The sequence below is a fragment of the Qipengyuania sp. YIM B01966 genome, assembly GCF_016461955.1.
Lineage (GTDB): Bacteria > Pseudomonadota > Alphaproteobacteria > Sphingomonadales > Sphingomonadaceae > QFOP01.
In genome coordinates this window covers 111,662-166,114 of sequence record NZ_JADMNM010000003.1, presented here as the reverse complement: position 1 = coordinate 166,114, position 54,453 = coordinate 111,662, and the positions used below count along the sequence as shown (strand labels likewise).

Sequence of the window (54,453 nt, the reverse complement as noted above, 5' to 3'; positions counted from 1 at the left end):
AAAGCGAGGCGCATATCGTGGCGCAGGCGGGACGGCTGGGGGCGGTCACCATCGCCACCAACATGGCCGGGCGCGGGACGGATATCCAGCTGGGCGGTAACATCGAGTTCCGCACGCAGGACGAATTGGGCGATATGCCCGAGGGGCCCGAACGCGACGCCGCCGTCGCCCGGATCGAGAGCGAGGTTCTGGCCGAACGTGAGCAGGTGAAGCAGGCTGGGGGGCTGTTCGTGCTCGGCACCGAACGGCACGAGAGCCGCCGGATCGACAACCAGCTTCGCGGCCGTTCAGGCCGCCAAGGCGACCCCGGCCTGTCGCGCTTCTACCTTTGCCTCGAGGACGATCTGCTGCGGATATTCGGCCCCGACACGCTGTTCTCGCGGATGATGAATTCGAACCTCGACGATGGCGAGGCAATCGGCAGCAAATGGCTGTCAAAGGCGATCGAGACCGCGCAGAAAAAGGTCGAGGCGCGCAATTACGACATCCGCAAGCAGGTCGTCGAATATGATGACGTGATGAACGATCAGCGCAAGGTGATCTACGAACAGCGCGCCGACATCATGGACGCCGAAGCGGTCGAAGATGTCGTGGTCGAGATGCGCCGCGATACCGTCAACACGCTGGTCGGCGAGGCTTGCCCGCCCGATTCCTACCCCGAGAAATGGGACATCGCCGGCCTCAAGCAGCGCACGCAGGATGTGCTGGGAATAGACGCGCCGATCGATCAATGGGTGCAGGAAGAAACAGTCGAGCCTGAAATTATCGAAGAACGGCTCCAGCAGCTCGCCGATGACAGGATGGCGCAGAAGATCGCGGATACGGACCCCGGTATCTGGCGCCGGGTGGAAAAGGGCATCCTGCTCGAACGGCTCGATCACCATTGGAAGGAACACCTCGCCACGCTCGATGCGCTGCGCCAGGTGGTATTCCTGCGCGCCTATGCGCAAAAGCAACCGATCAACGAATACAAGCAGGAAGCGTTCGGCCTTTTCGAGCGGATGCTCGACACCCTGCGCGAGGATGTGACCCGCATCCTGCTCACCAGCGAATTCCGCATGGCCCCGCCGATCGAGCAGGCGCTGCCGGAATTGCCGGCCTTCCTCACCGGCCACATCGACCCGCTGACCGGACTGGACAATTCCAACGATGGCGATGGCTCAGCGGCGATGGCTGCGCTGTTCGGCTCGCTTGCCGGCAGCCCGCGCGCGGCTTTCGGGCCCGGCGGGGCGGCGGGGGCGGATGACAATCCTTATGCCGGAATGGACATCAGCCGCAACGCGCCATGCCCGTGCGGTTCGGGCAGCAAGTACAAGCATTGCCACGGCGCCGCTGCCTGAGCGAACCTGGCTGACGCGAAAAGGCCCGCCGGGCGGATGCGCCGGGCGGGCCTTTTTCAGCGCGCTTGCAAGATGGCTCCCCGAGTTGGATTCGAACCAACGACCAAGTGATTAACAGTCACCTACTCTACCGCTGAGCTATCGGGGAGCAGCCCTTGCGAGCGAGGCGTGCCTATATGGAGGGCGCTTCGCTTTGGCAAGCCCCCCGCCCGGTTCAGAACGTGAATTGTTCGGCGACGATCCGGTCGTCGAGCGCGTGGCCAGGGTCGAACAGCAATTGCAGGCGCACATCCTCGGAAATCGCTACTCGCACCTCGGCGATGTCGCGCACTTCCTTCTGATCGGCGACCACCGAGACGGGCCGCTTGTCGGGTTCGAGCACGCGAAAGGTCACCCGGCTGTCATTGGGCAGGATCGCGCCGCGCCAGCGGCGCGGGCGAAACGGGCTTAGCGGCGTCAGCGCGAGCAAACCGGAATCTAGCGGCAGGATCGGCCCGTTGGCCGAGAAATTGTAGGCGGTCGAACCGGCGGGGGTGGCCACCAGCACCCCATCGCCGGTCATTTCCTTGATCCGCACCTTGTCGTTGACCGATATCTCGATCCGCGCGGTCTGGCGGGTTTCGCGGAACAACGACACCTCGTTGATGGCGCAGTGGCGGTGTGTTTCGCCGCCTTGTGTGACCGCGTCCATCACCAGGGGATGCACCATCACTGCCCGAGCCTTGGCAATGCGCCCCAGCAGCTTTCCCGCGTCGCGGTGCTTGTTCATCAGGAACCCGAACGTGCCCAGATTGACGCCATAAGCGGGCACGACGCGCCCTGCTTCGAGCATCTGGTGCAGGACGTGCAGCATATAGCCGTCGCCGCCGACCACGACCACCGTGTCGGCCCGGTCGAACGGCACCCAAGGGTGGAGGCCGACCAGTTCGGCCGCTGCGGCCTGCGCGCGGTCGCTGTCGGACACGCTAAGTGCGAGCGCGCCTGGATCAAACTCGGCCACGCGAATTCCTTCTCGAGTAACCGGCGCTGTACCGGAACGGGGCGCACGCTAGGGCGTGGGTTGTTTTTTGGCAACGGAGGCGCTTGCTGCGGCCATGCTCATGCACTCTGTGACAGACCCTGCGGATCCCCACGAGCGCCTTCTCGACGCCTGCTGCGCGGCCATCGAACGGGGGGAAATCGATGTGCTGTTTCAGCCGCAATTCCGCATCCAGGATGGCGCGATCGTAGGGGCGGAGGCGCTGGCGCGGTGGGCTCATCCCATTGACGGCGCCATCGCCCCCGAAATGCTGTTCATGCTTGCGGCCGAGCGCGGCTGTGTGCCGCAGCTGACACGCCACGTTGCGCATCGCGCACTGGCGGTCGCGGCCGGTTGGCCCGATCATTTGCGGTTGTCGGTGAACATCACCCCGGCCGATGTTGCGGCGCCGGGTTTCGCCTCGGATTTCGCCGCACTGGTCGCGCAGGCCCGTTTCGAACCGGCGCGGCTGACAGTCGAGATCACCGAAGAGGTGCTGCTGGCCGATGTGCAAGCTGCCGCGGCCGTGCTCGGCAAATTACGCGCGCTCGGGATCGCGATCGCGCTCGACGATTTCGGGGCGGGGTTCTGCAATTTCCGCTACCTCAAGCTGTTGCCGCTCAGCGGCTTGAAGCTTGATAGGACGATGGTGGAGGGGATTGCGGACGATCCACGGGACCTTGCCGTGTTACGTGGCATCTGTGCAATGGCACGGGCGTTGGGTCTGGTCGTGACGGTGGAAGGGATCGAGATGCCGGCGCAACTTGCGGCGGTTTCGGGCGAGAGTTGCGAAACTTATCAGGGATTCCTCAGCGCCCCACCGATGAGCGCCGCCGACTTTGCCCAACTGGCCGCGCAGCAGCGTTAGGCGGTGGCCTTGCTCGCGCGCCGGGCAATGCCGCTCAACCCCTTGGTCAATTGGTACAGCCCGTTGAGCCGGCTCTGCGGGTCGCCCCAGGCGCGGTTGATGACCAGCTTCATATCGGGCCGCAGCCTGGCGGTGTCCTTGAGACGCTCGACATAGGCGATCAGGCCGGAGGGGTCGGGGAAGCTGTCCTGATGGAAGCTGACCAGCGTGCCCCGCGCGCCAACATCGATTTTCGCGATGTTCGCGGCGATGGCCTGATGCTTGATTTCGATCAGGCGGATGAGGTTGGCGGTCGCCTGCGGCAGCGGGCCGAAGCGGTCGATCATCTCGGCGGCAAGCGCCTCGATCTCCGCCTTGCCATCGGCGTCGTTGAGCCGGCGGTAGAGTGCCATGCGCACGGCGAGATCGGGCACATAGTCTTCGGGAATCATGATCGGCGCATCGACGGTAATCTGCGGGCTGAGCCCGCTGCCGGCGCGATCCAGCCCGGCATCGCCCGCCTTGGCCGCAAGGATCGCGTCTTCGAGCATCGACTGATAAAGCTCGAATCCGACCTCGCGGATATGGCCCGACTGTTCGTCGCCGAGCAAATTGCCCGCGCCGCGAATGTCGAGATCGTGACTGGCAAGCTGGAAACCGGCGCCCAGCGAATCAAGGTCGCCGAGCACCTTCAGCCGCTTTTCCGCGACCTCGTTCAGCACCATGCCTTGCGGTGTCGTCAGATAGGCATAGGCGCGCAGTTTCGAGCGGCCGACGCGTCCGCGCAGCTGGTAAAGCTGGGCAAGACCAAACCGGTCGGCGCGGTGGATGATGATGGTGTTCGCGCTCGGAATATCGAGGCCGCTTTCGACGATGGTGGTCGACAGCAGCACCTCGTATTTCTTCTCGTAGAACGCGCTCATCCGCTCCTCGACTTCGGTCGGACTCATCTGGCCGTGAGCAGAGACGAAGCGGATTTCGGGGACATAGGCGCGCAGCCATTCCTCAACCTCGGCCATATCGGCGATGCGCGGCACGACGATGAAGCTCTGCCCGCCGCGATGATGTTCGCGCAGCAGCGCCTCGCGCATCACCACCTCGTCCCATTCCATGACATAGGTCCGCACCGCCAGCCGGTCGACCGGCGGGGTCTGGATGGTAGACAGCTCGCGCAGGCCCGACATGGCCATTTGCAGCGTGCGCGGGATCGGGGTCGCGGTCAGCGTGAGCATATGGACATCGGCGCGCAGCTGCTTGAGCCGTTCCTTGTGCGTGACGCCAAAGCGTTGCTCTTCATCGACGATGACGAGGCCGAGATCCTTGAAATTCGTCGTTTTCGACAGAATCGCATGGGTGCCGACGACGATGTCGATATCACCGCTTGCCAGCCCTTCGCGCGTTTCGGCCATCTCCTTCGCCGGCACCAGTCGCGACAACCGGCCGACCTTGAGCGGGAAGCCGGCAAAACGCTGCGAGAAATTGGTGAAATGCTGGCGCGCGAGCAGCGTGGTTGGGGCGACCACCGCCACTTGCTGCCCGTTCATCGCCGCGACGAAGGCGGCGCGCAGGGCGACTTCGGTCTTGCCAAAGCCGACATCGCCGCAGACCAGACGGTCCATCGGCCCCCCGCTTTCAAGGTCGGCCAGGACATCGGCGATGGCAGCCTCCTGATCCTCGGTCTCGGCCCAGGGGAAGCGGTCGACGAACTGGTTGTAGCTCGCCCCGTCCGCTGCCAGCACCGGCGCCTTGCGTAGCGCCCGCGCGGCGGCGGTGCGGAGCAGTTCGTTGGCGATTTCGCGGATGCGCTCCTTCAGCCGGGCGCGGCGCTTCTGCCATGCTTCGCCGCCCAGCCGGTCGAGCGCGACCGCCTCTTCCGATGCGCCATAGCGCGACAGCACGTCGATATTCTCGACCGGGATGTAGAGTTTGTCGCCGCCGGCATATTCCAGCATCACGCAATCATGCGCGCTCTTGCCGACGGTGATTGGCTCGAGCCCGAGATAACGGCCGATGCCGTGCTCCATATGGACCACCAGATCGCCGCGGTTGAGCGCCGAGAGCTCCGCGAGGAAAGCATCGGCATCGCGCTTCTTCTTGCGCCGGCGGACCAGCCGGTCGCCCAGCACGTCTTGTTCGGTGACAAGGTCCAGATCGGCATTGGCGAAGCCGCTTTCGAGCGGCAGCACCAAGGCGGCGGGACGGCCCTTGGCCGACAGGCCGAGCGCCTCCTGCCAGCTTTCGGCCAGTTGGACATTGGCGCCCGCTTCACCCAGGATCGAGGCGATCCGGGCCCTGCTGCCCGTGGAATAGGCGGCGATCAGCGGCCGGCGGCCGGCCTTGCCGGCGGCGAGCAGGTGCCGCGCCGCGGCCTCGTAAACATTGTCGCCGCGCGCCCTCTCGGGGGCGAAGTCGCGGCCCGAGGCGAAACCGAAATCGACTACGCTGGCACTGGCGGGCTGGGCAAAGATGTCAGCGCGGTGGACCGGCCAGTTGGCCAACGCCTCGGACAATTCGCCCGACGTCAGATACAGGGCATCGGCAGGCAGCGGGCGATAGGAACCCGCACCTTGCCCGGCAGCCTCGGCGCGGGCCTGGCGGTAATCGGCAATGTCGGTCAGCCGTTCTTCGGCCGCGGCCAGAGCGCCGCTTTCGGCGATGATCACATCGCCGGGTGCAAGATGATCGAACAGCGTGACCAGCCGTTCCTCGAACAGCGGCAGCCAATGCTCCATCCCCGCCAGCCGTCGCCCGTCGCTGACAGCCTGATACAGCGGATCGCCGGTCGCCGCTGCACCGAATGCCTCGCGATAGCCGCTGCGGAACCGGCGGATGGTATCGTCATCCAGCAGCGCCTCGCTCGCGGGCAACAGCAGGTGGCTGTTGAGTACGCCGGTGCTGATCTGCGTTGCCGGATCGAACAGGCGCAGCGATTCGAGCTCGTCGCCGAAGAAATCGAGCCGCAAGCCCCCGTCGAGGCCGGACGGGTAGATGTCGAAGATCGACCCGCGCACGGCATATTCACCGGCGTCGATCACCGTGTCCGTCCGGCTGTAACCCTGCCGCTGGAGCAGCGCGATCAGGCTGTCATGCCCAATGGTGGTGCCGGGTTTGAATTCGCGGATCGCCTCGCGGATGCGGAACGGGGTCAGCACTCGTTGCAGCACCGCATTGATCGTCGTGACCAGCAATTGCGCGCCGGCCCCGCGCGCCTGCAGCCGGTGCAAGGTCGCCAGCCGCCGCGCGCCGATCGAAAGGGCGGGCGAGGCGCGGTCGTACGGCAGCGCGTCCCAGGCGGGGAATTCGAGGACCTCGAGCTCGGGCGCGAAAAAATGTGCTGCCTCGCTCGCGGCGCGCATCGCGGCATCGTCGGCAGTGATCAACACCGCGCGGCCCTTGCCTTGCGCGCCCTGGGCGGCGCGGGCGAGGTCGCTCAGCACCAGCGGCTGCGCGCCGCGCGCCAGTGCCGCCAGCGTCAAGGGCGTCTTGGCCGCGAGGATCCGTTGCAGGTCAGCCATTATGGTCGTTCCGGTTACAGCGCACGCCCGAAAGCCCGCAGGCGGCAGCCGGCGGGCAGGATGGTGGCGCGGCCTAGCGGCTTGGCGAGGCGGGCGCTAGCCCTGGATGGTAACGTAATCGAGCCGGCGCATGGCGCGCATCTGGTCGCCATCAAGCTCGGGCGGGATGGCCTGCGTGCCGAGCGCCCAGGCCATGATATCGACGTCCTCTTCGTCAAGCAGCACCTCGAACCAAGCAAGGCCCGCTTCGTCCCATTCGCCGTGATAGCGATCGAAGAACCCGCCAATCATGTAATCAGCTTCGCGCGTGCCGCGATGCCAGGCACGGAAGCGGGCGCGAGCAAGGCGGTGGGCGCGGTCGGTCATCGCGCGCGGGTTAGGCGCACGCCCCCTGCTTGGCAATCGCCGGCCAGTGGCATAGCGATGCAGCGATGCGCCCGGACATTCTGAACCCGCTGTTTGCCGAGGTCGCGACGCTTGATGGCGTCGGGCCGAAGCTCAGGAAGCCGCTGGACCGGCTGGGGCTGACCCGGGTGCGCGATGTCCTTTATCACCTGCCCGACCGGTTCGTGTCGCGCCGGGCGATAGCCAATCTCGACGAGGGGTCGGTGGGGGAACAGGTGGTCGTCAAGCTGACCGTGCGCGAACATCGCGCCGGGGCCAGCCAGCGGGCGCCGCTGCGGGTCATGGCGGAGGATGCGGCGGGCAATTATCTGGCGCTGATCTATTTCGGCAAGGCGGGTTATTCCGCGCGCAAGCAACTGCCTGTGGGCGCGGTGCGCTGGGTGGCGGGCAAGCTCGAGCAATATGATCAGTCGTGGCAGATCGTCCATCCCGACCATGTGGCGGAAGAAGGCGGCGCGGCGATGGGGCGGCTGTGCGAGCCGGTCTATCCCTTGGCGGAAGGGCTGACGCAGCCGCGCATGGCCGATTTCGCCGCGCAGGCGCTGGTGCGGCTGCCCGATCTGCCCGAATGGATCACGCCCTCGCAACTGGCACGCGCGGGCTGGCCGGCCTGGGCCGAGGCGCTGCGGCTCGCGCATCGCGGGGACAATCCGCTGGCGCGCGACCGGATCGCCTATGACGAATTGCTCGCCAATGCGCTGGCGCTGATGCTGGTACGGGCGGACAATCGCCGGCGGCGGGGGCAGGCGCTCAAGGGCGACGGGCGCCTGCGCGCGCGGCTGGCTTTGCCGTTTCCACTCACCGGCGCGCAGCAGCGCAGCATTGGCGAGATCGAGGGCGATCTGGCGCAGGACACGCCGATGTTGCGGTTGCTGCAGGGCGATGTCGGCGCGGGCAAGACGGTGGTCGCGCTCGAAGCGATGCTGATCGCGGTGGAGGGCGGGGCGCAGGCGGCTTTGCTGGCGCCGACCGAGATCCTCGCCCGCCAGCATTTCGAGACGCTGCGGCGGATGGCCGCGCCGACGGGCGCCGAGATCGCGCTGCTGACCGGCCGCGACAAGGGCCGCGCGCGCGAGGCGACGTTGCTGGGCCTGCTTGATGGCAGCATCGACATCATCGTCGGGACGCACGCGATCTTTCAGGACAGCGTTGCCTACCGCAATCTGGGGCTGGTGGTGATCGACGAACAGCACCGCTTCGGTGTATCGCAGCGGCTGGCGCTGGCGGGCAAGGGGCGATTGGCGCCGCACACGCTGGCGATGACCGCCACCCCGATCCCCCGCACGCTGACGCTGGCGCAATATGGCGAAATGGACGTTTCGCGCCTCGACGAGATGCCGCCGGGCCGCCAGCCGATCGACACGCGAGTTATTGCGCTCGACAGGCTGGAGGATGTCGTCGCCGGGCTGGGCCGGCACCTTGCCGAAGGGCGGCAGGCCTATTGGGTCTGCCCGATGGTCAGCGACAGCGAGACGATCGATCTCGCCGCGGCAGAAGCGCGCTATGGCGTTTTGCGCGAACGCTTCGGGGCCGAGGCTGTGGCGCTAGTCCACGGGCAATTGACGCCCGAGGCCAAGGACGCGGCGATGGAGCGGTTTGTCCGCGGCGAGGCGGGGCTCCTGGTGGCGACCACGGTGATCGAGGTTGGGGTCGATGTGCCCAATGCGACGCTGATGGTGATCGAACAGGCCGAACGTTTTGGCCTGGCGCAATTGCACCAATTGCGGGGGCGGGTGGGGCGGGGCGCGGAAAAGTCCGTCTGCCTGCTGCTGCGCGGCGAAACCCTGTCCGATGTCGCGCGCGAACGGCTGGCGCTGCTGCGCGAGACGCAGGACGGCTTCCGGCTGGCGGAGGAGGATTTGCGCCTGCGTGGCGGGGGCGAGCTCCTCGGCACGCGCCAGTCGGGCGACGCGCCTTTTCGGCTTGCCACCCTGGAGCAGATCCAGCGCCTCGCCCCGGTCGCGCAGGAAGATGCCCGGTTGCTGGTCGAGCATGAGGGCGAGCCCGGCACGCTGGGCGGCCCGCGGGGTGATGCGGCGCGCATCCTGCTCTATCTGCTGGAACGCGATGCCGGCGTGCGGACACTGCGCGGCGGTTGACAGGCTGGACCGGAGGCGGGCGTGCGCTTATCCCATCCGCCAGATATTTCCGGGAGAGAACAATGAAACGCCTGTTTGCCGCCCTGGCCCTTGCTGCGGCCCCGATCGCGCTGGCATCCCCTGCCAGCGCCGCCGCGGAGGACGATCTCGCCGCGCTGCTGCGCGATGCCTGGGCCTATACGCTGTCGCAGGCGCCGACCTATGCAACCTCGCTGGGGGTGCGCGATTATGACAATCAGATCGGCGATCCCAGCATCGCGGCGATGGATGCGCAGGCGGCCAAGGCGGCAGAGTTCCTTCGCCGGCTCGACGCCATACCCACCGATAGCCTCGGCGAGCAGGAGCGGGTCAGCGCAGCGATCCTGCGGCGCGAGCTACAATCGACAATCGCCGGCAACCGCTTCGGCCAGCGGTTGATGCTGTTTTCGACCTATTCCGGCTGGCATCAGGGTTTTGCCGGCATGGCCGACAATCTGCCCTTTGCCACCGGGGCGGACTATCGCTCCTACCTTGCCCGGATCGCGCAATATCCGGCCTACAATGACGAGGCGCTGCGGGTCAGCCAGATGGGCGTCGATCAGGGCTATGTCCTGCCCTGCGCGGTGCTCGGCAAAGTCGAGCGTTCGATTACCGGGGTGGTTGCCGATGATCCGACCAAGAGCCGCTATTACGCCCCGTTCCTGCGCCCACGGCCGCGCGATGTCAGCGAAGCGGAGTGGGCGGCGATGCAGGCAGAGGCGCAAGGCGTGATCCGCGACCGGATCAACCCCGCCTACCGCCGCCATGCCGACTGGTTCCGCACCTCGTATCTGCCCAAATGCAGCCAGGCGATCGGCGTGTCGGCCCAGCCGGGCGGGGCGGAATATTACGCTTTCCGCGCGCGCGAGATGACCACCACCGACATGACGCCCGAGCAGATCCACCAGCTCGGCCTCAGCGAAGTGGCCCGCATCCGTGCCGAGATGGAGACCGTCGCGCGGGAAGCCGGGTTTGCCACGCGCGAGGCGTATATCGAGCATCTGCGGACCGATCCGCAATATTACGCCAAAACGCCTGAGGAACTCATCGCCGCCGCCTCGGCCGAGGCCAAGCGGCTCGACGGGCTGATGCCGCAATATTTCGGGCGGCTGCCCCGGCTGCCCTATGGCGTGCGCGCGATTCCGGCCGAGACAGCCGAGGGCACGACCACCGCCTATTACAATTCCGGCTCGCCCCAATCGGGGATTGCCGGGTTCTATTACGTCAACACCTCCAAGCTCGATCAGCGCCCGCTGTTCGAACTGCCCGCGCTGACCGCGCATGAGGCGGTGCCGGGCCATCACCATCAAATTGCGCTCAATCAGGAACTCGACCTGCCCGATTTCCGCCGTTTCGGTGCCAGCGCGACCGCCTTTGTCGAGGGCTGGGGGCTCTATGCCGAGCGGCTGGGTATCGAGATGGGTATCTACGACACGCCGGCCGAGAATATGGGGCGGCTGAGCTACGAGATGTGGCGCGCCACGCGGCTGGTGGTGGATACCGGAATGCACGCCAAGGGATGGACCAAGGAGCGCGCCGTGGCGTTCATGCGCGACAACACCGCGCTGTCGGATGCCAATATCGATGCCGAGGTGAACCGGTATATCTCGTGGCCGGGCCAGGCGCTGGCCTACAAGATCGGCGAGCTGAAAATCCGCGAATTGCGCGCCCGGGCAGAAAGCGCGCTCGGTAGCCGCTTCGATATCCGCGCGTTCCACGATGTCGTACTTGGGAGCGGCGCCGTGCCGCTGTCGGTGCTGGAGGAACAGGTGGACCGTTGGATCAGGCGCGAAACGGCGATAATGAACGACGCTCGGCCGGCGCCGGTGGTGAACTAATAAACCGCAAGCGTCGGTTGCGAATCGGAACCCGTTCTGCCCGCAGGCGTAGTGCGCGCATGTTGACTCTGGACATCGCTGACGCCGATACGATGCGGCGTGATATCGCTGCGCGGATCGAGGCGCAGGACTTCCCCTGTGTCGGCGCGAAATCCGCGCTCGCGCGCGGAACGCTGGAAATCGTCCGCTGCAGCGACATTCGCAGCGCATGGGACGATCTGGTCATCCACCGCCGCCTGCTCGAATGGGCGCGGGCCTACCGCAAGGACCCAACGGGCCTGCGCAGCATCGCCTTCGTGTTTGGCCAGCCGGACGATCTGAGCGAAGAGCAGTTCGAAAATCACATGTGGGAACGCATCCAGTCGCTCGCGGACAAGGATGCCTGGCTCGGTCAGCGCTACGACCACCGCGTCAGCCCCGATCCTGACGATCCGCACTTCTCGCTCAGCTTCGGCGGGGAGGCGTTTTTTGTGGTCGGCCTCCACCCGCACGCATCCCGGCCAGCACGGCGGATGCCGTGGCCGATCATGGTCTTCAATCTGCACGACCAATTTGAGGCGCTACGCAGCGATGGGCGCTACGAGAAGATGCGCAAAACTATCCTCTCGCGCGACGAGGCGCTTGCCGGCAGCATCAACCCGATGCTTGCGCGCCACGGCGAGGTCAGCGAGGCGCGCCAGTATAGCGGCCGCGTGGTAGACGAGGCATGGCGCTGTCCGTTCTCGGACGTGCGCGCCCAATGATCGAGCGCATCCCACCTCGCAGCGGGGCCGCCTTTGAGCTGCCCCGCGGTTCCGCGCTTACCGTGTACGATCCCGAAGGAATGCAGGTTTCCGACCTTGTGGCCTATTCGGCCAACGACATCCGCGAGGTTATTTCCAACGGACGCACGTTCGACTATGAGGAGACCATTCGCCTTACCAGCGGCAACCGCCTGTGGTCAAATCGTTCGCGGGTGATGCTGACGATTGAACAGGACACGGTCGGCTGCCACGACTTTCTGCTCACCCCGTGCAGCGTCGATACGTTCCGCCATTTTTATCCCGACAAACCGGAACATCGCGGTTGTTTCGGCAACCTTGCCGCCGCGCTGGCTCCGTATGGAGTGGAGCCTGACGCCATCCCGACTGCGTTCAACCTGTTCATGAACGTGCCCGTTGACACGTCAGGCAGTGTGAGCGTGCTCCCACCACCGAGCCAGGCTGGTGACCATATCGTGCTACGCGCGAAGATGGACCTGATTATCGGGCTAACCGCGTGTTCGGCCTATGCCTCGAATGGCGGCAGCTTCAAACCGATCGATTATCGGATCGACACCGCGGCGTAAGCGAATTGGTCGGGGAGAGAGGATTCGAACCTCCGGCCCCTGCCTCCCGAAGACAGTGCTCTACCAGGCTGAGCTACTCCCCGACCGATCGTTCCGAAGGCCCCTAAGGGCGCTGCGGATCGAGGCAAGGCGCGCCCTATAGGTGGCGACAAGCGGGGTGGCAAGCGGGCATTTGCGGCGCTAGGAAAGCCTATGGCGAGCGCGCATCCTGTCCCCAAACCCGCAGCAGCCACGCATCCCGAACAGGCCTATCTGGCGCTGATGCGGACCATCTGGACGCAGGGCGACGAGCGGGTGGACCGCACCGGCATCGGCACCCGCGCAATCTTCGGCGCGATGTTGCGCTGGGATCTGGCTGACGGCGCGATGCCGCTGCTCACCACCAAGCGGGTGTACTGGAAGACGGCGACGCGCGAGCTGCTGTGGTTCCTGACGGGGGAGACCAACATCCGCCCGCTGGTGCTGCAAGGCGTGAAAATCTGGAACGAATGGCCGCACGCGCGCTATGTGCGCGAGACGGGCGAGGCGATGAGCCTCGACGATTTTGTTGCCCGCATTGCCGACGATCCCGCCTTTGCCGAAAAGTGGGGCGATCTCGGCCCGGTCTATGGCAAGCAATGGGTCGACTGGCCAACCTGGCGCTACCGGAAGGACGGGCTGTACGAACCCGGCCCCGGCATCAATCAGGTCGCCGCCGTCATCGACGGGCTGCGTCGCGACCCCGCCGGGCGGCGGCACATCATCGAAGGCTGGAACGTCGCGGAGCTGGACCGCATGGCCCTGCCGCCGTGCCACAAGAGCTATCAGTTCCACGTTGCGGATGGTCGGCTGTCCTGCGCGCTCTATCAGCGCAGTTGCGATGTCGCGCTGGGGCTGCCGTTCAATCTGTGGTCCGCCGCGCTGCTGACGCGGATGATCGCCCAGCAGACGGGCTTTGCGCCGGGCGAATTGGTGTGGATGGGCGGGGACGTGCATCTCTATCTCAACCACGCCGGACTGATCGAAGAACAGTTGGCGCGCACGCCGGTGGGAAACCCGACGCTCGAGATCGTCCGGCAGCCGGACAGCATCTTCGACTATCGCATCGACGATTTTGTGGTGCACGGCTATGAACCTGCAGGAGCAATCAAAGCCCCTGTGGCGGTGTGATCTGGGGCCGCTTGACCGGTTCGAGCCGCCGAAATAAAATAACGCCTGAGCGTAAGAATGCTTCGGCATGGGAGAGAGACAGATGGCCAACCGGCCGCAGGACACAGCCGGGCATAACAGCCCGGGGCTGACGCTGCACGTTCCCGAACCGCATTATCGCCCGGGCGATGCGGTGGATTTCAGCCATCTGACGGTCAGCGAACCGGGCGCGCAGCCGCGGCCCGACGAAGCGTGCCCGGCGGCCGAGACGCATCCGCTGGCGACCGACCTCATCCGCGTGCTGGGTGATGACAACCAGGCGCACGGTCCGTGGAACCCGCGCCTCGACGCCGAAACCTTGCGCACCATGCTGCGCCACATGGCGCTGACCCGCGCGTTCGATGAACGGATGTTTCGCGGCCAGCGGCAAGGCAAGACCAGCTTCTACATGAAGTGCACCGGCGAAGAGGCGACCAGCATTTCGGCGGCGATGGCGCTGGCGGCCGATGACATGGTGTTCCCGTCCTATCGCCAGCAGGGCATCCTGATCGTGCGGGGCTATCCGCTGGTCGAGATGATCAACCAGATCTACTCGAACAAGGGCGACAAGCTGAAGGGCCGGCAGCTGCCGATCATGTATTCGAGCCGCGAGCATTCCTTCTTCACCATCAGCGGCAATCTCGCGACGCAGACGCCGCAGGCGGTCGGATGGGCGATGGCCAGCGCTATAAAGGGCGATACGCGGATTGCCGCAACCTGGGTTGGCGAAGGCTCGACCGCCGAGGGCGATTTCCACGCCGCCTGCACCTTTGCCGCGGTGTATAACGCGCCCGTGATCCTCAATGTGGTCAACAACCAATGGGCGATTTCGAGCTTCTCGGGCTTTGCCGGGGGCGAGCGGGCGACCTTCGCGCAGCGCGGTGCGGGCTATGGCCTCGCCAGCCTCAGGGTCGATGGCAATGATGCGCTGGCGGTTTATGCGGCCGAACGCTGGGCGGCGAACCGAGCCCGCGCCAATGGCGGGCCGACGCTGATCGAACATTTCAGCTACCGCGCCGAGGGGCATTCCACATCTGACGATCCCTCGGGCTACCGCTCGGCGCAGGAGCGGGAGGAATGGCCGCTGGGCGATCCGATAATGCGGCTGAAGAATCACCTGATCGCGCTGGGCGAATGGGACGAGGGCCGGCAGGAGGAACTCGACCGCGCCTGCGCCGAAGAGGTCAAGGCCGCGACCAAGGAGGCCGAGAAGAACGGTATCCTGGGCCACGGAATGCACCATCCGTTTCGTACCATGTTCGAGGATGTGTTCGAAGAACTGCCCTGGCACCTCAAGGAACAGGCCGCGCAGGCGAACAAGGAACGGCGCATCAAATGGCCCGAGCGGGAGGGCGAGCAATGAGCGACACCGCCATGACCACCGCAACAGCCAGCGCTTCGGCCACTGCCGCAACCGCGAGCGAGCGCCGGATCAACATGATCGAGGCGATCAACGAGGCGCTCGACATAATGATGGATCGCGACCCCGACATCATCATTATGGGCGAGGATGTCGGCTACTTTGGCGGGGTGTTCCGCGCCACGGCGGGCTTGCAGGAAAAATACGGCAAGACCCGCGTGTTCGACACGCCGATTTCCGAATGCGGCATCATCGCCGCGGCGGTGGGGATGGGGGCCTATGGGTTGCGGCCGGTCCCCGAAATCCAGTTCGCCGATTACATCTATCCCGGCCTCGACCAGCTGATCAGCGAGGCGGCGCGGCTTCGTTATCGCTCGGCAGGGGAATATATCGCGCCAATGACGGTGCGCTCGCCCTTCGGCGGCGGCATATTCGGAGGGCAGACGCACAGCCAGAGCCCAGAAAGCCTGTTCACTCATGTCGCCGGGCTCAAGACAGTGATCCCGTCCACCCCGCACGATGCCAAGGGACTGCTGATCGCGGCTATCGAGGATAACGATCCGGTCATCTTCTTCGAGCCGAAGCGTATCTATAACGGGCCGTTTTCCGGCTATTACGACCAGCCCGTGCAGCCGTGGAAGGCGCATACCGACAGCGTGGTGCCCGAAGGCTATTACCGCATTCCGCTGGGCAAGGCGCGCATCGTGCGCGAGGGCGAGGCGCTGACCGTGCTGGCCTACGGCACGATGGTCCATGTCACCGAGGCGGTGTGCCGTGAAAAGGGCGTCGATGCCGAGATCATCGATCTGCGCACGCTGGTGCCGCTCGATATCGAGGCGATCGAAACGTCGGTGAAGAAAACCGGCCGGTGCCTCGTTGTGCACGAAGCGACCCGCACCTCAGGCTTCGGGGCAGAACTGTCCGCGCTAGTGACCGAGCGTTGCTTCTATCACCTCGAAGCGCCTGTCGAACGTGCCACTGGGTTCGACACGCCCTATCCGCACAGCCTCGAATGGGCCTATTTCCCCGGCCCCGTCCGCATCGGCGAGGCGATCGACAAGGTGCTTGCTGAATGATCGCCCGCCTGATCCAATTCTTTGACTTGAAAGGCTGACAATGGCCCGTTTCACCTTCAACCTGCCCGATATCGGGGAAGGGATTGCCGAGGCAGAGATTGTCGACTGGCACGTCAAGATCGGCGACCGGGTCGAGGAAGACGGCCGGCTGGCCGACATGATGACCGACAAGGCGACGGTCGAAATGGAAAGCCCGGTCGCCGGCACGGTGGTCGAACTGGCGGGCGAGGTCGGCGACACGATCGCGATTGGCGGAATGCTGGTGGTGATCGAGACCGAGGGCGAGGACGCGCCGGCTGAACAGGTGGCTGAGCCGGCCCCCGCCCCCGCGCCAGCACCGCTCGACGAGCATGTGCAGGAGCGGCTGGAGGTCGAAAATCCCGATGCTGGCGATGCTGACCGGGTCATGGAAAGCGGCATGCCTGCCGCAGAGGAGCCCCGGCGGCCGACTCCGCGCGAGATTTCGGGCAAGTACCACGATCATTCGGGCGCGCCGCGCGATGCTCGCGTGCTCGCCTCGCCCGCTGTCCGCCAGCGCGCCCGCGATCTGGGTGTCGAACTGGCCGCGGTCAAACCGGCCGAGGATGGCCGCATCCGCCACGCCGATCTCGACGCCTTTCTCGCCTATTCGGGCGGGCAGGGCTTTGGCAGCGCCGGCAAGGCGCGCGCCGACGAAGCGATCAAGGTGATCGGTCTGCGCAAACGGATCGCGCAGAACATGGCCGCGTCGAAACGGCACATCCCGCATTTCTCGTACGTCGAGGAATGCGACGTGACCGAACTCGAACGTGTGCGCGCGCAGTTGAACGATGCGCGCGGCAATCGCCCCAAACTCACCATGATGCCGCTGCTAATCCGGGCGATCTGCCGCACCTTGCCTGATTATCCGATGATCAATGCCCGCTATGATGACGATGCGAACGTCGTCACCCGCTATGGCGCGGTGCATCTCGGCATGGCGGCGCAGACCGATAACGGGCTGATGGTCCCGGTGATCCGCGATGCGCAAGCGAAGAACTTGTGGCAGCTGGCAGGCGAGATCCAGCGCCTCGCCAGTGCCGCCCGCGACGGTTCGGCCAAGAGTGAGGAGCTTTCTGGGTCGACCCTCACCCTCACCTCGCTCGGGCCGCTGGGCGGGGTGGCGACGACCCCGGTGATCAACCGGCCCGAAGTCGCCATCATCGGTCCCAATCGGATCATCGAGCGGCCGATGTTCGTGCCCGACGGCATGGGCGGCGAGCGGATCGAGAAGCGCAAGCTGATGAATATCTCGATCAGCTGCGATCACCGCGTGGTCGATGGCTACGACGCGGCGAGCTTTATTCAGGAGGTGAAGACGCTCATCGAGGCGCCGGCGCTGCTGCTGGCGGATTGAGAGGGTGGCGGGCGATCCGGTCAGCGACCCGCGGATCGACGCTTTCATCGCTGCCGCGCGGCCCTTCGCCCGGCCGATCCTGCAGCATTTGCGCGCGCTCGTTCACGCCGAGGTGCCCGGCGCGGGCGAGGCGATCAAATGGAACAGTCCACATTTCACCTGGCAGGGGAAGAACCTTGCCAGGATGAACGCGTTCAAGGCGCATTGCGCGTTCGCCATTCATGGCGATGGCGAGGGGGAGCGCGGGCTCGGCTATATCCGCATTGCCACGCTCGAGGAGCTGCCCCCGCGCGATGCGCTGGCAGCGCGGTTACGCGCCGCGTGTGCGCGCATCGCGCAGAACGGCAGCCCCTACGCTGCCACGCCCCGCGCCCCCGCAACTGCGGCGCCTGTCCCCTCCGCCTTGGCCGCGGCGCTCGCGGTGCATCCTGCGGCGCAGGCGCACTTTACCGCGTTCAGTCCTTCGGCGCGGCGCGAGTATGTGTTGTGGATTGCCGAGGCTAAGCGAGCCGAAACGCGCGATCGCCGCATCGCTCATGCTGTCGAATGGATAGCGGAGGGCAAGGGCCGCAACTGGAAGTACGAGAAACGCTAGGGGCTTTCTGATCCAGCCCACTTGATTGGCCGTGCCCCGCTTGGCACTCTCGCCAAAACACCGGGGAGGGTGGATGACCGAGCAAGCCTATGTGCCGCGACTGGCGGTGGCAAGCGATCTGACGATAGGCGATCTGGCGCGTGCGCTGAAAGCCGGCTGGCGCGATTTCCTCGCTTATCCGCTGTTCGGGCTGTTCTTCGCCGGCCTGTATGTCGCGGGCGGGGTGCTGCTCTATGTCTCGCTGTCGGCCCGCGATGCGCTCGCCTGGCTGATCCCGATCACCGCCGGGTTTCCGCTGCTGGCGCCGTTCATCGCGGCGGGCCTGTATGAGGTGAGCCGCCGGCGCGAGGCGGGTGAGCGGCTCAGCTGGGGCGGGGTGCTTGGTGCGCTGCGCGGGCGCGGCGACGAGCAATTGTTAATGATGGGCGGCTTCGTATTCGTCGCCTTCAGCTTCTGGATCATCATCGCTCACGGCATTTTCGCGATCTTCCTCGCCGATGCCGCGATCGAGGCTGATCCGCTGGGCTGGCTGCTGTCGACCAACGGGCTGTTAATGCTCGCCGTGGGCGGCGCGGCGGGCGCGCTGATGGCGTTTGCGCTCTATTCGATTACCGTCATCAGCCTGCCGATGCTGATCGACCAAGACGTCGATTTCATCACCGCGATGATTGCCAGCATGAAGACGGTGCAGGCTAACACTTTCGTCATGCTGGTCTGGGCCGCGCTGATGAGCGTGCTGCTGTTCCTCAGCATGGCGCCGCTGTTCCTCGGCCTGCTGGTGGTGCTGCCGGTGCTGGCGCACGCGACGTGGCATCTTTACCGGCGGGCGATCCCGGTGGCTCCCGCCGTCGCCTAGCGGACGATTGCCGCCACGGTGACACGGCCGCGCGGCTGGGCCGGACTGACCTGCCAGCGCAGATGGGTCACATCTTCAGGCGCGGCGATGCGGTTGCCAGAGCGCAAGCTTCCCAACTGTCCCCAATTGCGGCCGCCATCGATCGACACCTGCGCGGCGTCGAGGCTGGCGCGCTGGAAGGCAAGGCTGCGGGGGATGGCGCTCGAAACGGTGTAGGGCCAACCACTGCTCGCGCGGCGCCATTCGACGATCAGCACCACCCGTTCGCCGGGCGCAAGCGAATTGGCCGGTTCGATCGCCCGGCTGCCGTCGGGCGCGCGGCGCTCGACATAGACCCCGCGAGTCAGCTCGACGCCGGTGTCCGCCAACGCCGCGCTGCTGGCCAACGCTGCCGCGCAAGCCGCCATAAAACCCAGTTTCATGCCCCGTCCCCGTCCCCAAGAATACGGGAGACATGATCGCCGGCGGCGCTCAAGAAATAGTTAATGGCGCTTTCAGCATGAGACGCGCTGGTGGCGGGGCAAATTTGCCCTTTGCCCCTGTTGACAGCGCAAAGCGGGTTGCTTAGTGGCGCGGCTCCCGACGCGGCGAGGCCGTCTCGATTGCGCGGGTGTAGCTCAGTTGGTTAGAGCGCCGGCCTGTCACGCCGGAGGTCGCGGGTTCGAGCCCCGTCACTCGCGCCAGTTCCCTCATAAGGCAATGGCGAGCCCTTTGCGGCTAGTCTTTCGCGCGGGGTGCCATCCGCCGCCAGCGGCCTGTCTCCATCCATTGCAGGAACCGGCCCAGCGGGGCGATCCACACGATGCCGAGCACAATATAAGCGACGGTCTGCGCCAATGTCGGCCAGTCGGCGATGTGCGGCGGGACATAGGCCGCCACGATCAGCCCATATGCCGTCAGCGCAGCCAGCATGGCCAGAATGCCCAAGGGGATGCGCAGGGTGGGCTCGGTTCTCATGCGAAAGGTCCGTAAAAGCGGGTTGGGGTGACGACGGCCGTTAGCGGCCGGTCGTGCTGTTCGATGGGCAGGGCGGCGACCAGCTGGGCATCCCAGGCAAGGCCGATCGCCGGGACATTCGGGTGCGCGGCGAGCCAGCGATCATAATGGCCGCCCCCCTGGCCCAGCCGCTGGCCATTGGCGGTGAAGCCGACGAGCGGGACGAACAGGAGGTCGGGGGTGACCGCCGGAGCGTCTGGCGCGGGTTGCGCGATGCCGTACGGGCCAGGAACCAAGTCGCTCGCGTCGAACGGGTCGGTGTGGATCGCAAATGCCATCGCCGCCCCCCGCGCCGCGATGCGGGGGAGCGCCAACTGGTGGCCGGCTTCCGCGAAATGGCGCGCATAGCCGCCGGCCGGCGCCTCAGCCGGCGCGGCGTGATACAGCCCGATCACCGCGCCCTCAGGCACCAGCGCCAGCAGCGGCGCGGGCGGGCGGCGGAACAATAGCGCGCGAATTCTGTCCGGCAGCGCGGCGACGTGCGCGTCGCGCTCTGTTCGCAAACGCTGCCGCAGGGCGGCCTTCTCGGTGGCGGCGGTGTCGGCCATCAAAGCCCTCGTCGGCGCGCCGCACGGCGGCAGTGGTGCGTGGCGGAACCACCATGGGTCGGTGCCGGGAAATCCTCTGACGCCTCAACGTCAGGTGGGCGCCGTGTGCCTCGGCCCCCGGGACGAACCCGTAAGCCGGACAGGGACAGCTCCCATGGATTGCTTATAGCCTCAGGGATATTCGGTCGGCTCGTGCCGGGCAGTCCCGCCATCATCCATGTAAGGCGCGGGGAGGCGCTGCTCAAGCCGCTCGGCACAATTTTCGAGCAGATCGGCAAACCGTTCGAGGGCGGACGCCAGATCGTCGCTCATCGACGATCCTGGCGCGGGCGCTGCGGGTGCCGCTGCCCACGACCGCTCAGCCTCAAGTGCATCCTGAGCCGCGCCCAAATCATCGCGCAGCCGTGCAATCAGCGCATCCTGTTCCGCGCGCTGGCGCTCGAAGCAGTCACGCTCTTCCTGGGCGGTCCGGACGATCAGTTCGGCCGCTGCGGCGCCGCGAGTAAGCTCGTCCATCTCGTCGGCCAGCAGCAGCGCGGCGAATAGCATGTTCTGCACTTCCTGCGGCGCACGGTTGGCGCCGATGGTCTGCATTTTGGCGTCAACCCGCTGGCCGAGCGCGCGGATGTGGGCCTCTTCGCCCGGCGCACAGGCGACGGTGTAGGGGCGGCCGCCGATCTGGAGTTCGACCCGGCTCATGCCTCTGCCCCAGCCAGCACATCGTCGAGCTCGGCCAGCGCATGGGCGACCTGTTCGCGCAGCCGCTCGTGCGCTTCGACCAGTTCCGCCATGCCGTGCGGCGCGGTGGCCTGCCGGGGTGCCGGCTGATCCGCGATCGCCGCGATACGGGCCAGCGCGTGTTCGATGCGAGAGACGGCACCATCGATCCGGGGGTCTTCCATAAATCCAACACTACTCCAAAAAGCGTTGCGAAGTAAGCGGTTGGTCCAGCCTGTTGAAAACTTGCGCAGCACCGGCCGGGTGACAAAGTTGACACCTGTGTAAACCGGGTGCTGACCGGACGGCAGCGGGGCGTGCGGGTTGACCAAATGGGGGCCATCCGCAAAGGCTTCGCGCGCGCCGAATCGTCACGAACCGCCACTGCGCCAACCCGCTGGAGCTGCCCCGGAATGAGCCTCGACCCTGCTCGCCTCTCGCTGATGGCCAACGCCATCCGCGCGCTTTCGATGGATGCGGTGCAGGCTGCCAATTCGGGCCATCCGGGGATGCCGATGGGCATGGCCGATGTGGCAAGCGTGCTGTGGTCGAAATATCTCAAATTCGATGCCGCTGCGCCCGATTGGGCCGACCGGGACCGCTTCGTGCTGAGCGCCGGGCATGGTTCGATGCTGATCTACGCGCTGCTCCATCTGTCGGGCTACGCGCGCCCGACGCTCGACGACCTGCGCAATTTCCGCCAGCTCGATAGCCCGTGTGCCGGGCATCCGGAAAACTTCCTGCTCGAGGGCGTCGAATGCACCACCGGCCCGCTCGGGCAGGGGCTGGCGATGGCGGTCGGCATGGCGCTGGCCGAGCGGCATCTGAATGCGGTGTTTGGCAGCGACCTCGTCGATCACCGGACCTGGGTGATTGCCGGCGATGGCTGCCTGATGGAAGGCATCAATCACGAGGCAATCGGCCTTGCCGGCCATCTCGGCCTCGGCCGGCTGAAAGTGTTGTGGGATTCGAATGCGATCACGATTGACGGGTCCACCGACCTGTCGACCTGCGAGGATATCCCCGCACGCTATCGGGCGACCGGCTGGCACGTGGTCGAATGCGACGGGCATGATTTTGCCGATATCCACCGCGCGCTGGGTGAGGCGGCGGCCGAGGAGACCAAGCCGGTGCTGGTGGTGTGCCGCACGGTCATCGGCAAGGGCGCGCCGAACCTTCAGGGCACGCACGCCACGCATGGCGCGCCGCTGGGTGACGAGGAAATCGCCGCGACCCGCCAAGCGCTGGTGTGGGATAGCGATCCGTTCGATTTGCCCGAGCAGATCGTGGCCGACTGGCGGGCGACGGGTGAGCGTGGCCGTGCTGCCCATGCCGAGTGGCAGGGCCGTCTGGCGGCTTCGTCCCACCGGGGCGAATTCGAGCGGCGGATGCGCGGCGAGCTTCCGGCGGCGGCCCGCGCCGCGCTGGACGAGCACATCGCCCGCCTGCTGGCCGCGCCGCAGAAGGTCGCGACCCGCAAGGCGAGCGAACTGGCGCTGGCTGCGGTCAACCCGGTGCTGCCCGACACCATCGGCGGCTCGGCCGACCTGACCGGTTCGAACAACACCAAAACCAAGGATCAGCAACCGCTTACGGCCGGTAATTACGCTGGCCGCTATGTCTATTACGGCATTCGCGAATTCGGCATGGCGGCGGCGATGAACGGGATGGCTCTGCATGGCGGGGTCATCCCCTATGGCGGGACGTTCCTGATCTTCTCCGACTATTGCCGCAACGCGATCCGTCTGGCGGCGTTGCAGCAGATCCGTTCGATTTTTGTGCTCACGCATGACAGCATCGGTCTCGGTGAAGATGGTCCGACGCATCAGCCGATCGAACAGGTGATGAGCCTGCGCCTGATCCCCAACCTCAACGTCTTCCGCCCGTGCGATGCGGTCGAGACGGCCGAATGCTGGGCGCTGGCGCTGGGCGACAGGGAAACGCCGGCCGTGCTGGCGCTCACCCGGCAGAACCTGCCGCAATTGCGCGCCGAGGCCGGGATGCTGAGCGCGAAGGGCGCTTACCGCCTGCGCGCGGCGGGGGCGCCGCGCAAGGTCGTGCTGGTCGCCACGGGATCGGAAGTGGCGCTCGCCTGTGACGTCGCCGCCACGCTTGAAGAGCAGGGCATCGGCACCGATGTCGTATCGATGCCGTGCATGGAACTGTTCGCTGCGCAGGACGAGAGCTATCGCCGCGATCTGTTGCCGGCGGCTGCACTCAAGGTGTCAATCGAGGCGGGCTCGACGCTGGGTTGGGAACGCTATGTCGGCACTGACGGGCTGACCATCGGCCTCGACCGCTTCGGTGCGTCTGCCCCGGCCGAGCAGCTATTTGCCAAATTCGGCTTCACTGTGGACGCTATTGTTCCGCAGATCATCAACAAACTCAACCCATAAGCAGGAGCTTTCACCATGGCGACCAAGGTTGCGATCAACGGTTTCGGGCGCATTGGCCGCCTCGTGGCGCGGGCCATTCTCGAACGCGACGATCACGATCTCGAACTCGTGTCGATCAACGATCTGGCCGACACCAAGGCGAATGCACTGCTGTTCCAATATGACAGCACGCATGGCCGCTATCCCGGCACGGTCACCGCGGGTGAGGGCAAACTGACCGTCGGCGGGCGCGATATCGCCGTCACGTCCGAACGCGACCCGGGCAATCTGCCGCACGCCGCGCAGGGGGTGGATATCGTGCTCGAATGCACCGGCTTCTTCCAGTCGGACGAAGCCAGCCGCCCGCATCTGGCAGCGGGAGCCAAGCGGGTGATTATCTCCGCCCCGGCGACGGGCGTGTCGAAGACCATAGTCTATGGCGTCAATCACGACACGCTGACCGCGGACGATGTGGTGATTTCGAACGCCAGCTGCACCACCAACTGCCTCGCCCCGGTGGCCAAGGTGCTGCACGATCTGGTCGGAATCGAGCGCGGTTTCATGACCACGATCCATTCCTACACCAACGACCAGCGGATGCTCGACCAGATGCATTCCGATATGCGCCGCGCACGCGGCGGGGCACAGAATATGATTCCGACCACCACCGGCGCGGCGCGCGCGGTCGGCCTCGTCCTGCCCGAGTTGAAGGGCAAGCTCGACGGCTCGTCGGTGCGGGTGCCGACGCCCAATGTCAGCCTGGTCGATCTGACCTTCGTGCCCGGCCGCGACACGACGGTCGAGGAACTGAACAATGCGCTCAAGGCAGCGGCCGATGGCCCGATGAAGGGCGTGCTCGATTTCACCGATCAGCCGCTGGTTTCGAGCGATTTCAACCATCACCCGGCCAGCTCGACGGTGGACAGCCTCGAAACCGCTGTGCTCGAAGGCAAGCTCGCCCGCGTGGTCAGCTGGTACGATAATGAATGGGGCTTCTCGAACCGGATGATCGACACCGCCGGCGTCGTCGCCCGCTTCCTCTGAGCGAGGATAGCCTTATGGCCGCTTTCCGCACGCTCGACGATCTTGGCGATGTCGCCGGCAAGGTGGCGCTGGTCCGCGTCGACCTCAATCTGCCGATGGCCGATGGCCGCGCCACCGATGTGACGCGGGTGGAGGCGAGCGCGCCGACGATCCTCGAGCTGGCGGATGCCGGTGCCAAGGTGCTGCTGCTGGCCCATTTCGGCCGGCCGAAGGGGATGCGCCATTCGACCATGTCGACCAGCCTGGTGCAGGGCGATCTGGAACGGGTACTGGGGCGCGAGATCATGTTCATCCCCGAGGTGATGGGCCCGGTGGTCGAACAGTCGATCGGTATTCTGCGCAATGGCGATATCGGCCTGCTCGACAATGTCCGGTTCTGGCCGGGCGAGGAAGCGAACGATCCCGCCTTCGCGCAAGGGATCGCCGCGCATGGCGATTTCTACGTCAATGACGCTTTCTCCGCCGCGCACCGCGCCCATGCCAGCACCGAGGGGTTGGCCCATCTGCTGCCCGCCTATGCCGGCCGGGCGATGGAACGCGAATTGCGCGCGCTCGAAGCCGCGCTCGGCACGCCGCAGCCGCCGGTCGCCGCGGTGGTTGGCGGGGCCAAGGTTTCGACCAAGCTCGACGTGCTGGAAAACCTCGTCGGGCGGGTCCAGCATCTGATCATCGGCGGCGGCATGGCCAACACCTTCCTTGCCGCGCGCGGGGTCGATGTCGGCAAGTCGCTGTGCGAGCACGATTTGACCGATACGGCCAACCGCATCCTCGACCGCGCGGACCACTCCGGTTGCACGGTGCATCTGCCCTATGACGTCGTGGTGGCGAGGGAATTTGCCGCCAACCCTGCCTCGCTGCGCACGGTGAACGTGCACGAAGTGGCCGCTGACGAGATGATCCTCGATATCGGGCCCCAAGCGGTCGAGGCGCTGTGCGATGTCCTCAAGACCTGCCGCACGCTGGTATGGAACGGGCCGCTGGGCGCGTTCGAGACCGAACCGTTCGATGCCGCCACGGTCGCGCTTGCCCGGATCGCCGCCGCGCTGACGCAAGACGGCTCGCTGATCTCGGTGGCAGGCGGGGGCGACACGGTTGCCGCGCTCAACCATGCGGGCGTGGCCGACCAGTTTTCCTATGTCTCGACGGCGGGCGGCGCCTTCCTCGAATGGATGGAGGGCAAGCCGCTGCCAGGCGTGGAGGCGCTGCGGGCATGAGCGAGGACGAGTCGGTCGGTGGCGGGCGCCTTGTCACCGCCACCGAGGGCGAATTCGCCGGGTGGCAGACCTGGGTTGGCGATCCGTTCGAAACCCAATCCGGACCGTTTTACGAAACCAGCGACGCCGACGGCCGCCCGCTCTGCGCTTTCCGCGCCGAGCAGCGGCACATGAACGGCGCCGGCTTCATGCATGGCGGCTGCCTGCTCACCTTTGCCGATAGTGCGCTGTTCACCATCGCGCGAGAGGAAATGGCCGGGTCGCGCGGGGTGACGATGAACCTTGCCGGCGATTTCCTCGATGCCGTGCCGCTCGGCGCTCTGGTCGAAGCTCGCGGCGAAGTGACCCGCGCTGGTGGCAAAACGGTGTTTGCGCGCGGAATCATCACCGCCGATGGCCGCCCGGCGCTGTCTTTCACCGGGATCATCCGCAAGGTCGGCCCGGCCCCCACTTCTTCTCCCAAGCCACAGGAACAGACCTCATGAATTTCGACCAGATGATCGCCCGCATTCGTGATGGCGAAGGCTTCATCGCCGCGCTCGACCAGAGCGGCGGCTCCACCCCCAAGGCACTGCGCGCCTATGGCGTCGAGGACAGCGCATGGTCGGGCGATGAGGAAATGTTCGCCAAGATTCACGAGATGCGCTGCCGCATCGTCGATGCGCCCAGCTTCGGCAATGGCCGGGTGATCGGTGCGATCCTGTTTGAACGCACGATGGAAGGCACCAACCGCGAGGGCAAGCCGATCCCGCAGGAGCTGGCCGAACGCGGCGTGGTGCCGTTTCTCAAGGTCGACAAGGGGATGCACGAGGCCGCCAATGGCGCGCAGCTGATGAAGGACATCCCCGATCTCGACGCGCAATGTGCCCGCGCGAAGGAACTGGGCGTGTTCGGCACCAAGATGCGCTCGGTCGTGGCCGAACCCAACCCGCAGGGCGTGCGTGATGCGGTGCGTCAGCAGATGGATTTCGGGCTGCAGATCCTCGGCAACGGGTTGGTGCCGATCCTCGAGCCCGAGGTGGACTTGAAGAGCGCGAACCGCGCCGAAACCGAAAGATTGCTGCTGGCGGCGTTCCTCGAAGAGCTGGAGCGCGTGCCCGAAGGCCAGCAGGTGATGCTGAAGTTGACCATCCCGGCCGAGGCCAACCTCTACAAGCCGCTGGTCGATCATCCCAAGGTGCTGCGCGTGGTGGCGCTGTCGGGCGGTTACTCGCGCGAGGATGCCTGCCGGGAACTGGCGAAGAACGACGGCATGATCGCCAGCTTCAGCCGCGCGCTGCTCGAGGTTCTCCGTGCCGATATGGACGATACGCAGTTCGACACCGCGCTGGGCGAGGCGATCGATCAGATCGCCGATGCGAGCTGCGGTCGGCCGACGGCCTGACGCACATCGCCAGAGATTGAGCGGCCCATACCGGAAGCCACGGTATGGGCCGCTATTGTTTTACTGCCAGCCGGCCATCTCGGTTTCGAGGTTCTGGACGATCGCTTCGAAGAACTGCTCGGTCGTCAGCCAGGACTGTTCGGGGCCGATCAGCAGCGCGAGATCCTTGGTCATCTTGCCGCTTTCGACGGTGCGGATGCAGACCTGTTCCAGCGTTTCGGCAAAGCGCACCACGTCGGGCGTATCGTCGAACTTGCCGCGATACATCAGGCCGCGGGTCCAGGCGAAGATGCTGGCGATGGGGTTGGTGCTGGTCGCCTTGCCCTGCTGATGCTGTCGATAATGGCGGGTGACGGTGCCATGCGCGGCCTCGGCTTCGACCGTCTTGCCGTCGGGGCTCATCAGCACGCTGGTCATCAGGCCGAGGCTGCCGAACCCTTGCGCGACCATGTCGGACTGCACGTCGCCGTCATAGTTCTTGCACGCCCAGACGAACTTGCCGTTCCACTTCAGCGCCGAGGCAACCAGATCGTCGATCAGGCGGTGTTCGTAAACGATCTTCTTCGCTTCGAACGCGGTCTTGAACTCGGCGTCGAACACCTCCTGAAACAGGTCCTTGAAGCGGCCGTCATAGGCCTTGAGGATGGTGTTCTTGGTCGAGAGGTAGACCGGCCAGCCGCGATCGAGCCCGTAATTGAAGGTGGCGCGGGCAAAATCGCGGATCGAATCGTCAAGATTGTACATCGCCATGGCGACGCCGCTGCTGGGGAATTCGAACACCTTGAGGTCGATCGTCTTGCCGTCCTCGCCGTCGAACACCAGCCGCAGCGTGCCGGGGCCGGGGATCAGCGTGTCGGTGGCGCGGTACTGATCGCCGAAGGCATGGCGACCAACCACGATCGGCGCGGTCCAGCCGGGCACCAGCCGGGGCACATTGTCGATCACGATCGGTTCGCGGAACACCACCCCGCCCAGGATGTTGCGGATCGTGCCATTGGGCGACTTCCACATCGACTTGAGGTTGAACTCCTCGACCCGCGCTTCATCAGGGGTGATGGTGGCGCATTTCACGCCGACGCCATGTTCCTTGATCGCATTGGCCGCCTCGACGGTGATCTTGTCCTCCGTCTCGTCGCGCTTCTCGACCGACAAGTCGTAATATCGCAGGTCCACGTCGAGGTACGGCAGGATCAGCCGCTCGCGGATCCATTGCCAGATGATGCGGGTCATCTCGTCGCCATCAAGCTCGACGACGGGGTTCTTCACCTTGATCTTGTTCATGCGGGTCCTGTGCCTTGCGGGTGAGCGGGTGCCTTGGCGGCATTGCCGGCGGTCCTAGAGCGCAGGGACAGGGAGTTCAAGCAGCGCGCCGGATAAACGAAACCCGCCGGTATCAGCGACGGGTATCAGGGCCCGTCGGCGGGCGGAATGGTGGGCGTAGCAAGGATTGAACTTGCGACCCCTACGATGTCAACATAGTGCTCTACCACTGAGCTATACGCCCACACCATTCGGTCTGCCGCGTGAGGCAGGCGCGCCCTTTAACGCCGGGCACCGGGCGGCGCAAGAGATGTTTCGCCGCGCCTCAGCCGAGGGCGAAATGCGGCTCGGCCAGCGCGCGATCGACCTCCATCACCAGATCCTTCAAGTGGAACGGCTTGGACAGCACCTTGGCCTGCGGCTGTTCGCGATTGGCGCGCAGCGACACGGCGGCAAAGCCGGTGATGAACATCACCTTGGTCGTCGGGCTCAATTCCTGGCACCGCTGCGCCAGTTCGATCCCGTCCATTTCGGGCATGACGATGTCGGACAACAGCAGGTCGAACCGCTCGACCTGCAAATGCGGGATCGCGGCCGTCCCGCGATCCACCGCCACGACAGAATAGCCGGCCGCTTCAAGCGCGCGGCTGAGATAGGCGCGCATCGCTGCATCGTCTTCGGCAAGGAGGATGCGGCGGCGGCTGCTGGCGGGAATCGTCATGCGCGTGCCTATAGCGAAGCTTTCGCCCGAAATCATTGGGTCGCGGCGCCAGTGCCCTGCTTTGACACAGAGGGACGCTATCGTCATTAACGCAGGCGTGAACGCGGAACGGGATGTGGGCGGGACGACTGTAGGGGAGAATGCACCCTTCAGCCTGCGCATGCCAGCAGAGCCCCGCGTGCCGGTGCTGATTGCCGTGCCCCATGCCGGCCGCAGCTACTCTCCCGCGCTACTCGCGGCGATGCGCGAGCCTGCACTGACCGCGCTCAAGCTGGAGGATCGGTTGGCCGACCGCCTGGGGCACGAGATTGCGACGCAAACCGGCGCGCCGGTGCTGGTCGCCCATGCCCCGCGCGCACTGATCGATCTCAACCGCGCGCCCGAAGATGTGGATTGGGGCATGATTGCCGGTGCCGGCCAGCCGGTGCGCCATTCGCTCGCCAATCGCCGCGCGCGCAGCGGGCTGGGGCTGGTGCCACGGCGGCTGGCGGGTATCGGCGAAATCTGGCGTGGGCCCCTGCCGATGGTGGAGTTGGAGCGGCGGATACAGGAGGTTCACGAACCCTATCATCGGGCCTTGACCGGTGCGCTGCAGCAGATTCGCGACCAATGGGGGGCCGCGCTGCTGCTCGATCTGCATTCGATGCCGCCGTTGACACCTGGCCACGCGCAGGAGCCGGCGGCGGAGTTCGTATTGGGCGACCGGTTCGGGACGAGCTGCGCCGGCGGCATCGTCGATGCGGGGCTGGCGCTGCTGGCCGGTCAGGGCCGCGTCGCCGCGCTGAACCGTCCCTATGCGGGCGGCTATGTGCTCGATCGCCACGGGGCGCCGCGTCGTGGTATCCACGCCCTTCAACTGGAGGTATGCCGCAGCGCCTATCTCGACCCGCAATTGACCGAGCTGTCGGCGCGGTTTCCGGCGATGGTGCGCGTGCTGGCCTCATTTACGCGCGCGCTGGCGGCGGAGACGGCGCGGCTTGGAAGCGGCGGGCGCTTGCCTCTGGCGGCGGAATAGCGGCGGCCAAGAAAAAACCACCTCGTGCGCGAAGCACGAGGTGGCCAAGGTTCAGGGAGGCGGAGCGCCGAAGCGCTCCGGTCAGGCGACGGTGAGGGGGGAGGCCGCCCGACAGACCCAAAATATGGACGCGGTGCCGATTTTCAAGACCGGCGCCCGCGCAATCTGCTCAATTCGTCGCAGGTACGGTGGCGTCTTCCGGCTTGGGTGCGGTGCCCTGTTCGACCTGGCGGCCGAAGATCAACCGCATCCGGTCGAGCGAGAACAGATGCGCGGCGATCACTGCGAGATAGCCGTTCTTGTGCCATTCAACGATCGTCGCATCGGGGAGCGCCTGGAGCTTCTCCTGATCGACCATCTGGAAGCCGCGATAGACGTACGGGCGGTCCGTATCGTCGCCGCGCGTGATCGCGACTTCGCCTTCCATCAGCAGCTCGTTCTGCACGAGGGCCTCGACGAAATTGCGGGTGCGGAAGCCCGCCTCCTCGAAACGCTGGCAGAAATCGAGGATCGCGTTTGTCGCTTCGGACGGCTTGTCGCCATCGAACAGCGCCTCGCCCTCGCTATACTCGCCGATCGATTCCGCCGTCGGATCGAAGCACAGCGACAATTCCTCGCTCTGCGGATTGAGCCGGGCGAGCATGAACGGATAGCGGCGGACATAAGCGGGCAGATAGACCGGATCGGTGATCTTGCCTTCGGCGTCGACAAAGGTGTTGACCCCTTCGTTGAGGCCCATCAGCGCCAGCGGAACCGGATTGTCGCCGGCCGAAAAGACAATCGGGAAATCGCGCTGCGCCTGGACGAATTCGTCGGCGGTCAGCGGGATCGCGTGCTGGTCGGCCAGCCACTTGGCGCTGTCGACCATCCGGTTACGGAATTTCGCGTGGTCGCGCGAGTTGAGCGGCATCAGGTCGTTGTAGAACAAGGGCAGGTTCGGCTGCGGCGCGCTGGCCATCGACTGGTCTCCGGGACAAGAAATGATCTGGACGCGCGAGGCTCGCCCGCGCGGCGAATGGCGCGCTTTACGGACAGGCGCGGCGGCTGGCAACCGGGGTGGCGGTTAAAGCAGTTTGCCCGGATTGAGCAGCCCTTGCGGGTCGAGTGCCTGCTTGATCGCCCGCATCATCGCCAGCCGCGCAGGATCGGCCAGCCGCGCCAGTTCGGCGCGCTTCATCTGCCCGATACCGTGTTCGGCGCTGATCGAGCCGTGCCAGGCCGTGACCTCGTCGTGGACGAAGCGGCTGATATGCTTGCCCACGCTCTCCTCCCATGCGCCGCGCTCCGCTCCGGGCGGGGCGAGGACGTGGAAGTGGACATTGCCGTCGCCCAGATGGCCGAAGGCGAGCGCGGTGGTGCCCGCAAAGCGCGCTTCGACCGCCGGGACGGTCGCGGCGATGAAGTCAGCCATGTCCGCCACGGGCACCGAGATATCATGCTGCATCGCGGGGCCGATGGCGCGCTCTGCCGGGGAAATCGAATCGCGCAGCAGCCACAAGGCCTCCGCCTGCGCTTCGTTCGCGGCAATTGTTGCATCGAGAACCAGGTCGCGGACAAGCGCCTCGCCCAGCAGGCTTTCGGCCAGTTCCGGCAGGCGCCCGGCATCGTCGGCATTGTCGGCCACCAGTTCGATCAACGCATACCACGGTGCCGCCCAGGCCAGCGGCTCGCGCGCCGCAGGCAGATAATTGAGGACGGCGGCAAGGCAGTGCCGGGGCAGCACCTCGAACCCTTCCAACGCCGCGGCCGCCCGTTGCTGCGCGAGGAGAAGCAGCGCCCGCGCATCGTGGATCGTCTCCAGCCCGGCCCAGATCACGCTGCGCCCCGCTATGCGAGGTTTAAGACGCAGCGTGGCCGCAGTGACGATCCCCAGCGTGCCTTCCGAACCGATCAGCACCTGCTTCAAATCGAAGCCGCGATTGTCCTTTTTCAGGGGGCTCATCAGGTCGATGATGCTGCCATCGGCCAACACTGCCTCCAGCCCCAGTACCTGATCGCGCATCGTGCCGTGGCGCAGCACCTGCGTGCCGCCGGCATTGGTGGCGATAAGGCCGCCCACCGTGGCCGACCCTTTGCCGCCCAGCGTTAACGGAAAGCGTAAGCCGTGCCGCTCGGCTGCATCGTGGAGGTTTTGCAGGATCACGCCGGCCCCGCAGCGCACCTGCCCGTCCTCCACCGGCCCGATCGGGTCGAGCCGGCGCAACGACAGCAGCAAGGCGGTGCCGCTGGCATCGGGCGTCGCCCCGCCGGACATCGAGCTGTTGCCGCCCTGCGGCACGATCGGCACGCCATGCCGCGCGCACAGGGAGACCGTTGCCGCAACCTCGTCGGTCGATGCCGGCGAGGCAAGCGCCAAGGCCCGCCCGTGATAGCGGCCCCGCCAGTCGGTCAGCCAGGGCTCGGTCAGCGCCGGATCGTGCGTCAGCCCGCGGCGGCCCAGCAGGCGTTCAAGTTCGATCAGGAAATCTGCTGTCACCGCCTCTTCATGCGGGGGCGGCGGGATTAAGGCAACATTCAAACCGACGCGCTAAAGCCTCGCTCACCGATCGCCCCTTGCGGCGCTGCCGATGGTCCATGATGCCACCTTTCCTGCCATTGCTGGCTCCTCTCGCATTGCTGGTCCCGCTTCCTGCAGGCACCACGGTGTCGGAGGCTCCGCGGTCGGACAGCGAGCTGGTACCCGCCCCGCTTCCCGCGCAGCCGACGGCCGCTTCTCGCCACGCCGCTACCGGGTGGATTGCGCTGGAGGCGATGCAGACGCCTGTTCAGCAGCAGGTGCGGATCGAACATCGGGTGATGATCCGTGTGGCCCCCGCCACCGCGCCGCGCACGTCGTTCAACAATGACGGGTTGCGTCCGGATCAGCAGGTCCGCCTGTTCGAACGGCCCATGGGGCGCTGCCTGCCGGTGAGCACGATTACCGCTGTGCGCCCGGTGGCGGGCAACCGGCTGCTCTTGCGATTGCGTGATCGACGTCTGGTCACTGCTGCGCTAAGTCGCGGGTGCCGCGCGGCGGATTTTTATTCCGGCTTCTACGTAGAAAGAAGAGAAGACGGGATGCTGTGCGCAGACCGCGACGAACTGCAATCGCGGACCGGGGCGACCTGCGAGGTGGGTTCGCTCCGACAGTTGGTCGCCTCGCCCGGCGAGTGACTTTTCTTGACTTTGGCAGCATCCGCAGCCAAAGCGCGCCGCGCTTGCCCGCCGCGATCTTGCGGGCGAGCGTTCCGGCCGTTTTGGCCCTTATGATCCGGACATTGCCACACTTATGACCTTTGCCGATCTCGGCCTGTCACCCGAATTGCTGAAAGCGGTGGAGACCGCAGGGTATAGCGAGCCGACGCCGATTCAGGCGCAGGCCATCCCGCCTGTGCTGATGATGAAGGATCTGATCGGGATCGCGCAGACCGGCACGGGCAAGACCGCCAGTTTCGTGCTGCCGATGATCGACATCCTCGCCCAGGGCCGCCGCCGCGCCCTGATGCCCCGCAGCCTGATCCTCGAACCGACCCGCGAACTGGCGGTGCAGGTGGCCGAGAATTTCGAGAAGTACGGCGTCCATCACGATCTGAAGATGGCGCTGCTGATCGGCGGCGTGCAGATGGGCGACCAGCTCAAGGCGCTGTCGGACGGGGTCGATGTGCTGATTGCCACGCCCGGCCGCCTGATGGACCTGTTCGAACGCGGCAAGATCCTGCTCAATGGCTGCGACCTGCTGGTGATCGACGAGGCGGACCGGATGCTCGACATGGGGTTTATCCCCGATATCGAATTCATCTGCTCCAAACTGCCCGAAACGCGCCAGACGATGCTGTTTTCGGCCACCATGCCCCCGCCGATCGAAAAGCTGGCGAAGAAGTTCCTGACCAATCCCAAGCGGGTGGAGGTCAGCCGCGCGGCCTCCACCAATGCCGATATCACCGCCTTCAAAGTGCCGGTGAAGGCACGCCAGAAGCGCGAAACGCTGCGCTGGCTGCTGCGCCACGACCTGGTCGAGACCGCGATCATCTTCGCCAATCGCAAGACCACGGTGCGCGAGCTCAACAAGAGCCTTCAGAGCCACGGCTTCGCCTCAAGCGAAATCCATGGCGACATGGACCAGGCCAGCCGGCTCAAGGAACTCGACCGGTTCAAGTCGGGCGCGGTCAACATCCTCGTCGCCAGCGACGTCGCCGCGCGCGGGCTCGACATCAAGGGCGTCAGCCACGTGTTCAATTTCGACACGCCGTGGCACCCTGACGATTACGTGCACCGCATCGGCCGCACCGGCCGGGCAGGTGCAAAGGGGCGCGCCTTTACGCTGGTGGCTGAGGAAGACGCCGAGGCGATCGCCAATGTCGAAAAGCTGACCGGCGCCGAGGTTCCGGTGTTTGGCAAGGGCGACGTACGCGTTGAACTAGTAACGGCAGAGGCGACGGCCGAGCGCGCTGCCGATCCCGCCGAACCTGCCTCGGAGCCGCGCCGGGCGCGCTCACGCTCGCCGCGTGACGAGGGGCGTGACGTCTCGCGCAGCCGGGCCATGCGCGCGCCATCGGAACCGCGCGGTGAAGGCCGTCGGTGGCGCGACGAGGATACGACCCCGGTCCCGCCCGGCGAGTGGAACGGTCCGCGCCCCAGCTTCCTCGACCACAGCGCGCTGGCCGAATAACGCTCAAGGCTGGGCGGTGCGCCGGGCCTGCGTCATGTCGTAGCCAAGCTCTGTCGCCCGCTGGTACAGGGCGCGGACTCGACTTCGCCCGGGGTTGCCTCGCGGTGCAGCAGCCAGAGGTATCGGCCTGAGCCTTCTCCGACGATGGCCCAGCGATAATCGTCGGCGCGGTCAATAACCCACTAGTCGCCCCAGAAGGGCCCGAAGAACGAGACCTTGAGCTTGGCATTTGTCGCCGGATCGACGATCCGCGCGCCCCCGCGCCGTCTTGCTCCCTCGCTCAGACGGGTTTCACGAAGCTGTCGATGACTCGCTTGGTACCGGCGTGCTCGAACGCGATTTCGAGCTTGTTGCCTTCCTGGTCCGTTACCGTGCCATAGCCGAACTTGTCGTGAAAGACGCGCTGGCCAATGGCGATGTCGGTGCGCGCCTTGGCCGCGAAGCTGGCAGCGCTGCGGTGGTTTTCCGGCACGCGGGCCGGGCGGGTTTCATATCCCGTCGCGAGCGCGCGTTGCCAGCCCGGGCCGCGCGCTTGCGCGCGGTCCGGCCGATCGCGCGCGACATGGGCGAATGGGTCTTCGGTCTCGCTCCAATTGGCGCGCCACAGGCTCGCCCCGCCGGTCATGGTGGTTTCCTGTTCGATATGATCGGCGGGCAATTCCGATATGAACCGGCTGGGGATCGAGCTGGTCCATTGGCCATAAATCCGGCGGTTGGCCGCGTGGAGGATGGTGCAGCGGCGCCGCGCGCGGGTGATGGCGACATAGCCCAGCCGCCGCTCCTCCTCGAGACTGGCGAGCCCCCCTTCATCAAGCGCCCGCTGGCTGGGGAACACGCCTTCTTCCCAGCCGGGCAGGAAGACATGGTCGAATTCGAGCCCCTTGGCCGCGTGCATGGTCATGATGGTGACCTTTTCGCCGTCATCGCGCGCGTCGTTGTCCATCACCAGACTGACATGGTCCAGGAAATCGGCCAACGTGGCGTATTCTTCCATCGCGCGGGCGAGTTCCGAAAGGTTTTCCAGCCGGCCGGCAGATTCGGCGCTGCGTTCGGCCTTCAGCATTGTCTCGTAACCCGATTGGTCGATCACCAGGCGTAACAGCTCGGCGGGCGACAATGTCTCGGCCTGTTCGCGCCAATGAAGGAACTGGCGCATCAGCGCGGCAATCGTCGCTGCCGCGCGGGTAGGCAACTCGTCGCTGTCGGCCAGTTGCAGCGCGGCGGCCGCCAGCGGAAGGCCGGTGCGGTGCGCGTGCTGGTGCATCTTTTCGAGCGTCTTGGCGCCGAGGCCCCGCTTGGGCTGATTGTGGATGCGCTCGAAGGCGAGATCGTCCGCCGGTTGGGCGATGACGCGCAGATAGGCCAGGAGATCGCGGATTTCGGCGCGTTCGTAGAAGCGGAAGCCGCCGATGATGCGATAATTGAGGCCGATCTGGATGAAGCGGTCCTCGATCTCGCGCGTCTGATATTGCGCGCGCACGAGGATGGCGACCTGATCGAGCGGCGCCCCTTCGCGTTCCAGCCGCTCGATCTCCTCGCCGATCCGCCGGGCTTCCTCAGGTCCGTCCCAGACACCGATGGTCTTGACCTTGTCGCCGCCGGTGAACTCGGTCCACAGCGTTTTGCCCAGCCTTTCGCTATTGGCCGCAATCAGTCCCGAGGCGGCGGCCAGGATGTGGGGGGTGGAGCGGTAATTCTGTTCCAGCCGGACGACGTGGGTGCCGGGAAAATCCCGCTCGAACCGCAGGATATTGGCGACCTCCGCGCCGCGCCACGAATAGATCGACTGATCATCATCGCCGACCACGCAGATGTTCTTGCGCTCCTGCGCCAGCAGCCGCAGCCAGAGATACTGGACCTGGTTGGTATCCTGGTATTCGTCGACCAAAATGTATTTGAACCGCTGCCGGTAATGATCGAGCACGTCGCGCTGGGTGCGGAAGATGTTCAGCACGTGCAGCAGCAGATCGCCGAAATCGCAGGCGTTCAGCGCCTTGAGCCGCTCCTGATAGAGCGCGTAGAAATGCTGTCCGCGCCCATTGGCATAAGCTTCGCTGTCGGCGGCGTTCAGATCGGCAGGATTGAGCCCACGGTTCTTCCACCCGTCAATCAGCCCGGCAAGCTGGCGAGCCGGCCAGCGCTTCTCATCCAGACCATCGGCCACGATCAGCTGCTTGAGCACGCGCAGTTGATCATCGGTGTCGAGGATGGTGAAATTGCTTTGCAGGCCGACCAGTTCGGCATGGCGGCGGAGCATCTTGGCAGCGACCGAGTGGAACGTGCCGAGCCACGGCATCCCTTCGACCGCCGGCCCGATATGTTGGCCGACCCGCTCGCGCATTTCGCGTGCCGCCTTGTTGGTAAAGGTAACGCAGAGGATTTCGCTCGGCCAAGCGCGCCGTGTGGCGATGAGATGCGCCAATCGCGCGGTCAGCGCCGCGGTCTTGCCCGTTCCGGCGCCGGCGAGCATCAGCACCGGCCCCTCGGTCGTCAGCACCGCCTCGCGCTGCGGAGCGTTGAGCCGTGCGGCATAGGGCGGCAGCGGGCCGTCGGGCACGTCAGGGGTGGGGGCGGGCAGATCCATCGCTAAGCGCGAACAGGTAGGGAACGCCTTATCCCAAAGCAAGCCCGCCCTGCTGCTGGCGGGGAACTTCGCCCAAGCTCGCCCGTAGCAGCCCGGTAAAGCCATCGGAGTTCTGACCATGAACAAGATCCTCCTTGCCGGCGCTACTGCGCTTTCTCTCGCTTTTCTTCCCGCAGCCGCGTCGGCCCAAACGATCGTTCTTACGCCGACACAGCAGGCATCCTATGATTCCTGGCCAGCGCCGCAGCGCACCGCGTATGACGCATGGACGCCCGAAATCCGCACCTATTACTGGACGCTCACCCCGGACCAGCAACGCGGCTGGTGGATGCTCAACGCCGAACAGCGCCAGCGGCTTTATGCGATGACGCCCGATCAGCGCGCCGCCGCCTGGACGGCTGTCATGGCGCAGGTGGACGGGCAGCCGTCGACCCATGCCAGCCCCACCGCGCACGCCGCCACCACAATGACGCAGACGCCGTCGGGTACCATCATTTATAGCCGCACCGAAACCGCACAGGCGCTGCCCGCCGCGCCCCGCGCTGCAGATGGGAACTACCCGCCGTGCCGGGGCACCCAGACCGACAATTGCATCAACCCGCGCGAGGCGGGGCTGAATTACGGCAACCGTCCGTTGCAGCATTGGCCGGGTCAGCCTGCGAGCGAACGGCGCGGCAAACGCCGCTAATTACCGGGTCAAACCGGGGGAAGGGCGCCGCGCAGGGCGCCCTTTTTCGCTGGGCCATCAACCGGTCGCTGGCTCGGCGCGGAACAGCATCAACCTGGCCTTTCCTACTTTGCGCTCGGCTTCAAGCGCGAGGCCGTTGATCTCCGACTTTTCGTCCCCGGCGGTTTCGAGCGCGACCCAGCTGGCGGGGCCGATCCAGCCCAACCGCTGCAATCGGTCGAGAGCCACCGCGCCTGCGCCGGTACGATAGGGCGGATCAAGCAGCAGCACGTCGAGCGGCTGTGCCGCGGGCCCCAGCGCCATCACCGAACCCTGCCGGACATTCGCCGCGCCTGCCGCACCCAGCGCGGCAAGGTTAGCGCGGATAGCCTCGACAGCGCGGCGCTCTTCCTCGACGAACAGGCAGCTTGCCGCCCCGCGCGATAGCGCCTCAATCCCCAGCGCCCCCGACCCGGCGAACAAGTCGGCCACCGTCAGCCCTTCGAAACTGCCCAGCCGACTGACCAGCATATTGAACAGTGTTTCGCGGGTCCGGTCGGCAGTGGGCCGGGTGATGTCGCCCTTGGGCGCCACCAGCTTGCGCCCGCGCCACTGCCCGGCAATCACCCGCATCAGCGGCCGCGCCCCTTGGCGCCAAGCTGCTTGCGGAAGCGTTCGACATCGACCTGGCGAATTTCCGCCGCTGCCCCGCGCTGGAGATCGCCCAGCTCGAACGGGCCATAGGACGTGCGGATCAGCCGCGAAACCGACAGGCCAAGATGTTCGAGCACGCGGCGCACTTCGCGGTTCTTGCCTTCGGTGATGGTCATTACGATCCACTGATTGCGGCCCGTCCGGCGTTCAAGATCGGCATCGATCCGGCCGTAGCGCACACCTTCGATCGTCACCCCTTCGATCAGATCTTCGAGCTGGCGCTGCGAGACATCGCCAAAGGTCCGCGCGCGGTAAGTGCGCGGAACGCCGGTGGCGGGCAATTCCATCGCCCGCTTCAGCTCACCATCATTGGTCAGCAGCAGCAGGCCCTCGGTATTGAGGTCGAGCCGGCCGACCGGCATCAGCCGCGGTGCCCCGCGCGGCAGCGCATTACGCAAGGCGGTGTAGATCGTCGGCCGCCCCTTGGGGTCACGCTCTGCGGTGAGCAGCCCGGATGGCTTGTGGAACGCGAACAGACGCGCGGCTTCCGCCTTGGCGACAGGCTTGCCGTCCACGGTCACGCCGGCGAGGTTCTTGAGGATGGTCGCCGGTGTGTCGAGCACCTTGCCACCGATCGCCACGCGCCCTTCGCCGATCATCCGTTCCACCTCGCGCCGGCTGGCGATGCCCGCGCGGGCGAGCAGTTTGGCGATACGGTCGCCTTCGGGGCGCTCGCCGTTGTTTTTGGGGGCCTCGTTCATGGCGTCGCCCTACACAAGCGGGGGAATAAGGGCGAGCCTAATTGGCCGTGCGCAGCAGGCCCTCGAGCGTGCGGTGAAACTCGGCAATCCCCAGCTCGAGCGCGCCCAGCGTCAGTTCGGGCACCGCGCCGCTCGCCAACCCCTGCTGGCCGAGTTCGGCAGCGCGGAAATCCTCCGCCGCGAACACCCCTCCGTCGAGCAGCGACCAGCTCCGCTCCCAATGCGCCTCGGCCTTCTCGGTCGCGGGCGGTTCGGGGATCAGCATGAAATCTTCGACCAGCGTGCGGTCATGGGCCTGCGGCATCAGCACCATGATGTTCACATAATCGGGGCTGGGCACGATGATCGTCGCCGGCACCAGTTGATAGGCATAGGTGATGGCGCGGCGCACCGCAGGCATGTCGGTCAGATCGAGCCCGTCCAGTTCCTCTGCCCGCCCGACCGCCGACCGGCGGTGCGGCCCGATCGTGTCGCCCGCCGTCACCCCGTCGCGGAAGAACGGGCCGATCGTACCCGCGTGGAGCCGCGTGACATGGTAGCTTTCGAGGAAGGCATCCATGATCAGCTTCCAGTTCGCCGCCACATCATGCAGCTTGCGGCGGAACAAATGATGGGTAGCAAGGCCGAAGGCGGAGAAATCCTCGCCCAGCGTGCGGGCATCATGAAAATCGGGTTCGGGCGCGCCGGGCGGGGCGAACCAGATCACGCCGCCCGCCTCGCACGAAGGCAGTTCGATGAGGCCATGTTCGCCCTTGTCGAGGCCCGGAAAGGTGTCGGGCCTCGGCAAAGCCAGCAGCGCCCCGTCAAGCCGGTAGGTCCAGGCGTGGTAGGGGCAGACCAGCCGCTTGGCGCACACCGGCTCGGTCCCCTGGACCAGCCGTGTGCCGCGGTGGCGGCAGACATTGAGGAAGACGTGCGCCGCGCCCTCGGCATCGCGGGTCAGCAGCAGCGGGCGGCCGGTGGCATCGTGCGGCACCGCCACGCCCGGTTCGGACAGCAGCGCCGAAGGGGCGATCACCTGCGGCAGGCGGCAAAACAGCGCATGGCGTTCGCGCTGCCAATGCGCGGGGTCGGTATAGAGCGTGGCGGGAACATGGGCGATCGCGCGTTGCGCATCGCCCTGATAATTACGGATCGCCTCGGCCAGCGCGACCTGCCCCGGTGTCGGGCGCTGTCCACGATCTTTCGTTTCAGCCCGGTTCATCGCGCTTCCCTATCGCCGTCCTCTGCGGCTAGGTGTCGCACGAAAAGATTGTGACGGGAAGGGATGGCATGGCGGCAGCGGCAGCAGCGAAGAAGCCGGGTTGGCGCGTGGTTTTGCGGGCGCTGCGCAACCGCAAGACCGGGTTCATGGCGCTGTTCGGTTTTGCCAGCGGGCTGCCTTTCGCGCTGTTTCTCGGCACGCTGTATGCCTGGCTGACCGACGCCGGGGTCGATCTCGAAACAATGGGCGTGTTTTCGCTGATCGGGCTCGCCTATGCGTTCCAGTTTCTGTGGTCGCCGCTGCTTGACCGGCTGGACCTGCCGGCGCTGCGGCGGCTGGGCAAGCGCAAGCAATGGATCGTGCTGGCGCAGGTCGTGCTGGGGATCGTGCTGCTAACGATGGCCGCGCTCGATCCGCGTTCGCAATTGGGCCTGTTCTCGCTGCTCGCCGCGATTGGCGCTTTCGCCTCGGCGACGCAGGACATCGTCATCAACGCCTGGCGCATCGACATCGCGGACGAGGAAGCGACCATCGACATTCTCTCGACAGTGACGCAGGCGGGGTTCCGCCTCGCTTCGCTCGTGGGGGGCGCGCTGGGGCTGATCATGGCCGAGCGGATCGGCTGGCCGCAGACCTATATGGTGATGGGCGGGATCCTGCTCGCCATCGGCATTGCCGGCCTGTTCGCCCCCGATGCCGACGCCAGCGGCCCGACCGCCGAACAGGTTGACGAGATGCTCGCGCTGCGCCGGACGGGCGAATTGACCCCGCGGGTGCGGGCGACCGCGCTTGGAATTGTCGGCGTGCTGTGGGCCGGCGCGCTGGCGGTGGTGATTACCTTCATGGTCCGCTCGATGACTGCGATCCCCCAAAACCGCCCCGATCCGACCGAGTTCATCGCCACTTGGGGGCCGCTGATCGTGATCGCCACCGTCGTGCTGCCGGCGCTGGTGGCGGGCTGGCTGGCCAGCCAGAAGAGGCAGGGGCGCAATCTGCTCACCGCCGATGCGCCGCTGGCGACTGTCGGCGGCTTCGCGCTCGACCACCTCTACCGCGCACTGGTGCTGCCGCTGGTCGAATTTGTCGGCCGGATGGGCTGGTCGCTGGTGCTGATCCTGGCGCTGGTGCTGACCTACCGCATCTCGGATTCGATCTGGGGCACGTTCGCCTACCCGTTCTATCTGGGCGAGCTGCAATATTCGAAGGACGAGGTGGCGCTGGCGTCGAAGTTCTTCGGCGTGGGCGCGATCATTCTCGGGCTGGCGCTCGGCGGCTATCTGCTGACCGCGATCGGCCGCATGGCGACGCTGACGCTGGGCGCGATCCTCGCGGCGGTTACGAACCTGCTCTACGCCGATCTCGCCATTGGCGGTGCGACAATGGACGCCGCCAGCCGCGCCACGGGATTTGCCTGGGCGGTGACGCAATTTGGCGGGACCGAGAAACTCGCTCGGCTAATGCTCACTATCGGGCTGGAAAACCTCGCCGTGGGCATTGCCAGCGCGGCCTATGTCGCCTGGCTCTCCTCGATTGTCGCCAAGGGATATAGTGCGGTGCAATATTCGTTGCTCGCCTCGCTCACGCTGCTGGTCGGCACGCTGGGGCGCGGCGCGCTCGGCCAGATGATCGAGGAACAGGGCTATTTCGAGGTGTTCTGGTTCGTCACCTATATTGGCGGCATCGCGGTGGTGCTGTGCCTGCTGGAATGGTGGCGCCAGCGCCGCGCGGGCGAGCGGGCCGCGGGCGTGGTCGCACCGGAAAGCGCGGCGACGGCCTAGTCCGGAAGCTCCCCATTGGCGCGCAGCACCGCGCCGGCGAGGTAAAGCGAGCCGGCGATCAGAACCGGCAACCCGTCATCTGGCAGCATCGCCACCGCCTCGAAAATATCGCCCGCCGCCCGCGCCCCGCGAAAGGCGGCGGCAGGGTGATGCTCATGCCCCGGTACCGGCATCGCGATAATGCTGGCAAGCTGCCCGGCGAGCGGGCCGAGCAGCGCGGCCGGGTCTTTCCCGGCGATCATGCCGATGATCAGATGCAGCCGCTGCCCCGCGAAATGCCGCCCCAGCGCCGCGCCCGCATCGGGGTTGTGCCCGCCATCGAGCCAGAAGCTGCGGGCGGGAAACCGATCGGTTAGCGGCCCCGGCCCCAGACGCTGCAACCGCGCCGGCCAGCGCGCGGCGGCGGGGCCGGCTTCCATCGCTGAGGGGGAAACCACCAGCGCGCTCTGGTGGCGCAACATGGCGATGGCGAGTGCCGCGTTATCTGCCTGGTGCGCCCCTTTGAGGGCTGGCAGCGCCATGGCGAGGCGGCCTTGCGCGTCGCAATATTCGAGCGCGTCGGGTAACGTGGTTGCATCCCAATCATCGCCGCGTGCGTGCAATTCAGCGCCGAGCCGGGCCGCCAGCCGCGCGATCTCCTCGCTCGCCTCGGGGCCATAGGCTTGCGTCACCAGCGGCACCCCGGCCTTGGCAATGCCGGCTTTTTCGAACGCGATCCGCGCCATCGGGTGATCAGGCGTGCCAGCCTCGGGCGCGAGCAGGAAGCGTTCGTGATCGATGCCCAGGCTGGCAATTCCGCACACGGCCGGCCGGGCCATTACATTGGTCGCATCGAGCCGTCCGCCGAGCCCGACCTCGACCACGCAGGCATCGGCCGGCACGCGGCTGAAGGCAAGGAAGCTCGCCGCAATGGTCGCTTCGAAAAAGCTCGCGCCGGTACCCTCGACCGCGTCGATCACCTCAGCCAGCAGCGGGGCGAGAACGGCATCTTCGATCAGCCGCCCGGCAAGCCGGATGCGTTCGTTGTAGCGCACCAGATGCGGGCTGGCGGCGACATGGACCCGGTAGCCCGCCGCTTCCAGCATGGCGCGCAGGAAAGCGCAGGTCGAACCTTTGCCATTGGTCCCGGCGACGTGAAACACGGGCGGCAGGCATTCGTGCGGGTCGCCCAGCCGGGCCAGCAGCGTGCGGATTGTGTCGAGCCCCAACCGCCCCTCGGGCACGCGCATCGTCGCCAGCCGGTCAAGCTGGGCCTGCACCGCTTCATCGTCGGACCGGGCGAAATCGCGCATGACGCGCTGGCGTCAGGCGGCGACGGCGCGCGGTTGCAGATAGTCGAGCAATTGCGCCAGCGTGCGCTTCAGCGCCCCGCGCGGCACCACCATATCGACCATGCCATGCTTGTGCAGATATTCCGCCCGCTGGAACCCTTCGGGCAGCTTTTCGCGGATCGTATCCTGGATCACCCGCTGGCCGGCAAAGCCGATCAGCGCGCCGGGCTCGGCAATTTGCACATCGCCCAGCATCGCATAGCTGGCGGTGACCCCGCCCGTGGTCGGGTCGGTCAGCACGACGATATAGGGCAGGCCCGCATCTTTCAGACGGCGCGTCATCACGGTCGCGCGCGGCATCTGCATCAGACTGAGGATTCCCTCCTGCATCCGCGCGCCGCCCGCCGCAGTCACCACAATATAAGCGCAGCGCCGTTCCAGCGCGGCTTCGGCCCCGGCGACGAAGGCGCTGCCCACCGCCATGCCCATGCTGCCGCCCATGAACGAGAAATCCTGCACCCCGACCACCGCCGCGCGCCCGTCAATCGTGCCGCTGCCTACCTGAAACGCATCGCTATGCGGTGATTTGGCGCGGGCCTGTTTCAGCCGGTCGGCATATTTCTTCGAATCGCGGAATTTGAGCGGGTCTTCAGCCACCTTGGGTGTGGCCAGCAGGTCAAAACCTTCGTCGAGGATCTGCGCCAGCCGCGTATCGGCATCGATCCGCCCGTGATGGTCGCAGCGCGGGCAGACGGCCAGGTTGTCCTCGTATTCCTTGGCGAAGACCATTTCCTGGCAACCGGGGCATTTGACCCACAGATTGTCGGTCGTCGTGCGCTTGGGGAGGAAGGGCAGCGAATTGCGGACGCGGTTGAGCCAGCTCATGCGCTGCCCCTAGCTGAATGGACTGCATCGGCCAAGCTGCGGGTCAGCACCTCGATATGCGGCGCGGCGTTGGCTCCATGCTCGGCCACAAGGTCGATTAGCGCGCTGCCGACCACCACCCCGTCGGCGACTTTGGCGATTCCTGCCGCCTGTTCCGGCGTGCGGACCCCGAAGCCGACCGCAACCGGCAGATCGGTCGATTGCTTGATGCGGGTCACATTGGTTTCGATCGAGGCGATGTCGGCCTGTTGCTTGCCGGTAATCCCGGCGACCGAGACGTAATAGAGGAACCCCGCCGAACCATCGAGCACCGCCGGCAGCCGCGCCGCATCGGTGGTCGGGGTGGCCAGCCGGATCGGCGCAATCCCGCGCGCGCGCAAGTGCGGGCCGAGCGCGTCATCCTCCTCGGGCGGAATGTCGACGCAGATCACCCCGTCGATCCCGGCGGCCGCGCATGCTTGCGCGAACCATTCCGGCCCGCGCCGCACCATCGGGTTGGCATAGCCCATCAGGACCAGCGGCACGTCAGGGTGCCGCGCGCGGAAGGCGCTGGCGAGCGCGAAGATCGTGGCGGTGGTCGTACCCGCGCCAAGGCTGCGGATATTCGCGTTCTGGATCGCCGGCCCATCGGCCATCGGATCGGTGAACGGCATGCCCAGCTCGATCACATCCGCGCCGCCCGCGACCAGCGCGTCGAGATTGGCCGCAGTGTCGCCGTCGCCAGCGGTGATGAAGCAGACGAGGGCAGGGTGGGGCTTGGCGAAGGTGGTGGAGAGGCGGTTAGTCAATGCGGTTTCCCATCGCCTGCCCATAGTCACCGCGGACTTGATCCGGGGTCAGGCTTTTCTGTTTGCCGCCCAGCGATGAAGCGGAATCCCAGGTCAAGCCCGGGATGACGGGTGGATGAGCGCTAGGGGATACGCAGTTCACATCTCCACTCCCAGCTTCTCGGCCACGGTGAAGATGTCCTTGTCGCCACGCCCGCACAGGTTGGCGAGGATGATCTGGTCGCGGTCCATTTCCTTTGCACGCTTGGCGACCGCGGCGATCGCGTGGCTGGGTTCGAGCGCGGGGATGATTCCCTCGGTGCGGCAGAGGAGCTGGAAGGCGTCCAAAGCCTCGTCGTCGGTGACGGCGGTGTATTCGACACGGCCCATGTCCTTGAGCCAGGCGTGCTCGGGGCCGATGCCGGGATAGTCGAGGCCCGCGCTGATCGAGTGGCCCTCGGTGATCTGGCCGTCCTCGTCCTGCAACAGATAGGTCTTGTTGCCGTGCAGTACGCCGGGGAAGCCGCCGAGCAGGCTCGCCGCGTGCTGGTCGCCATCGAGACCATACCCCGCCGCCTCGACCCCGAGCATCTTGACGTCTGCATCGTCGAGGAACGGGTGGAACAGGCCGAGCGCGTTGGAGCCGCCGCCGATCGCCGCCACCAGCAGATCGGGCAGGCGGCCGGTGCGGGCCAGCATCTGCGCGCGCGCCTCCTTGCCGATAACGCTCTGAAAATCGCGCACCAGCTCGGGGTAGGGATGCGGGCCGGCGGCGGTGCCGATGATGTAGAAGGTGTCGTGGACGTTCGCGACCCAGTCGCGCAGCCCTTCGTTCATTGCATCCTTCAGCGTCGCCGCTCCGCTGGTGACGGGGACCACCTCCGCCCCCAGCAGCTTCATGCGGAACACGTTGGGTTGCTGGCGGGCAACGTCGGTCGCGCCCATATAGATTACGCAGGGAAGGCCGAACCGTGCGCAGACGGTGGCGGTGGCGACGCCGTGCTGGCCGGCGCCGGTTTCGGCAATGATCCGCGTCTTGCCCATGCGGATCGCCAGGAGGATCTGGCCGATGCAATTATTTATCTTGTGTGCGCCGGTATGGTTCAGCTCGTCGCGCTTGAACCACACCTGCGCACCGCCGAGGGCTTCCGTTAGCCGCTCTGCGAAATAGAGCGGGCTCGGTCGGCCGACATAATGTTCGAGCAGATCGTCGAACTCGGCCTGGAACGCGGGGTCGGCCTGTGCGGCGCGATATTCGCGCTCCAGGTCGAGCACCAGCGGCATCAGCGTCTCGGCGACATAGCGGCCGCCGTAATCGCCGAAATGGCCGCGCGAGTCCGGTTGGTTGCGAAAGCTGTTCACTTTCGCGGGGGGCATGGTGCGGTCGGAATTGGGGGCGTTCATCGGCGGCAGGCTTGGCAGAGGGGCCGCGCCAAGTCCACCAAGCTTAGCTTCGCGCGGCGCTACAGAAAGCGGAAATCAGGTCCGCGGTCTTGCCGCCGGGCGCGCGTTCGACCCCGCTCGACGTATCGACCAGCGGCGCAGCCGTCAGCGCGATCGCCTCGGCGACATTGGCCGGGTCGAGCCCGCCTGCCAGCCCCCAAGCAAACGGCAGGCGGCGGCCGGCGAGCATCTGCCAGTCGAAGCGCAGGCCCATCCCGCCCGGCAGCGCGCCCTTGGGCGTCTTCGCGTCAAGCAGCACAAGGTCCGCCACGCCCTGCCACTGGCGCGCGCGGTCGAGATCGTCCGGGCCGGCGACGGGATGCGCTTTCCAGACAGGGAGGCCAAGCCGGCTGCGGACCGCAGCCACCCGCTCCGGCGTCTCGGCGCCGTGCAGTTGCACGATGTCGGGCCGGACAGCAGCAACCACCTCGGCCAGCGCGTCGTCAGCCGGATCGACCAGCAGCGCGACCACGGCAATCCGCCCGCGCGCCTGCGTCGCCAGCCCGGCGGCCGCGCCCAGCGCGAGGTGGCGGGGCGAGGGGGCATGGAACACCAGCCCGACATAATCAGCCCGCGCGGCAATCGCCGCCTCCAGCCCGGCGGCTTCGGTGATGCCGCAAATCTTGATCTTCGGCGCCATCAGCCCGCTACCAAGTTTTCTCAAGGACCAAGAAATGAATCGCTAGGCCGGGGGTCGGGAACGGGCGCGTTTCCCCGGTGGGGAGATATCCGCGCCGACCATACCAGCCGATCAGTTCATCGCGGCATATGATCACGGTCATTTCCATCCGCGTGCAGCCGAGGCTGGTGGCGTGATCCTCCGCCGCATCGAGCAACTGGCGGCCCAAACCGCCTGACTGACACAGCGGATCGACGCACAGCGTGCCGAGATAGCCGAGGGTATCGTTCAACCGGCGCACCAGCACGCAGCCGGCCAGCGCGCCCCCGGCTCGTGCGATCAGCATCGCGCTGGCGGGATCGGTCAACGCCTCGCGCAACTCGTCTTCGGTGATCCGCTCATCATCGAGCAGGTCCGCTTCGTGGTTCCAGCCGCGCCGGGCGCTGTTGCCGCGATAGGCGCTTTCGATCAGGGTCTTGAGTGCAGCCAGATCGTCCAATCCGGCGCGGGCGATTGCGGTCAAAGCGTCGCCTCGATCGCGCGGGCGGCGGCGACCGGATCGTCCGCCCGACTGATCGGCCGGCCGATCACCAGCACGCTCGCACCGTCATCGCGCGCCTGCCGGGGGGTGACGGTGCGCTTCTGGTCGGCGGTGGATTTGCCCGCCGGGCGCAGGCCGGGGACGACGAAGAAGCCGTCTTTCCACTGGCGGTGGACCGCGCCGACCTCGTGCCCCGAACAGACAATCCCGTCGAGCCCGGCCGTCTGCGCGAGTTCCGCCAGCCGCAGCACCTGATCGTGCGCGCTGCCAGCAATGCCGGTGCGGGCAAGGTCGCGCTGGTCGAGGCTGGTGAGCATGGTAACCGCCACCACCCTGGTCCGCTCGCTCGCGGCCGCCTTGGCGTCTTCCATCATTGCCCGCCCACCGCTGGCATGAACGGTGACAATCGCCGGCTCCAGCCGGTTGATCGCCTGCATCGCGCCGGCGACCGTATTGGGGATGTCGTGCAGCTTGAGGTCGAGGAAGATCGGCAGCCCCAGCGAGGCGATCTCATGCACCCCGTGCTGGCCGTGCGCGCAGAAGAATTCAAGGCCGAGCTTCACCCCGCCAATATGCTCGCCCACCCGCCGGGCGAGGTCCGTCGCCTGATCGAGCTGCGGCAGGTCGAGCGCGAGATAGACCGGGCTCGTCATGGATAGCGCGGATCGGCGAGCGCGGGCTCGGCCACGCGGGTTTCGGCATAGCTGGCGGCGGCGGCATTATGCTGGGCGGCGGTTTCCAGCGACCGGATGCGGCGCTGCAGCTTCCAGCTCGACCCGCGCTGGATCAGCCACATCGGGACAAGGCCGGCTAGGAACGAGACGATCACCAGCACGGGCAGCTTGGTGTTCCACACCAGATTGTCCCAGATGACCACCTCGACCGGCTGCCAGTTGAAGAACGAGAACAGCAGCAAGGCCACCAGAATGAGAACCCAGATAAGGGTGCGGATAAACTGCATGGCCAATCCCCTGCTTGCTGCAATGCGGTTTTAAGCGGCCGGGCCGGGCTGGCAAGCGGTCAGCCGAACACGCGGTCGAAAATCGTGTCGACGTGCTTGTAATGGTAATCGAGGTCGAACTTCTCTTCCAGCGTGGCTGGCGGCAGCGCGGCTGTGACTTCGCCATCGGCCTTGAGCAGATCGAGCAGCGACAGCGCGCCGTCCGATTCCCAGACCTTCATCGCATTACGCTGCACCAGCCGGTAGGCATCCTCGCGGCTGACGCCCGCCTGAGTCAGCGCCAGCAGCACGCGCTGCGAATGGACGAGGCCGCCCATCCGGTCGAGATTGGCCTGCATCCGCGCCGGATAGACCACCAGCTTGTCGACCACCGAGGTCAGCCGCGCCAGCGCGAAATCAAGCGTTATCGTCGCATCGGGGCCGATGAACCGCTCGACGCTGGAATGGCTGATATCGCGTTCGTGCCACAGCGCGACATTCTCCAGCGCAGGCAGCGCATATGCGCGGACCATCCGGGCAAGGCCGGTGAGGTTCTCGGTCAGCACCGGGTTGCGCTTGTGCGGCATCGCGCTCGAACCCTTCTGGCCGGGCGAGAAATATTCCTCCGCCTCAAGCACCTCGGTCCGCTGGAGATGGCGGATTTCGACCGCCAGCCGCTCGATCGAACCGGCGATCACCGCCAGCGTGGCAAAATACATCGCGTGCCGGTCGCGCGGGATGACCTGGGTGGAGACGGGTTCGATGGCGAGGCCCATCTGCTCGGCAACGTAGGCCTCGACCGCCGGATCGACATTGGCGAACGTACCGACCGCGCCCGACACCGCCGCGGTGGCGATTTCCGCCCGCGCCGCGACCAGCCGCGCGCGGCAGCGGTCGAATTCGGCATAGGCCTGCGCCAGTTTCAGCCCGAATGTGACGGGTTCCGCATGAATGCCGTGGCTGCGCCCGATCGTCGGAGTATATTTATGCTCCTCCGCCCGCCGGCGGATCGCGGCAAGCAATGCGTCGAGATCTTCGAGCAACAGATCGCTCGCCCGCGCCAGCTGCACTGATAGCGTGGTGTCGAGCACGTCGGAACTGGTCATGCCCTGATGCATGAACCGCGCTTCATCGCCCACCTGTTCGGCAACCCAGGTGAGGAAGGCGATCACGTCGTGCTTGGTCACCGCCTCGATCGCGTCGATCGCTGCGACGTCAATCACGGGATCGGTCTGCCACCAGTCCCACAGCGCCTGTGCGGCCCTGGCCGGCACCACGCCCAGTTCGCCCAGCTTCTGCGTCGCATGGGCCTCGATCTCGAACCAGATGCGATAGCGCGCCTCGGGCTCCCAGATGGCGGTCATCGCGGGGCGGGCGTAACGGGGGACCATGTTCGACTCCGGTTGTGGGCTGCGCTGCGCTGCGCGGCTAGGCGGGGGAGGACGCTAGAGCAACCCCTTGGCCCGGAGCGAGGTGTGCGCGCCGCGGCCGACGATGACGTGGTCGTGCACGGTCACGCCCAGCAGGCGGCCAGCCTCGGCGATGCGCTGTGTGATCTGGATGTCGGCGCGGCTGGGTTCGGGATTGCCGCTCGGATGGTTGTGGACGAGGATCAGCGCGGTGGCGCCGATGTCGAGCGCCTTGCGGATCACCTCGCGCGGATGGATCGCAGCCTCGTCGACCGAACCGTCGCCCACATGATGGTCAAGGATCAGATGGTTCTGCGCGTTGAGATAGAGCACGCGCACGCGCTCGACGGTCAGATGCGCCATATCAATGGTGAGGTAATCGAGCAGCGCCTGCCAGCTCCCCAGCACGGGTGCCTGGCGCACTTCGCTGCGGGCCATCCGCCGGGCGGCCAGCGCTACGCAATGGAGGCCCGCCGCGGTCGTCTCGCCCACACCCTTGACCTGCGTCAGCGCGCGCGGATCGGCATTGAGCACGCCGGCGAGCGAACCGAACTGCGCCAGCAGCGCCTTGGCGACGGGCTTGGTGTCGCCCTGACGGATGCCGGCGAACAGCAGATATTCGAGGACCTCGTAATCGGCCAGCGCCTCGGCACCGCCGCCCAGCAGCCGGGCGCGCAGCCGCTCGCGGTGGCCGTGCCCGCCATGGGCTGGCCTGGTGCGCCCAGGGGTTCTCTCTGTGTGGCTCGCCATGCTGCCTCCATCACGTCTAGAGGCGCGGCTGACAAGCGCCGATCGCGCCCCGATTGTGCAGGTGCGAGCGGTTGACTCGCCTGTGCCCCCCGCCTAAGGGGGCCGCGCCCTTGGCGGGCAGGTCTTGCCCTTGCCGGGCAATCCCCTAAGGCACCCCCTTCGAGGAGCACGGCATGAGCGACGACAGGCCCGCACGGGAACCCATTGCCGAAGATGCGCGGATCGACGCGCTCGAAGCGCGGCTCGGTGCCGCCCGCGAGCGTGAAGAGCAGCGCAACCGGCCGCAGGTCACAGGTTCCGATGCGAATTACCGCAGCGGCAACCGGGTGCTGTCGGATCTTCTGGGTGGGCTTCTCGGTGGTTCTGCGGTCGGGTATGCCGTTGGCTACCTGACCGATACGAACCCGTGGGGCCTGTTGGTTGGCCTCGCCCTCGGGATCGTGGTCGCTTTCAGAAACATTTTCCGGATGGCGAAAACGGGATCCGATCAGGGCTAAGGCCCGCCGGTTTCGATCTTTTCGGCCATCAGCAGGGCACAGGATTTCGCGCGTGGCAGAACAGGCCAAAGTCGACCCGATGCACCAGTTCTCGATCGAGCCGCTTGGCGGCACGGCGAACTGGGAGATTGCTGGCTATAATATCGCCTTCACCAACAGCGCGCTGTGGATGCTGATCACCGCGGTGGTTCTGACGCTGTTCGTCGCCGGCGGGATGAAGCGGCAAATGGTGCCCGGCCGGTGGCAGATGGCGGTGGAGACCTTCACCGGCTTCATCGACGATATGCTGCAGGCCAATATCGGCGCCGAAGGGCGGAAATATCTGCCTTACGTGTTCACGCTGTTCATGTTCATCCTGTTCGCCAATCTGCTCGGCCTGCTGCCGCTGGGCGTGGTCGGGGTGCATCCGTTCACCTTCACCAGCCACTTCACCGTGACGGGCATCTTGGCGATCATCTCGTTCGCCATCGTGCTGATCGTCGGCTTCAAGAAGCACGGGCTGCATTTCTTCTCGCTGTTCGTGCCGCACGGCACGCCGCTGCCGATGATCCCGCTGATCTTCATCATCGAGCTGGTCAGCTTCCTGGTGCGTCCGTTCAGCCTCGCGCTGCGACTGTTCGTGGCGATGATGGCCGGTCACGTGCTGCTCGAAGTGCTGTCGAGCTTCGTCATCGACGGCACCAATGCGGGCCCCGGCTTCGGGGTGATGGTCGGCATTCCCAGCTTCGTGCTGATGATCGCGATCTGCGCGCTCGAGCTGCTGGTTTCGGCCATTCAGGCCTATGTCTTCGCGCTTCTGACGTCGCTGTATATCAACGACGCCGAGAACCTTCACTGATTTGTTTTCAACGATTTAATCCAAGGAGTTCTGACAATGGAAACTGAAGCAGCCAAGCTGGTTGGGGCCGGTCTCGCGGCCATTGGTGCAGGCATGGCGGCGATCGGCGTCGGCAACGTTTTCGGCTCGTTCCTCGAAAGCGCACTGCGCAACCCGGGTGCGGCCGATGGCCAGCAGGGCCGTCTGTTCATCGGCTTCGCGGCTGCCGAACTTCTCGGCCTGCTCGCCTTCGTCGTCGCGATGATCCTGATCTTCGTCGCCTGATTGTACCGGGCCGGCGGGGACACTCGCCGGCCCGCCGACATTGTCGCTGGATGTAACCACCGATGCCTCAGATAGCCCAACTCGCCGAAACCTATTCCAGCCAGATCTTCTGGCTGCTGCTGATTTTCGGCGCGCTGTTCTTCATCGTCGGCAGAGGCATGGTGCCCAAGGTGGTCGATACTGTAAGTCAGCGCGATACGCAGATCGCGTCCGACCTTGCTGCCGCGCAGGCCGCGCGCGAGCAGGCCGATCGCGAGGAAGAAGCCTGGCGGCTGCGGGAAAACGCAAGCCGCGCCAACGCCCAGGCACTGGTGGCCGAAGCCAAGGCCGAAGCCGGGCGCCGTAACGAGACGCGCCTGAGCGAGGCGCAGACCCGTTTCGACGCGCAACTTGCCGATGCCGATGCGCGCATCGGCGCATCGCGCGACCAGGCGCTGTCCGAAATCGAGACGGTCGCTGCTGAGGCCGCGCAGGACATCGTCCATCGGCTGGCCGGTGTGCAAGTTCCGGCGGCTCAGGCGCAGGCGGCCGTAAAGGAAGCGATGCATCATGGCTGAAGCCACGACTACCACCACCGTCGGCACCGGAGCGCCGGACGATCAGGCGGCGATGGGCCATACCGCGCCCGCTGCCGGCACGGTTGCGACGGTCGAACAGCCGCATGGCGCAGCGCATCCGCAGCCGGAATTGTGGGGGCTCGCCCCGTTCCAGGTTGTGGCGCTGGCGATGGCGGTGCTGATCGCCATCATGCTGTGGAAGAAGGTGCCGCAGATGGTTGTCGGCGGGCTCGACAATAAAATTGCCGCCATCCGTCAGCAGCTCGACGAAGCGAGGCAATTGCGCGCCGAGGCAGAAGCGCTGCGGCAGGAATACCAGACTAAGATCGCCAATGCCGAAAAGGACGCAGCGGCGATGCTCGATACCGCGCGCAAGGAAGCTGACGGCATCCTTGCCAAGGCGGAGGAAGATGGCGCGGCGATAGTTGCCCGGCGTCAGCGGATGGCAGAAGACAAGATCGCCGCCGCCGAGCGCAGCGCGGTCGAAGAAGTCCGCCAGCGCGCCGCCACCGCCGCTGCGGCAGCGTCAAAGCAGCTGATTGCGGCGCATCACGGTGCCGATGCGGACCGGTCACTGGCCGATCGGGTCATCGCCGGCATCTGATCTGCTCTCAGCACGCAATAAGGGCCCGGGCACATTGGCGTGCCCGGGCCCTTTTGCGTTCTGCGGCTGGATCGTCAGTCGACGATGGCGAGCTGCACCTGCCCGTGACCGCGTGCAACGATCCCGAGACGCTCGGCCGCCGAGCGCGACAGGTCGATCACGCGCCCACCATGGAAGGGTCCGCGATCATTTATCCGCACCACCACCGAACGGCCATTCGCCGGATTCGTCACCTGCACACGCGTACCAAAGGGCAGCGTGCGGTGCGCGGCGGTCAGCGCGTGCGTGTTGAACGCCTCGCCACTCGCCGTACGGCGGCCGTGGAACCGGTCGGCATAGTACGATGCGCCGCCGCTGCCGAGCGAGCGGCCTTGGCCTGCAGCGGCATCACGCGCTGTTCCACGGACAGGAGCCAGCGGCTGTGTTTCGACCGAAGGGACTATCGTCCGAAGGTCCACCGCGTTCCCGGCCGGGGCGGGGGCAGAGGGAAGCGCCGCGTAAGAGGCAAATTGCTGGTTGAACACACGCGGGGCGACTCGTTGCTCCGCATGGGCGGGTGCACCAGCTATGCTGGGAAGGGCGATCAGCGCAGCCGACGCAGCTGCAAATAGCGGCCGGTGGGTGCGGGGCATGATGAGCTTGCAAACCATTGCGGCGCTTCT

The 54,453-nt window shown here is 66.1% G+C and carries 54 protein-coding genes, 4 tRNA genes, 1 other RNA gene and 1 pseudogene (1 of these 60 running past the window's edge); 28 read left to right on the top strand and 32 right to left on the bottom strand.

Translation table 11 applies throughout. The annotated features are described in order from the left end of the window. Nucleotides 1-1,340, top strand: the end of a protein-coding gene (secA, locus tag ILT46_RS05775; RefSeq protein WP_199503688.1) for a preprotein translocase subunit SecA. It extends 1,414 nt beyond the left edge of the window; 1,340 of the gene's 2,754 nt are visible here — the last part of the coding sequence; the start codon falls outside the window, past its left edge; the stop codon is at nt 1,338-1,340. 73 nt (nt 1,341-1,413) lie between these two features. On the opposite strand, the gene ILT46_RS05770 is transcribed toward secA, so the two are convergent. Both ILT46_RS05770 and ILT46_RS05765 read right to left on the bottom strand, forming a co-directional pair. Further along, a tRNA-Asn gene (locus tag ILT46_RS05770) sits at nt 1,414-1,488 on the bottom strand. A 66-nt stretch (nt 1,489-1,554) separates the two neighbouring features. Further along, entirely contained in the window at nt 1,555-2,340 is a 786-nt protein-coding gene (locus ILT46_RS05765; protein ID WP_199503687.1) for an NAD kinase, read from the bottom strand. 100 nt (nt 2,341-2,440) lie between these two features. Between ILT46_RS05765 and ILT46_RS05760 the strand changes: the two genes are divergently transcribed. Then, complete coding sequence (locus tag ILT46_RS05760; protein ID WP_233397035.1) at nt 2,441-3,226, top strand: EAL domain-containing protein; 786 nt, start codon at nt 2,441-2,443, stop codon at nt 3,224-3,226. On the opposite strand, the gene mfd is transcribed toward ILT46_RS05760, so the two are convergent. Both mfd and ILT46_RS05750 read right to left on the bottom strand, forming a co-directional pair. Next, nucleotides 3,223-6,720, bottom strand: a complete 3,498-nt coding sequence (mfd, locus tag ILT46_RS05755; RefSeq protein ID WP_199503685.1) for a transcription-repair coupling factor — start codon at nt 6,718-6,720, stop codon at nt 3,223-3,225. The genes ILT46_RS05760 and mfd overlap by 4 nt on opposite strands. A gap of 96 nt (nt 6,721-6,816) precedes the next feature. Beyond that, nucleotides 6,817-7,086: an FAD assembly factor SdhE gene (locus ILT46_RS05750; RefSeq protein ID WP_199503684.1), complete on the bottom strand. Its 270-nt coding sequence runs from the start codon at nt 7,084-7,086 to the stop codon at nt 6,817-6,819. 65 nt (nt 7,087-7,151) lie between these two features. Between ILT46_RS05750 and recG the strand changes: the two genes are divergently transcribed. The 4 genes from recG to ILT46_RS05730 all read left to right on the top strand — a co-directional run bounded on the left by recG (nt 7,152) and on the right by ILT46_RS05730 (nt 12,407). Continuing rightward, nucleotides 7,152-9,224: an ATP-dependent DNA helicase RecG gene (recG, locus tag ILT46_RS05745; protein WP_199503683.1), complete on the top strand. Its 2,073-nt coding sequence runs from the start codon at nt 7,152-7,154 to the stop codon at nt 9,222-9,224. Between the two features lie 62 nt (nt 9,225-9,286). After that, nucleotides 9,287-11,080 carry a DUF885 domain-containing protein gene (locus ILT46_RS05740; RefSeq protein WP_199503682.1) on the top strand — a complete coding sequence of 598 codons (1,794 nt, stop codon included), beginning with the start codon at nt 9,287-9,289 and terminating at the stop codon, nt 11,078-11,080. 59 nt (nt 11,081-11,139) lie between these two features. Then, nucleotides 11,140-11,823 (top strand): guanitoxin biosynthesis heme-dependent pre-guanitoxin N-hydroxylase GntA, encoded by a 684-nt coding sequence (gene gntA / locus ILT46_RS05735; RefSeq protein ID WP_199503681.1) that lies wholly within the window; start codon nt 11,140-11,142, stop codon nt 11,821-11,823. Then, on the top strand, nt 11,820-12,407 hold the full coding sequence (locus ILT46_RS05730; RefSeq protein WP_199503680.1) for a DUF1989 domain-containing protein: 588 nt from the start codon (nt 11,820-11,822) through the stop codon (nt 12,405-12,407). Before gntA ends, ILT46_RS05730 begins: the two co-directional genes overlap by 4 nt. Before the next feature lie 6 nt (nt 12,408-12,413). On the opposite strand, the gene ILT46_RS05725 is transcribed toward ILT46_RS05730, so the two are convergent. After that, nucleotides 12,414-12,490: transfer RNA gene (locus ILT46_RS05725), tRNA-Pro, on the bottom strand. Between the two features lie 109 nt (nt 12,491-12,599). On the opposite strand from ILT46_RS05725, the gene thyA reads away from it, so the two are divergent. The 6 genes from thyA to ILT46_RS05695 all read left to right on the top strand — a co-directional run bounded on the left by thyA (nt 12,600) and on the right by ILT46_RS05695 (nt 18,836). Beyond that, nucleotides 12,600-13,556 carry a thymidylate synthase gene (gene thyA, locus ILT46_RS05720; RefSeq protein ID WP_199503679.1) on the top strand — a complete coding sequence of 319 codons (957 nt, stop codon included), beginning with the start codon at nt 12,600-12,602 and terminating at the stop codon, nt 13,554-13,556. 82 nt (nt 13,557-13,638) lie between these two features. After that, nucleotides 13,639-14,937, top strand: a complete 1,299-nt coding sequence (locus tag ILT46_RS05715) for a 3-methyl-2-oxobutanoate dehydrogenase (2-methylpropanoyl-transferring) subunit alpha (RefSeq protein WP_199503678.1) — start codon at nt 13,639-13,641, stop codon at nt 14,935-14,937. An 11-nt stretch (nt 14,938-14,948) separates the two neighbouring features. Beyond that, complete coding sequence (locus ILT46_RS05710) at nt 14,949-16,010, top strand: alpha-ketoacid dehydrogenase subunit beta (protein WP_199503760.1); 1,062 nt, start codon at nt 14,949-14,951, stop codon at nt 16,008-16,010. A gap of 40 nt (nt 16,011-16,050) precedes the next feature. Then, entirely contained in the window at nt 16,051-17,385 is a 1,335-nt protein-coding gene (locus ILT46_RS05705) for a dihydrolipoamide acetyltransferase family protein (RefSeq protein WP_199503677.1), read from the top strand. A gap of 4 nt (nt 17,386-17,389) precedes the next feature. Next, nucleotides 17,390-17,980: a YdeI/OmpD-associated family protein gene (locus ILT46_RS05700; RefSeq protein ID WP_199503676.1), complete on the top strand. Its 591-nt coding sequence runs from the start codon at nt 17,390-17,392 to the stop codon at nt 17,978-17,980. A gap of 73 nt (nt 17,981-18,053) precedes the next feature. Further along, on the top strand, nt 18,054-18,836 hold the full coding sequence (locus tag ILT46_RS05695) for a DUF2189 domain-containing protein (protein ID WP_199503675.1): 783 nt from the start codon (nt 18,054-18,056) through the stop codon (nt 18,834-18,836). Here ILT46_RS05695 and ILT46_RS05690 read toward each other — a convergent pair. Then, entirely contained in the window at nt 18,833-19,258 is a 426-nt protein-coding gene (locus tag ILT46_RS05690) for a hypothetical protein (RefSeq protein ID WP_199503674.1), read from the bottom strand. The two genes, ILT46_RS05695 and ILT46_RS05690, sit on opposite strands and share 4 nt — an antisense overlap. Nucleotides 19,259-19,442: 184 nt before the next feature. Between ILT46_RS05690 and ILT46_RS05685 the strand changes: the two genes are divergently transcribed. Beyond that, nucleotides 19,443-19,519 (top strand) — tRNA-Asp (locus tag ILT46_RS05685). A gap of 34 nt (nt 19,520-19,553) precedes the next feature. On the opposite strand, the gene ILT46_RS05680 is transcribed toward ILT46_RS05685, so the two are convergent. From ILT46_RS05680 to ILT46_RS05665, 5 genes and pseudogenes are all read right to left on the bottom strand, one after another. Then, the gene (locus tag ILT46_RS05680; RefSeq protein WP_199503673.1) at nt 19,554-19,793 is read right to left on the bottom strand and encodes a DUF2842 domain-containing protein; all 240 of its coding nucleotides are present in this window, start codon (nt 19,791-19,793) and stop codon (nt 19,554-19,556) included. Next, nucleotides 19,790-20,380 (bottom strand): 5-formyltetrahydrofolate cyclo-ligase, encoded by a 591-nt coding sequence (locus ILT46_RS05675; protein WP_199503672.1) that lies wholly within the window; start codon nt 20,378-20,380, stop codon nt 19,790-19,792. The genes ILT46_RS05680 and ILT46_RS05675 overlap by 4 nt, the downstream gene beginning before the upstream one ends. A 41-nt stretch (nt 20,381-20,421) precedes the next feature. Then, a non-coding RNA gene (gene ssrS / locus ILT46_RS12465) (6S RNA) lies at nt 20,422-20,589 on the bottom strand. Nucleotides 20,590-20,860: 271 nt separating this feature from the next. Next, nucleotides 20,861-21,079 (bottom strand): annotated as a pseudogene (locus tag ILT46_RS12460) (cell division protein ZapA); the annotation flags it as partial. Then, a complete protein-coding gene (locus ILT46_RS05665) occupies nt 21,076-21,282 on the bottom strand; it encodes a hypothetical protein (RefSeq protein WP_199503670.1) in 207 nt (68 codons plus the stop codon). The gene ILT46_RS05665 and the pseudogene ILT46_RS12460, both read right to left, overlap by 4 nt. Nucleotides 21,283-21,510: 228 nt before the next feature. On the opposite strand from ILT46_RS05665, the gene tkt reads away from it, so the two are divergent. The 5 genes from tkt to ILT46_RS05640 are packed head-to-tail and all read left to right on the top strand — an operon-like array spanning nt 21,511 to nt 27,114. Beyond that, nucleotides 21,511-23,493 carry a transketolase gene (gene tkt / locus ILT46_RS05660; RefSeq protein ID WP_199503669.1) on the top strand — a complete coding sequence of 661 codons (1,983 nt, stop codon included), beginning with the start codon at nt 21,511-21,513 and terminating at the stop codon, nt 23,491-23,493. Between the two features lie 15 nt (nt 23,494-23,508). Next, nucleotides 23,509-24,516 (top strand): type I glyceraldehyde-3-phosphate dehydrogenase, encoded by a 1,008-nt coding sequence (gap, locus tag ILT46_RS05655; protein WP_199503668.1) that lies wholly within the window; start codon nt 23,509-23,511, stop codon nt 24,514-24,516. Nucleotides 24,517-24,530: 14 nt separating this feature from the next. Beyond that, nucleotides 24,531-25,730 (top strand): phosphoglycerate kinase, encoded by a 1,200-nt coding sequence (locus ILT46_RS05650; RefSeq protein ID WP_199503667.1) that lies wholly within the window; start codon nt 24,531-24,533, stop codon nt 25,728-25,730. Continuing rightward, complete coding sequence (locus ILT46_RS05645) at nt 25,727-26,215, top strand: PaaI family thioesterase (RefSeq protein ID WP_199503666.1); 489 nt, start codon at nt 25,727-25,729, stop codon at nt 26,213-26,215. Before ILT46_RS05650 ends, ILT46_RS05645 begins: the two co-directional genes overlap by 4 nt. Then, nucleotides 26,212-27,114: a fructose bisphosphate aldolase gene (locus ILT46_RS05640; protein ID WP_199503665.1), complete on the top strand. Its 903-nt coding sequence runs from the start codon at nt 26,212-26,214 to the stop codon at nt 27,112-27,114. Before ILT46_RS05645 ends, ILT46_RS05640 begins: the two co-directional genes overlap by 4 nt. Nucleotides 27,115-27,174: 60 nt before the next feature. On the opposite strand, the gene ILT46_RS05635 is transcribed toward ILT46_RS05640, so the two are convergent. The 3 genes from ILT46_RS05635 to cpdR form a co-directional block, all read right to left on the bottom strand. Further along, nucleotides 27,175-28,395, bottom strand: a complete 1,221-nt coding sequence (locus ILT46_RS05635) for an NADP-dependent isocitrate dehydrogenase (protein WP_199503664.1) — start codon at nt 28,393-28,395, stop codon at nt 27,175-27,177. 148 nt (nt 28,396-28,543) lie between these two features. Next, a tRNA-Val gene (locus tag ILT46_RS05630) sits at nt 28,544-28,618 on the bottom strand. An 81-nt stretch (nt 28,619-28,699) separates the two neighbouring features. Then, complete coding sequence (cpdR, locus tag ILT46_RS05625) at nt 28,700-29,095, bottom strand: cell cycle two-component system response regulator CpdR (RefSeq protein ID WP_199503663.1); 396 nt, start codon at nt 29,093-29,095, stop codon at nt 28,700-28,702. A gap of 160 nt (nt 29,096-29,255) precedes the next feature. On the opposite strand from cpdR, the gene ILT46_RS05620 reads away from it, so the two are divergent. Beyond that, the gene (locus ILT46_RS05620) at nt 29,256-30,110 is read left to right on the top strand and encodes an N-formylglutamate amidohydrolase (protein ID WP_199503662.1); all 855 of its coding nucleotides are present in this window, start codon (nt 29,256-29,258) and stop codon (nt 30,108-30,110) included. A gap of 169 nt (nt 30,111-30,279) precedes the next feature. Here the strand turns inward: ILT46_RS05620 and ILT46_RS05615 are convergent, their stop codons facing one another. After that, complete coding sequence (locus tag ILT46_RS05615; RefSeq protein WP_199503661.1) at nt 30,280-31,068, bottom strand: SapC family protein; 789 nt, start codon at nt 31,066-31,068, stop codon at nt 30,280-30,282. Nucleotides 31,069-31,173: 105 nt separating this feature from the next. After that, nucleotides 31,174-32,586 carry an FAD-binding oxidoreductase gene (locus ILT46_RS05610; protein ID WP_199503660.1) on the bottom strand — a complete coding sequence of 471 codons (1,413 nt, stop codon included), beginning with the start codon at nt 32,584-32,586 and terminating at the stop codon, nt 31,174-31,176. Between the two features lie 98 nt (nt 32,587-32,684). Here ILT46_RS05610 and ILT46_RS05605 point away from each other — a divergent pair, with 98 nt between their 5' ends. Together ILT46_RS05605 and ILT46_RS05600 are read left to right on the top strand one after the other, a co-directional pair. Beyond that, a complete protein-coding gene (locus ILT46_RS05605) occupies nt 32,685-33,263 on the top strand; it encodes a hypothetical protein (RefSeq protein ID WP_199503659.1) in 579 nt (192 codons plus the stop codon). Between the two features lie 115 nt (nt 33,264-33,378). Further along, nucleotides 33,379-34,758, top strand: coding sequence for a DEAD/DEAH box helicase (locus ILT46_RS05600; RefSeq protein WP_199503658.1), 1,380 nt, complete (start codon nt 33,379-33,381; stop codon nt 34,756-34,758). 32 nt (nt 34,759-34,790) lie between these two features. On the opposite strand, the gene ILT46_RS12115 is transcribed toward ILT46_RS05600, so the two are convergent. Together ILT46_RS12115 and ILT46_RS05590 are read right to left on the bottom strand one after the other, a co-directional pair. Then, the gene (locus ILT46_RS12115; protein ID WP_370592358.1) at nt 34,791-34,904 is read right to left on the bottom strand and encodes a hypothetical protein; all 114 of its coding nucleotides are present in this window, start codon (nt 34,902-34,904) and stop codon (nt 34,791-34,793) included. Between the two features lie 134 nt (nt 34,905-35,038). Next, entirely contained in the window at nt 35,039-37,342 is a 2,304-nt protein-coding gene (locus ILT46_RS05590) for an ATP-dependent helicase (RefSeq protein ID WP_199503657.1), read from the bottom strand. Between the two features lie 118 nt (nt 37,343-37,460). Here ILT46_RS05590 and ILT46_RS05585 point away from each other — a divergent pair, with 118 nt between their 5' ends. Beyond that, nucleotides 37,461-38,030: a hypothetical protein gene (locus ILT46_RS05585; RefSeq protein WP_199503656.1), complete on the top strand. Its 570-nt coding sequence runs from the start codon at nt 37,461-37,463 to the stop codon at nt 38,028-38,030. A gap of 57 nt (nt 38,031-38,087) precedes the next feature. Here ILT46_RS05585 and rsmD read toward each other — a convergent pair whose 3' ends face one another. Genes rsmD through ILT46_RS05570 form a run of 3 tightly spaced genes read right to left on the bottom strand, consistent with a single transcriptional unit; the run spans nt 38,088 to nt 40,628 of the window. Continuing rightward, on the bottom strand, nt 38,088-38,642 hold the full coding sequence (gene rsmD, locus ILT46_RS05580; protein WP_199503655.1) for a 16S rRNA (guanine(966)-N(2))-methyltransferase RsmD: 555 nt from the start codon (nt 38,640-38,642) through the stop codon (nt 38,088-38,090). Then, complete coding sequence (locus ILT46_RS05575; RefSeq protein ID WP_199503654.1) at nt 38,642-39,424, bottom strand: pseudouridine synthase; 783 nt, start codon at nt 39,422-39,424, stop codon at nt 38,642-38,644. Before ILT46_RS05575 ends, rsmD begins: the two co-directional genes overlap by 1 nt. A 37-nt stretch (nt 39,425-39,461) precedes the next feature. Continuing rightward, nucleotides 39,462-40,628 carry an aromatic ring-hydroxylating oxygenase subunit alpha gene (locus ILT46_RS05570; RefSeq protein WP_199503653.1) on the bottom strand — a complete coding sequence of 389 codons (1,167 nt, stop codon included), beginning with the start codon at nt 40,626-40,628 and terminating at the stop codon, nt 39,462-39,464. Between the two features lie 68 nt (nt 40,629-40,696). On the opposite strand from ILT46_RS05570, the gene ILT46_RS05565 reads away from it, so the two are divergent. Then, complete coding sequence (locus tag ILT46_RS05565) at nt 40,697-42,406, top strand: AmpG family muropeptide MFS transporter (RefSeq protein WP_199503652.1); 1,710 nt, start codon at nt 40,697-40,699, stop codon at nt 42,404-42,406. On the opposite strand, the gene ILT46_RS05560 is transcribed toward ILT46_RS05565, so the two are convergent. The 10 genes from ILT46_RS05560 to radC all read right to left on the bottom strand — a co-directional run bounded on the left by ILT46_RS05560 (nt 42,403) and on the right by radC (nt 51,031). Further along, on the bottom strand, nt 42,403-43,698 hold the full coding sequence (locus ILT46_RS05560) for a bifunctional folylpolyglutamate synthase/dihydrofolate synthase (RefSeq protein WP_199503651.1): 1,296 nt from the start codon (nt 43,696-43,698) through the stop codon (nt 42,403-42,405). The genes ILT46_RS05565 and ILT46_RS05560 overlap by 4 nt on opposite strands. A gap of 12 nt (nt 43,699-43,710) precedes the next feature. Next, nucleotides 43,711-44,562 (bottom strand): acetyl-CoA carboxylase, carboxyltransferase subunit beta, encoded by an 852-nt coding sequence (gene accD / locus ILT46_RS05555; protein ID WP_199503650.1) that lies wholly within the window; start codon nt 44,560-44,562, stop codon nt 43,711-43,713. Then, the gene (trpA, locus tag ILT46_RS05550; RefSeq protein ID WP_233397034.1) at nt 44,559-45,350 is read right to left on the bottom strand and encodes a tryptophan synthase subunit alpha; all 792 of its coding nucleotides are present in this window, start codon (nt 45,348-45,350) and stop codon (nt 44,559-44,561) included. Before trpA ends, accD begins: the two co-directional genes overlap by 4 nt. A gap of 138 nt (nt 45,351-45,488) precedes the next feature. Continuing rightward, nucleotides 45,489-46,733, bottom strand: coding sequence for a tryptophan synthase subunit beta (trpB, locus tag ILT46_RS05545; RefSeq protein WP_199503649.1), 1,245 nt, complete (start codon nt 46,731-46,733; stop codon nt 45,489-45,491). A gap of 43 nt (nt 46,734-46,776) precedes the next feature. Beyond that, nucleotides 46,777-47,412: a phosphoribosylanthranilate isomerase gene (locus tag ILT46_RS05540; RefSeq protein ID WP_199503648.1), complete on the bottom strand. Its 636-nt coding sequence runs from the start codon at nt 47,410-47,412 to the stop codon at nt 46,777-46,779. 7 nt (nt 47,413-47,419) lie between these two features. Beyond that, a complete protein-coding gene (locus ILT46_RS05535) occupies nt 47,420-47,914 on the bottom strand; it encodes a GNAT family N-acetyltransferase (RefSeq protein WP_199503647.1) in 495 nt (164 codons plus the stop codon). After that, nucleotides 47,911-48,585: an orotidine-5'-phosphate decarboxylase gene (gene pyrF / locus ILT46_RS05530; protein ID WP_199503646.1), complete on the bottom strand. Its 675-nt coding sequence runs from the start codon at nt 48,583-48,585 to the stop codon at nt 47,911-47,913. Before pyrF ends, ILT46_RS05535 begins: the two co-directional genes overlap by 4 nt. Then, nucleotides 48,582-48,893 (bottom strand): LapA family protein, encoded by a 312-nt coding sequence (locus ILT46_RS05525; protein WP_199503645.1) that lies wholly within the window; start codon nt 48,891-48,893, stop codon nt 48,582-48,584. The genes pyrF and ILT46_RS05525 overlap by 4 nt, the downstream gene beginning before the upstream one ends. A 59-nt stretch (nt 48,894-48,952) precedes the next feature. Next, nucleotides 48,953-50,263 (bottom strand): adenylosuccinate lyase, encoded by a 1,311-nt coding sequence (purB, locus tag ILT46_RS05520; protein WP_199503644.1) that lies wholly within the window; start codon nt 50,261-50,263, stop codon nt 48,953-48,955. A gap of 54 nt (nt 50,264-50,317) precedes the next feature. Further along, nucleotides 50,318-51,031, bottom strand: coding sequence for a RadC family protein (gene radC, locus ILT46_RS05515; RefSeq protein ID WP_199503643.1), 714 nt, complete (start codon nt 51,029-51,031; stop codon nt 50,318-50,320). A gap of 173 nt (nt 51,032-51,204) precedes the next feature. Between radC and ILT46_RS05510 the strand changes: the two genes are divergently transcribed. The 5 genes from ILT46_RS05510 (at nt 51,205) to ILT46_RS05490 (ending at nt 53,791) form a co-directional block, all read left to right on the top strand. Beyond that, nucleotides 51,205-51,528, top strand: a complete 324-nt coding sequence (locus tag ILT46_RS05510; RefSeq protein WP_199503642.1) for an AtpZ/AtpI family protein — start codon at nt 51,205-51,207, stop codon at nt 51,526-51,528. A gap of 52 nt (nt 51,529-51,580) precedes the next feature. Then, nucleotides 51,581-52,366 carry a F0F1 ATP synthase subunit A gene (locus tag ILT46_RS05505; RefSeq protein ID WP_199503641.1) on the top strand — a complete coding sequence of 262 codons (786 nt, stop codon included), beginning with the start codon at nt 51,581-51,583 and terminating at the stop codon, nt 52,364-52,366. A gap of 36 nt (nt 52,367-52,402) precedes the next feature. Continuing rightward, complete coding sequence (locus ILT46_RS05500; RefSeq protein WP_199503640.1) at nt 52,403-52,630, top strand: F0F1 ATP synthase subunit C; 228 nt, start codon at nt 52,403-52,405, stop codon at nt 52,628-52,630. Between the two features lie 62 nt (nt 52,631-52,692). Then, complete coding sequence (locus ILT46_RS05495; protein WP_199503639.1) at nt 52,693-53,187, top strand: F0F1 ATP synthase subunit B family protein; 495 nt, start codon at nt 52,693-52,695, stop codon at nt 53,185-53,187. Further along, on the top strand, nt 53,180-53,791 hold the full coding sequence (locus ILT46_RS05490) for a F0F1 ATP synthase subunit B family protein (RefSeq protein ID WP_233397033.1): 612 nt from the start codon (nt 53,180-53,182) through the stop codon (nt 53,789-53,791). Before ILT46_RS05495 ends, ILT46_RS05490 begins: the two co-directional genes overlap by 8 nt. Nucleotides 53,792-53,865: 74 nt before the next feature. Here the strand turns inward: ILT46_RS05490 and ILT46_RS05485 are convergent, their stop codons facing one another. Beyond that, nucleotides 53,866-54,423 carry a septal ring lytic transglycosylase RlpA family protein gene (locus tag ILT46_RS05485; RefSeq protein WP_199503638.1) on the bottom strand — a complete coding sequence of 186 codons (558 nt, stop codon included), beginning with the start codon at nt 54,421-54,423 and terminating at the stop codon, nt 53,866-53,868. Between the last annotated feature and the right edge of the window lie 30 nt (nt 54,424-54,453).

What these genes read in the sequence shown, in the direction of transcription:
- ILT46_RS05540 (WP_199503648.1), bottom strand. Translation starts at nt 47,412, where the DNA reads ATGGCGCCGAAGATCAAGATTTGCGGCATCACCGAAGCCGCCGGGCTG.
- ILT46_RS05565 (WP_199503652.1), top strand. Translation starts at nt 40,697, where the DNA reads ATGGCGGCAGCGGCAGCAGCGAAGAAGCCGGGTTGGCGCGTGGTTTTG.
- gntA (WP_199503681.1), top strand. Translation starts at nt 11,140, where the DNA reads ATGTTGACTCTGGACATCGCTGACGCCGATACGATGCGGCGTGATATC.
- thyA (WP_199503679.1), top strand. Translation starts at nt 12,600, where the DNA reads ATGGCGAGCGCGCATCCTGTCCCCAAACCCGCAGCAGCCACGCATCCC.
- rsmD (WP_199503655.1), bottom strand. Translation starts at nt 38,642, where the DNA reads ATGCGGGTGATTGCCGGGCAGTGGCGCGGGCGCAAGCTGGTGGCGCCC.
- ILT46_RS05510 (WP_199503642.1), top strand. Translation starts at nt 51,205, where the DNA reads ATGAGCGACGACAGGCCCGCACGGGAACCCATTGCCGAAGATGCGCGG.
- ILT46_RS05525 (WP_199503645.1), bottom strand. Translation starts at nt 48,893, where the DNA reads ATGCAGTTTATCCGCACCCTTATCTGGGTTCTCATTCTGGTGGCCTTG.
- ILT46_RS05650 (WP_199503667.1), top strand. Translation starts at nt 24,531, where the DNA reads ATGGCCGCTTTCCGCACGCTCGACGATCTTGGCGATGTCGCCGGCAAG.
- trpB (WP_199503649.1), bottom strand. Translation starts at nt 46,733, where the DNA reads ATGAACGCCCCCAATTCCGACCGCACCATGCCCCCCGCGAAAGTGAAC.
- ILT46_RS05560 (WP_199503651.1), bottom strand. Translation starts at nt 43,698, where the DNA reads ATGCGCGATTTCGCCCGGTCCGACGATGAAGCGGTGCAGGCCCAGCTT.
- gap (WP_199503668.1), top strand. Translation starts at nt 23,509, where the DNA reads ATGGCGACCAAGGTTGCGATCAACGGTTTCGGGCGCATTGGCCGCCTC.
- ILT46_RS05635 (WP_199503664.1), bottom strand. Translation starts at nt 28,395, where the DNA reads ATGAACAAGATCAAGGTGAAGAACCCCGTCGTCGAGCTTGATGGCGAC.
- ILT46_RS05495 (WP_199503639.1), top strand. Translation starts at nt 52,693, where the DNA reads ATGCCTCAGATAGCCCAACTCGCCGAAACCTATTCCAGCCAGATCTTC.
- ILT46_RS05680 (WP_199503673.1), bottom strand. Translation starts at nt 19,793, where the DNA reads ATGAGAACCGAGCCCACCCTGCGCATCCCCTTGGGCATTCTGGCCATG.
- ILT46_RS05690 (WP_199503674.1), bottom strand. Translation starts at nt 19,258, where the DNA reads ATGAAACTGGGTTTTATGGCGGCTTGCGCGGCAGCGTTGGCCAGCAGC.
- ILT46_RS05500 (WP_199503640.1), top strand. Translation starts at nt 52,403, where the DNA reads ATGGAAACTGAAGCAGCCAAGCTGGTTGGGGCCGGTCTCGCGGCCATT.
- ILT46_RS05590 (WP_199503657.1), bottom strand. Translation starts at nt 37,342, where the DNA reads ATGGATCTGCCCGCCCCCACCCCTGACGTGCCCGACGGCCCGCTGCCG.
- recG (WP_199503683.1), top strand. Translation starts at nt 7,152, where the DNA reads ATGCGCCCGGACATTCTGAACCCGCTGTTTGCCGAGGTCGCGACGCTT.
- ILT46_RS05740 (WP_199503682.1), top strand. Translation starts at nt 9,287, where the DNA reads ATGAAACGCCTGTTTGCCGCCCTGGCCCTTGCTGCGGCCCCGATCGCG.
- cpdR (WP_199503663.1), bottom strand. Translation starts at nt 29,095, where the DNA reads ATGACGATTCCCGCCAGCAGCCGCCGCCGCATCCTCCTTGCCGAAGAC.
- ILT46_RS05570 (WP_199503653.1), bottom strand. Translation starts at nt 40,628, where the DNA reads ATGAACCGGGCTGAAACGAAAGATCGTGGACAGCGCCCGACACCGGGG.
- ILT46_RS05490 (WP_233397033.1), top strand. Translation starts at nt 53,180, where the DNA reads ATGGCTGAAGCCACGACTACCACCACCGTCGGCACCGGAGCGCCGGAC.
- mfd (WP_199503685.1), bottom strand. Translation starts at nt 6,720, where the DNA reads ATGGCTGACCTGCAACGGATCCTCGCGGCCAAGACGCCCTTGACGCTG.
- ILT46_RS05605 (WP_199503659.1), top strand. Translation starts at nt 32,685, where the DNA reads ATGATGCCACCTTTCCTGCCATTGCTGGCTCCTCTCGCATTGCTGGTC.
- ILT46_RS05485 (WP_199503638.1), bottom strand. Translation starts at nt 54,423, where the DNA reads ATGCCCCGCACCCACCGGCCGCTATTTGCAGCTGCGTCGGCTGCGCTG.
- pyrF (WP_199503646.1), bottom strand. Translation starts at nt 48,585, where the DNA reads ATGACGAGCCCGGTCTATCTCGCGCTCGACCTGCCGCAGCTCGATCAG.
- accD (WP_199503650.1), bottom strand. Translation starts at nt 44,562, where the DNA reads ATGAGCTGGCTCAACCGCGTCCGCAATTCGCTGCCCTTCCTCCCCAAG.
- ILT46_RS05640 (WP_199503665.1), top strand. Translation starts at nt 26,212, where the DNA reads ATGAATTTCGACCAGATGATCGCCCGCATTCGTGATGGCGAAGGCTTC.
- ILT46_RS05705 (WP_199503677.1), top strand. Translation starts at nt 16,051, where the DNA reads ATGGCCCGTTTCACCTTCAACCTGCCCGATATCGGGGAAGGGATTGCC.
- ILT46_RS05620 (WP_199503662.1), top strand. Translation starts at nt 29,256, where the DNA reads ATGCCAGCAGAGCCCCGCGTGCCGGTGCTGATTGCCGTGCCCCATGCC.
- ILT46_RS05675 (WP_199503672.1), bottom strand. Translation starts at nt 20,380, where the DNA reads ATGGCCGACACCGCCGCCACCGAGAAGGCCGCCCTGCGGCAGCGTTTG.
- ILT46_RS05615 (WP_199503661.1), bottom strand. Translation starts at nt 31,068, where the DNA reads ATGGCCAGCGCGCCGCAGCCGAACCTGCCCTTGTTCTACAACGACCTG.
- ILT46_RS05695 (WP_199503675.1), top strand. Translation starts at nt 18,054, where the DNA reads ATGACCGAGCAAGCCTATGTGCCGCGACTGGCGGTGGCAAGCGATCTG.
- ILT46_RS05665 (WP_199503670.1), bottom strand. Translation starts at nt 21,282, where the DNA reads ATGGAAGACCCCCGGATCGATGGTGCCGTCTCTCGCATCGAACACGCG.
- ILT46_RS05575 (WP_199503654.1), bottom strand. Translation starts at nt 39,424, where the DNA reads ATGAACGAGGCCCCCAAAAACAACGGCGAGCGCCCCGAAGGCGACCGT.
- ILT46_RS05760 (WP_233397035.1), top strand. Translation starts at nt 2,441, where the DNA reads ATGCACTCTGTGACAGACCCTGCGGATCCCCACGAGCGCCTTCTCGAC.
- ILT46_RS05645 (WP_199503666.1), top strand. Translation starts at nt 25,727, where the DNA reads ATGAGCGAGGACGAGTCGGTCGGTGGCGGGCGCCTTGTCACCGCCACC.
- ILT46_RS05600 (WP_199503658.1), top strand. Translation starts at nt 33,379, where the DNA reads ATGACCTTTGCCGATCTCGGCCTGTCACCCGAATTGCTGAAAGCGGTG.
- radC (WP_199503643.1), bottom strand. Translation starts at nt 51,031, where the DNA reads ATGGCGAGCCACACAGAGAGAACCCCTGGGCGCACCAGGCCAGCCCAT.
- ILT46_RS05585 (WP_199503656.1), top strand. Translation starts at nt 37,461, where the DNA reads ATGAACAAGATCCTCCTTGCCGGCGCTACTGCGCTTTCTCTCGCTTTT.
- tkt (WP_199503669.1), top strand. Translation starts at nt 21,511, where the DNA reads ATGAGCCTCGACCCTGCTCGCCTCTCGCTGATGGCCAACGCCATCCGC.
- purB (WP_199503644.1), bottom strand. Translation starts at nt 50,263, where the DNA reads ATGGTCCCCCGTTACGCCCGCCCCGCGATGACCGCCATCTGGGAGCCC.
- ILT46_RS05710 (WP_199503760.1), top strand. Translation starts at nt 14,949, where the DNA reads ATGACCACCGCAACAGCCAGCGCTTCGGCCACTGCCGCAACCGCGAGC.
- ILT46_RS05715 (WP_199503678.1), top strand. Translation starts at nt 13,639, where the DNA reads ATGGCCAACCGGCCGCAGGACACAGCCGGGCATAACAGCCCGGGGCTG.
- ILT46_RS05730 (WP_199503680.1), top strand. Translation starts at nt 11,820, where the DNA reads ATGATCGAGCGCATCCCACCTCGCAGCGGGGCCGCCTTTGAGCTGCCC.
- ILT46_RS05750 (WP_199503684.1), bottom strand. Translation starts at nt 7,086, where the DNA reads ATGACCGACCGCGCCCACCGCCTTGCTCGCGCCCGCTTCCGTGCCTGG.